Source organism: Nostoc sp. DedQUE12b, assembly GCF_034530835.1.
Classification (GTDB): domain Bacteria; phylum Cyanobacteriota; class Cyanobacteriia; order Cyanobacteriales; family Nostocaceae; genus Nostoc.
In genome coordinates, this window is the sequence record NZ_JAVRCI010000017.1 from 57,672 (window position 1) to 104,194 (window position 46,523).

Annotated in this window: 41 protein-coding genes and 1 pseudogene (1 of these 42 only partly in view); 25 read left to right on the forward strand and 17 right to left on the reverse strand. The window is 40.7% G+C overall.

The window, feature by feature from the left end; all coding sequences use genetic code 11:
• From RMY16_RS11470 to RMY16_RS11520, 11 genes are all read left to right on the forward strand, one after another.
• Positions 1–499, forward strand: partial view of a hypothetical protein gene (locus RMY16_RS11470; RefSeq protein ID WP_322736460.1) — the 3' portion only. The gene continues 122 nt to the left of window position 1, outside the view; only the last 499 of its 621 coding nucleotides appear in the window; the start codon falls outside the window, past its left edge; its stop codon occupies positions 497–499.
• A gap of 14 nt (positions 500–513) precedes the next feature.
• Positions 514–885, forward strand: a complete 372-nt coding sequence (locus RMY16_RS11475; RefSeq protein WP_322667990.1) for a hypothetical protein — start codon at positions 514–516, stop codon at positions 883–885.
• Complete coding sequence (locus tag RMY16_RS11480) at positions 839–3,586, forward strand: hypothetical protein (RefSeq protein WP_322736461.1); 2,748 nt, start codon at positions 839–841, stop codon at positions 3,584–3,586. The genes RMY16_RS11475 and RMY16_RS11480 overlap by 47 nt, the downstream gene beginning before the upstream one ends.
• 224 nt (positions 3,587–3,810) lie before the next feature.
• Positions 3,811–4,644: a hypothetical protein gene (locus RMY16_RS11485; RefSeq protein WP_322736462.1), complete on the forward strand. Its 834-nt coding sequence runs from the start codon at positions 3,811–3,813 to the stop codon at positions 4,642–4,644.
• Between the two features lie 100 nt (positions 4,645–4,744).
• Positions 4,745–5,794 (forward strand): hypothetical protein, encoded by a 1,050-nt coding sequence (locus RMY16_RS11490; protein ID WP_322736463.1) that lies wholly within the window; start codon positions 4,745–4,747, stop codon positions 5,792–5,794.
• A 108-nt stretch (positions 5,795–5,902) separates the two neighbouring features.
• Positions 5,903–6,724 carry a hypothetical protein gene (locus RMY16_RS11495; RefSeq protein WP_322736464.1) on the forward strand — a complete coding sequence of 274 codons (822 nt, stop codon included), beginning with the start codon at positions 5,903–5,905 and terminating at the stop codon, positions 6,722–6,724.
• A gap of 46 nt (positions 6,725–6,770) precedes the next feature.
• Entirely contained in the window at positions 6,771–7,463 is a 693-nt protein-coding gene (locus RMY16_RS11500) for a hypothetical protein (protein WP_322736465.1), read from the forward strand.
• Positions 7,464–7,471: 8 nt separating this feature from the next.
• The gene (locus RMY16_RS11505) at positions 7,472–9,064 is read left to right on the forward strand and encodes a TrbI/VirB10 family protein (protein WP_322736466.1); all 1,593 of its coding nucleotides are present in this window, start codon (positions 7,472–7,474) and stop codon (positions 9,062–9,064) included.
• A gap of 37 nt (positions 9,065–9,101) precedes the next feature.
• A complete protein-coding gene (locus RMY16_RS11510) occupies positions 9,102–9,674 on the forward strand; it encodes a hypothetical protein (RefSeq protein WP_322736467.1) in 573 nt (190 codons plus the stop codon).
• A 350-nt stretch (positions 9,675–10,024) separates the two neighbouring features.
• A complete protein-coding gene (locus tag RMY16_RS11515) occupies positions 10,025–10,264 on the forward strand; it encodes a hypothetical protein (RefSeq protein ID WP_194043059.1) in 240 nt (79 codons plus the stop codon).
• 63 nt (positions 10,265–10,327) lie between these two features.
• The gene (locus tag RMY16_RS11520; protein ID WP_322736469.1) at positions 10,328–10,585 is read left to right on the forward strand and encodes a hypothetical protein; all 258 of its coding nucleotides are present in this window, start codon (positions 10,328–10,330) and stop codon (positions 10,583–10,585) included.
• Between the two features lie 45 nt (positions 10,586–10,630).
• Here the strand turns inward: RMY16_RS11520 and plsY are convergent, their stop codons facing one another.
• The 4 genes from plsY to RMY16_RS11540 all read right to left on the reverse strand — a co-directional run bounded on the left by plsY (position 10,631) and on the right by RMY16_RS11540 (position 14,138).
• The gene (gene plsY, locus RMY16_RS11525) at positions 10,631–11,314 is read right to left on the reverse strand and encodes a glycerol-3-phosphate 1-O-acyltransferase PlsY (RefSeq protein ID WP_322736470.1); all 684 of its coding nucleotides are present in this window, start codon (positions 11,312–11,314) and stop codon (positions 10,631–10,633) included.
• A 98-nt stretch (positions 11,315–11,412) separates the two neighbouring features.
• Positions 11,413–12,690 (reverse strand): DUF3086 domain-containing protein, encoded by a 1,278-nt coding sequence (locus RMY16_RS11530; protein WP_322736490.1) that lies wholly within the window; start codon positions 12,688–12,690, stop codon positions 11,413–11,415.
• Positions 12,691–12,830: 140 nt separating this feature from the next.
• The gene (locus tag RMY16_RS11535) at positions 12,831–13,217 is read right to left on the reverse strand and encodes a DUF3119 family protein (protein WP_322671307.1); all 387 of its coding nucleotides are present in this window, start codon (positions 13,215–13,217) and stop codon (positions 12,831–12,833) included.
• A gap of 126 nt (positions 13,218–13,343) precedes the next feature.
• Complete coding sequence (locus tag RMY16_RS11540) at positions 13,344–14,138, reverse strand: MlaE family lipid ABC transporter permease subunit (RefSeq protein ID WP_322667978.1); 795 nt, start codon at positions 14,136–14,138, stop codon at positions 13,344–13,346.
• 475 nt (positions 14,139–14,613) lie between these two features.
• Here RMY16_RS11540 and RMY16_RS11545 point away from each other — a divergent pair, with 475 nt between their 5' ends.
• The 3 genes from RMY16_RS11545 (at position 14,614) to aroH (ending at position 16,792) form a co-directional block, all read left to right on the forward strand.
• The gene (locus RMY16_RS11545; protein ID WP_322736471.1) at positions 14,614–14,910 is read left to right on the forward strand and encodes a hypothetical protein; all 297 of its coding nucleotides are present in this window, start codon (positions 14,614–14,616) and stop codon (positions 14,908–14,910) included.
• 543 nt (positions 14,911–15,453) lie between these two features.
• Positions 15,454–16,275: a signal peptide peptidase SppA gene (gene sppA / locus RMY16_RS11550; RefSeq protein WP_322667976.1), complete on the forward strand. Its 822-nt coding sequence runs from the start codon at positions 15,454–15,456 to the stop codon at positions 16,273–16,275.
• Between the two features lie 103 nt (positions 16,276–16,378).
• Positions 16,379–16,792, forward strand: a complete 414-nt coding sequence (gene aroH / locus RMY16_RS11555) for a chorismate mutase (RefSeq protein WP_322667975.1) — start codon at positions 16,379–16,381, stop codon at positions 16,790–16,792.
• Between the two features lie 147 nt (positions 16,793–16,939).
• Here the strand turns inward: aroH and RMY16_RS11560 are convergent, their stop codons facing one another.
• Positions 16,940–17,206, reverse strand: a complete 267-nt coding sequence (locus RMY16_RS11560; RefSeq protein WP_322736473.1) for a PIN domain-containing protein — start codon at positions 17,204–17,206, stop codon at positions 16,940–16,942.
• Between the two features lie 26 nt (positions 17,207–17,232).
• Between RMY16_RS11560 and RMY16_RS11565 the strand changes: the two genes are divergently transcribed.
• Positions 17,233–17,520: a DUF4926 domain-containing protein gene (locus RMY16_RS11565; RefSeq protein ID WP_322736474.1), complete on the forward strand. Its 288-nt coding sequence runs from the start codon at positions 17,233–17,235 to the stop codon at positions 17,518–17,520.
• 8 nt (positions 17,521–17,528) lie between these two features.
• Here RMY16_RS11565 and RMY16_RS11570 read toward each other — a convergent pair whose 3' ends face one another.
• From RMY16_RS11570 to RMY16_RS11580, 3 genes are all read right to left on the reverse strand, one after another.
• The gene (locus RMY16_RS11570) at positions 17,529–17,942 is read right to left on the reverse strand and encodes a type II toxin-antitoxin system VapC family toxin (RefSeq protein WP_322736475.1); all 414 of its coding nucleotides are present in this window, start codon (positions 17,940–17,942) and stop codon (positions 17,529–17,531) included.
• Entirely contained in the window at positions 17,929–18,189 is a 261-nt protein-coding gene (locus RMY16_RS11575) for a DUF2281 domain-containing protein (protein WP_322736476.1), read from the reverse strand. Before RMY16_RS11575 ends, RMY16_RS11570 begins: the two co-directional genes overlap by 14 nt.
• A gap of 674 nt (positions 18,190–18,863) precedes the next feature.
• Positions 18,864–21,077 (reverse strand): phosphoketolase, encoded by a 2,214-nt coding sequence (locus RMY16_RS11580; RefSeq protein WP_322736477.1) that lies wholly within the window; start codon positions 21,075–21,077, stop codon positions 18,864–18,866.
• A 346-nt stretch (positions 21,078–21,423) separates the two neighbouring features.
• Between RMY16_RS11580 and RMY16_RS11585 the strand changes: the two genes are divergently transcribed.
• From RMY16_RS11585 to crtO, 4 genes are all read left to right on the forward strand, one after another.
• Positions 21,424–22,806, forward strand: coding sequence for a cytochrome P450 (locus tag RMY16_RS11585; protein WP_322736478.1), 1,383 nt, complete (start codon positions 21,424–21,426; stop codon positions 22,804–22,806).
• 483 nt (positions 22,807–23,289) lie between these two features.
• On the forward strand, positions 23,290–24,666 hold the full coding sequence (locus RMY16_RS11590; protein WP_322736479.1) for a cytochrome P450: 1,377 nt from the start codon (positions 23,290–23,292) through the stop codon (positions 24,664–24,666).
• A gap of 102 nt (positions 24,667–24,768) precedes the next feature.
• On the forward strand, positions 24,769–25,527 hold the full coding sequence (locus RMY16_RS11595) for a DUF2993 domain-containing protein (RefSeq protein ID WP_322736480.1): 759 nt from the start codon (positions 24,769–24,771) through the stop codon (positions 25,525–25,527).
• Between the two features lie 105 nt (positions 25,528–25,632).
• Positions 25,633–27,327 (forward strand): beta-carotene ketolase CrtO, encoded by a 1,695-nt coding sequence (gene crtO / locus RMY16_RS11600; RefSeq protein WP_322736481.1) that lies wholly within the window; start codon positions 25,633–25,635, stop codon positions 27,325–27,327.
• An 85-nt stretch (positions 27,328–27,412) separates the two neighbouring features.
• Here crtO and RMY16_RS11605 read toward each other — a convergent pair whose 3' ends face one another.
• Positions 27,413–29,149 carry a trypsin-like serine protease gene (locus tag RMY16_RS11605; RefSeq protein ID WP_322736482.1) on the reverse strand — a complete coding sequence of 579 codons (1,737 nt, stop codon included), beginning with the start codon at positions 29,147–29,149 and terminating at the stop codon, positions 27,413–27,415.
• Positions 29,150–29,777: 628 nt separating this feature from the next.
• Here RMY16_RS11605 and RMY16_RS11610 point away from each other — a divergent pair.
• Positions 29,778–30,521, forward strand: a complete 744-nt coding sequence (locus RMY16_RS11610; protein ID WP_322736483.1) for a tetratricopeptide repeat protein — start codon at positions 29,778–29,780, stop codon at positions 30,519–30,521.
• Positions 30,522–30,690: 169 nt separating this feature from the next.
• On the forward strand, positions 30,691–32,202 hold the full coding sequence (locus RMY16_RS11615; RefSeq protein WP_322667963.1) for a tetratricopeptide repeat-containing serine protease family protein: 1,512 nt from the start codon (positions 30,691–30,693) through the stop codon (positions 32,200–32,202).
• A 31-nt stretch (positions 32,203–32,233) separates the two neighbouring features.
• Here RMY16_RS11615 and RMY16_RS11620 read toward each other — a convergent pair whose 3' ends face one another.
• Positions 32,234–32,851 carry a COP23 domain-containing protein gene (locus tag RMY16_RS11620; protein ID WP_322667962.1) on the reverse strand — a complete coding sequence of 206 codons (618 nt, stop codon included), beginning with the start codon at positions 32,849–32,851 and terminating at the stop codon, positions 32,234–32,236.
• A gap of 167 nt (positions 32,852–33,018) precedes the next feature.
• Between RMY16_RS11620 and RMY16_RS11625 the strand changes: the two genes are divergently transcribed.
• Complete coding sequence (locus RMY16_RS11625; RefSeq protein ID WP_322667961.1) at positions 33,019–33,891, forward strand: NAD(P)-dependent oxidoreductase; 873 nt, start codon at positions 33,019–33,021, stop codon at positions 33,889–33,891.
• A gap of 126 nt (positions 33,892–34,017) precedes the next feature.
• Here the strand turns inward: RMY16_RS11625 and RMY16_RS11630 are convergent, their stop codons facing one another.
• Positions 34,018–34,179, reverse strand: a complete 162-nt coding sequence (locus RMY16_RS11630; protein ID WP_322667960.1) for a hypothetical protein — start codon at positions 34,177–34,179, stop codon at positions 34,018–34,020.
• A 301-nt stretch (positions 34,180–34,480) separates the two neighbouring features.
• On the opposite strand from RMY16_RS11630, the gene RMY16_RS11635 reads away from it, so the two are divergent.
• Positions 34,481–35,029, forward strand: a complete 549-nt coding sequence (locus RMY16_RS11635) for a PEP-CTERM sorting domain-containing protein (protein WP_322667959.1) — start codon at positions 34,481–34,483, stop codon at positions 35,027–35,029.
• 326 nt (positions 35,030–35,355) lie between these two features.
• Positions 35,356–36,972 carry an alkaline phosphatase gene (locus RMY16_RS11640; RefSeq protein WP_322736484.1) on the forward strand — a complete coding sequence of 539 codons (1,617 nt, stop codon included), beginning with the start codon at positions 35,356–35,358 and terminating at the stop codon, positions 36,970–36,972.
• Between the two features lie 385 nt (positions 36,973–37,357).
• Here RMY16_RS11640 and gcvP read toward each other — a convergent pair whose 3' ends face one another.
• From gcvP to gcvT, 3 genes are all read right to left on the reverse strand, one after another.
• Positions 37,358–40,270 carry an aminomethyl-transferring glycine dehydrogenase gene (gene gcvP, locus RMY16_RS11645; protein ID WP_322736485.1) on the reverse strand — a complete coding sequence of 971 codons (2,913 nt, stop codon included), beginning with the start codon at positions 40,268–40,270 and terminating at the stop codon, positions 37,358–37,360.
• Positions 40,271–40,494: 224 nt separating this feature from the next.
• On the reverse strand, positions 40,495–40,884 hold the full coding sequence (gene gcvH, locus RMY16_RS11650) for a glycine cleavage system protein GcvH (RefSeq protein WP_289797706.1): 390 nt from the start codon (positions 40,882–40,884) through the stop codon (positions 40,495–40,497).
• A 125-nt stretch (positions 40,885–41,009) separates the two neighbouring features.
• Positions 41,010–42,146, reverse strand: coding sequence for a glycine cleavage system aminomethyltransferase GcvT (gcvT, locus tag RMY16_RS11655; protein WP_322736486.1), 1,137 nt, complete (start codon positions 42,144–42,146; stop codon positions 41,010–41,012).
• Between the two features lie 267 nt (positions 42,147–42,413).
• On the opposite strand from gcvT, the gene RMY16_RS11660 reads away from it, so the two are divergent.
• On the forward strand, positions 42,414–42,911 hold the full coding sequence (locus RMY16_RS11660; RefSeq protein WP_322667955.1) for a pentapeptide repeat-containing protein: 498 nt from the start codon (positions 42,414–42,416) through the stop codon (positions 42,909–42,911).
• Positions 42,912–43,058: 147 nt separating this feature from the next.
• On the opposite strand, the gene RMY16_RS11665 is transcribed toward RMY16_RS11660, so the two are convergent.
• The 3 genes and pseudogenes from RMY16_RS11665 to RMY16_RS11675 form a co-directional block, all read right to left on the reverse strand.
• Entirely contained in the window at positions 43,059–44,828 is a 1,770-nt protein-coding gene (locus RMY16_RS11665; protein ID WP_322736487.1) for a tetratricopeptide repeat protein, read from the reverse strand.
• A 278-nt stretch (positions 44,829–45,106) separates the two neighbouring features.
• Complete coding sequence (locus tag RMY16_RS11670; protein ID WP_322736488.1) at positions 45,107–45,421, reverse strand: DUF3368 domain-containing protein; 315 nt, start codon at positions 45,419–45,421, stop codon at positions 45,107–45,109.
• 205 nt (positions 45,422–45,626) lie between these two features.
• Positions 45,627–46,523, reverse strand: a pseudogene (locus tag RMY16_RS11675) (hypothetical protein); the annotation flags it as partial.

Below are 46,523 nucleotides of genomic sequence, written 5' to 3' on the forward strand. Positions count from 1 at the left end.
ACCTTTTTTGATTGCTTGTGCTGTATTGGTTAGCGTTATCAGCCTCAAAAGTCCTATACTGGTGTTTTGTTTACTTGTTGGTAGTTTAATTGCAGTCATCACCCAGCAAATTGGCCAGCAAGTGAATTTACCAAGGCGATCGCTAATATTATTACAAATTTTAGCAGCAGCGATCGTTCTGAGTTTATATTGGTTAGACTGGTTTGCAGCCCCTGCACAAGCTCAATTTTTTGGGAAAGCTGAAGACTTTTTCAAAAACAGCTTCCGTGGTTCAGCAACCACTGGTGGTGATAGCAACACAGCAATAAGTTTGATATTTAATGTGTTGCGGGCAATTTACTTACTCTATATTGCAATCTCCCTAGTTGGTGTGATTAACGCAGTGCGTAAAGATGAAGATTGGCAAAGTATCGCCAGAACTCCCCTATTAGTGGTTGTTGCTGTTACCGTTGCTGATGTACTTACAGGCTTTGTAATTGGCCCTAGCCCTAATAGATAATTTAGATATTTCAAATGTCTCAAGAGCGGGAACAAGAATTTCGTCCAGTCAATCAAGTTCTGGGAAGCCAACCTTCACTAGGGCCAATTCCTGCCGATCAAATTCTTCCTTGGACGGTAATTGCCTTAGCCTCCTATTTTATTATCAATGGAATTTTTGGGGGGATTTTCCAAGAAGAATTTCAAAAATGGTTGTGGACAATACTAATGACTGGTTGGGGAATCGGAACTTGGTGGATTTTAACTGGTGGTAGGAGTTGGAGTTTTTTAAGCAAATTTATTGGCGTTCCCGCTTGGACAAGAGGCTTTGCTCGTTATCAAAGCTTATTGGAAGTTAACCATGAAGCAAAAAATCGGAAAACAAAGCGTCGGCATCGCCGGAAATGAAAGTAGATTAACACCATTTGAAGATGCCTTGCACTTGGCGACAATGCTGCGCGTTGCAATGAATGGACGTGATATTGGCGCTTACCTGTTGACAAAAGGTACTCAAAAAGATCGGTTCTGCTTTGTTTTTGGTTTTGATTGTAAGGGAATTCATACCACCTTAAGACCTGAACAAATTGATACACTTTTTAATAACATTGAAGCCGGATTAAAAGATATTCCTAGCGGTGAAAGGATGACGCTACACTTGGGTTCTTTTAGTTCAGACAAAGAACGCCAAAAAGAGTTAGCAACATTAATCAGAAATGCATCATCGCGAGATATCAAATATTTATTGATGGCGGAGAGAGCCAGAATTAAAGAATTAACTATTTCTGGGATTCGTAAACCTAAATTTTTACGGATTTATGTGACTTACACCATTGAATCTAACTCGCAACATGCAGATGATTGGATAGAAAAGCTTCTAGTCAAAGCTGAATCCTGGTGGTTGAAATTTAAAGGCGATCTTTTAGAAGTAGAAAATCAACGTATTGAAACCCTGATTACAAATGCTTACAATCAGGGCTTTCTCCGCTGGGAACAAATCTTATCTAACAAAATGGGATTGGATGTCAAACCTTTGACTGCTGATGAACTGTGGGGGGAAATCTGGAAAAGGTTTAATGATACGCAGCCAATAGCTATTCCCCAGTTAATGACTTTAGATGAAGAAGGATTACACGAACAAGTCAATTCAGATTTAGCGAGTACTAAATTACTTCTAGACAATATCCACGGCACAACTTTGCTGATGGAATCTAGTGTACCTTGTGCCGATCGCCGCTGGGTTAATGTTAATAATCGTTATATTGGCGCATTGTCATTTCTCGAAAAACCCGGTGGTTGGACTAATAAATCGGCTCAACTGCGCTATTTATGGGAACTGTTGGCCAGAGAAACAGTAGTAGATACAGAAATTTTTTGTGAGTTGACTGCTGCAAATCCAGCATTGGTAAAAACTACTCTGCAACGAGTGCTGAAGCAGTCAAACATGACAACAATCATGGCTCAAGAAAAAAGTAAAACGATTGATGTCAACGCTCAATTAAAGTTGAAGAAGTCGGTAGCAGCACAAGAGCAGTTATTTGAAGGTGCAGTTCCGATTTATACGAGTGTTGCTATATTAGTGCATCGTCCAACTTTAGAAAAATTAGATGAGGCGACAAGATATATTGAAAACTGTTTTCAACGTCCAGCCAGAGTAATTAGGGAAAGTGAATATGCCTGGAAAATTTGGCTGCAAACTCTACCAATAGTTTGGGAGGGTTTATTGGCAACACCTTTCAACCGTCGCCAACTATATTTAACCAGTGAAGTTCCGGGATTAATGCCTCTAGTTTTAAGTAAAAAAGGTGACAAACAAGGCTTTGAGTTGATTGCTGAAGAAGGTGGAACACCCATACATTTAGATTTATTTAATCAGCACAAAAACTTAGCTTTGTTTGCGACAACTCGTGCTGGGAAATCGGTGTTGGTGTCAGGGATTTTAACTCAGGCTTTAGCGCATGGGATTCCAGTTGTGGCCTTAGATTTCCCTAAACCTGATGGGACATCTACTTTCACTGACTACACAGAGTTTATGGAGAGGAATGGAGCCTATTTTGATATTTCCAAACAATCGAATAACTTATTTGAACAGCCAGATTTACGATCGCTAGAAGCAGAACAACAGCGCGATCGCTTTAACGATTATACTGCCTTCCTGGAATCAGCGTTAATGACAATGGTTTTAGGATCGTCGACTGAAAGTCAAATTTTATCGCAAACCGTGCGATCGCTGCTCAACTTGGCTCTAGAAGCCTTTTTTAGAGATGAGGGCATCAAAGAGCGATATCGACAGGCGATGGAGGGCGGATTTGGCACTCTTGCTTGGCAGAAAACCCCCACTTTAAAAGATTTTCTTTTCTTCTGCTCACCAGAACACTTACAGCTAAGTTCTTTAACAGGCAGAGTCGAAGACGCTCTCAGTCAAATTCAGTTACGCTTACGCTTTTGGCTTTCTAGCCGCGTGGGACAAGCCATTTCTGCACCATCCAGCTTTCCTACCGATGCACAACTTTTAGTTTTTGCTCTGAGAAACTTATCAGATAGTGAAGATGCAGCCGTACTCTCATTGAGTGCTTATTCAGCCGCACTCCGACGCGCATTAGGTAGTCCAGCTTCCATATTCTTTATCGACGAAGCACCAATTTTGTTTGAGTTCGAGCAAATTTCTGATTTAGTTGGTAGAATTTGTGCGAACGGCGCTAAAGCCGGTATCAGAGTCATCTTATCAGGACAAGATCCTGACACCATTGCTAAATCTAAAGCTGCATCAAAAATATTGCAAAACCTGACAACACGATTGATTGGACGCATTCAGCCAGTTGCAGTGGATAGTTTTGCAGATATCTTGAAATATCCCCGCCAAGTTATTTCTCGTAATGCCTCAGAAAGCTTTTTTCCCCGGAAAGAAGGCGTTTATAGCCAATGGTTATTAGATGATAACGGTATTTATACATTCTGCCGTTACTATCCAGGTTACGAACAATTGGCAGCAGTTGCTAATAACCCTTATGAACAAACTGCACGTAGCCAAATGATGCAAGTTCACAGTGATAAATATGAAGCAATTTCTGCGTTTGCACGTCAATTAGTGGCCACTCTGCGTAGTAGTTAATACTAAGTAAAAGAAGTTTGGATTTTAGATATAGCGTAACATTAGTGATTTACCGATGTCTTTTAGATTTACTGCACCCACTCTTGGGTTGCAGCTTAGGGATTTGAGAATAGCGTCAAGGTTTTAACCGAAAAACTAATTCTATTATCCAAAATCAGCACGGCTCAAAAGCTAAATTGTGATCTCACTATATAATGTAGTTTACCTTTTTCAGGCACAGATATATGCGAAAAACTACCATTTTTACTTTTACCTTGCTATCATCCCTGGCAATACTACCAGCAGTAGCACAAGTTCAGACGAGCGGATTAGGTCAGGTTTGGAGTGACTTTCAATCCTATTCCAAAGATATGCAAGATTACTTTCAATATAATAATTTGAAGGATACCTTAAACCCTTTAGAAGAAGGTCAGAGTCGAATTGCTATTGAGAATGCCAAGGGAGATTTGAAGATACCTAACCCCGTTGCTGCGGGACAAAAAATTCGTGATGATTCAATTAACTATTCTTATAATTCAGATGCTAAATCCAGTCGTTTTGAAAATAATGCAGCAGTGCGGGGAAATTTAGTTAGTAATGAACTCAATCGTATAATTACCCGTGGAGTAGCGGTAGGTGTTCTCGGTAAAAATGGACAAATTCGGACAAAAACGAAGTTAGAAAATACTGAGAAAAGTCTGGAAGATATTGAGACATTAGCCCAGGCAACAGAGGGTACTAATGAGACATTTCTTACTCAAATTAAGACCAGTATTGATGCAGTTAGAACACCTGATCCAGCTGCAAATGCTATTTCAGGCTTGGCGCAATTGCTAGGTGCTAGTCAAGTGCAAATGATGAGAATTCAACAGGAACAAATAAAAATTGTAGCTGAAACATTTGGTCAGACATTACAAAATAATCAGGCTTTGCAATACTCTAACTTAAACTTAGCAAACATTTCTCAGCAAGCGGAAGAGGCGAATCGCGCTCGCCGAGTAGAAACATCTACAGAAGCGTCGCGACTTTTACGAGCGACTTCTCAACTAGATTTGTTTGGCAGAAACGTTAATAAGTAGGATTTTCATAAAACAACTCTAAACTTCTAGACAACTTTTAAAATACTTTAACTTCTGACAAACCAACAGGAAATCTAAAAAAACAGCCCATAAACTTAAAATGCAAGTTGCTATTAAACTAATATTTGCCCAAGTAGGCATCGATCAGATTCTCGATACTGGTGCCGCAACTTCCCAAAGTATTGCCGAAGGTTGGGACAAACAATGGCTGGATTTATTACAAAATAACACCAGTAATAACTTGTATGGAGCGCTGACAAATCTGGGTATTTTTTTTGCTGTAGGAACGTTGTTATTTTTTATGATACAATTCCTCAAAGACTTAATATCCTACGAATACACACGTCCCATATCAGCTTTAATTTGGCCTTTTATTGTGGTCGTACTCTTAAGTAATTCAGGCAATGGAAGTATACTGTCTAATCTGACGCTGGGACTGCGGAATTTTTTAAACACTGTGAATCAGCAAGTAGTGGTATCAGCAGATGCAGATAAAATGTATCAGCAAGCATTGAATATGAGTGTTGCTGAGGAAGTAGCTGGTTCTTTTCTACGTCCTTGTCAATCTCTTACTGGCGAACAACAAAGTCAATGTTTTGTGAAAGCTTCTGAAAAAGTTAACGTTCTCTGGCAGAAATATAGAGATACTTATGGAAATAAAAGCTGGATAAATAGACTACAAACTAAGGTAGATAATATCAGATATGGCACTGGCATTGTATCAGAAACCTCTTTTAATTCTCTGTTAGGTTCTACAGTCCAAACAAGCATCAAAAACTTTTTAGTTTCCTTACAATATGCCTTCCAGAATTTGATAGAAGCTACGATGTTGTTAATAGCAGCTTTAGGGCCAATAGCAGTAGGTGGATCTTTACTACCTGTAGCTGGCAAACCCATTTTTGCATGGCTGACTGGATTTTTATCTATTGGAATCGCCAAAATTTCATTCAATATTATTGCTGTGCTGACTGCCGCAGTGATTGTCAATGGGCCAGGACAAAATGCTAATGTAGATCCAGATTTAATGTGGTTCATAATTTTTCTGGGGATTTTAGCACCAATTTTATCTTTACTTGTGGCTGCTGCTGGTGGTTTTGCAGTCTTCAGCGCAATCAGCAGTACGGCTTCTTTAGTAAAGGAGAGGATATAGAAAATTAAAAATTAAAAATGAATAATATTGTTGCAAGGGTTGTAAATAGTAAGTATATGCAAAACATCATATATAATAGCTGAAGTTTTTGCAGCAGGAGGTGAGAAAATGGTGCGTTTACTAGAAAGAAGACAAAGAACAGGAAGTGTTTTGACGTTTTTTGCGATCGCAACTTTCAGTTTACATATATTAGTTTTATTTTTATTCTTATTACAAGGGCTAAATATTCGCCAACTCAGTTTGAGAAAACCTCCTAACTTTGTGCAATTAATCAATGGTAAACCAGTAGCTAATATTGATGATTTAGCAAGAGAACCAGAAGCAATTCGCCAATTTATCAGCAAAACGATGATATCAATGTTTAGCTGGTCTGGAACCTTACCACCACAAAACATTGAAGAAATCGCAAGCCCCAAACCAGATTTAGGAATACTGATTAACACACCTCAAGGTGGTAGCCAAAAAATTAGTACCAGCACTTGGGTAGCTAGTTTTGCCTTATCAGAAGACTTTCGTAAAGGTTTCTTAAGCACAGTTGCAGAAATGACACCGCCAGAAGTTTTCTCGGAAAATCCCAACCAAGCGATGACTTCACAACTAGTAATTAAGAGAGTTTATCCGCCAAAACAAATTGCACTAGGGAAGTGGCAAGTGGGTATGGTAGCCGACTTAGTTCAAAAAAATCGAGTTGGTGGTGCAAAACTTATAACTCCTTTTAATAAAGATTTCCTTGTACGTGCATCAGATTATTTCGCTAATCCCCAAGCCGACAATAGCACCGACTTGCAAAAAGCAATTTATAGTGTCCGCACTGATAGACTAGAAATTTATGAAATTCGTAACTTATGTTTGCTAGATGACTACAACTTGAACCCAGATAAATCAAAACAATGCGAAACTGGACAAACATCTGATAGTTTTATCAGATAATCACTTTTTTATGTGAAGATAATTAAATTTATACGATTAATTATTAATGCAATTACTCAAGCCAGAAAATAAAAAAAATAGCCCCTTACCGTTGTTAGCAGTAGGAACCTTTGGGTTACATCTATTTACCTTGCTGTTACTAATATTTCATGGGTCTATGTTACAACAGTTAGGTCGACAACTCACTCCTCAAAGTTTAGTGCAACTTGTTGATGGTCATGCTATAACGGTAGACCCCCAACCCAATTTAGAGCGGCAACCAGAGACGATTCGGCGCTTTGTGGGTGAAACTATGAGTTTAATGCTTACCTGGTCACAACAACAGCCACCAACACAAGTCTGGGAAATTACCTCCCAACTGGTAGCTGATGATTTTAAAGAAAAACTTAAGGCAGAAATTACTAATTTAAATCCAGATAGCCAATTTGAAAATGTTAATAGAGGAGCGGAGAATGTCTTAGTAATCCAAAAAGTTTCTCAACCGAAAGAAATAAGTAATGGCAAGTGGAAAGTAGAGATACTTGCCAATCAATTAATTTTTAACAGTTATGATAAATTAGGAAAATCAGTTTCCTTTAATAAACAAATTTTAGTTAGAGCAATAGATCAACCTGTAACTTCACTACCAAATGCAGCATTACCATCGCAGTTTGCAGCTTATCGCCTTGGAGAATCCAGATTAGAAATTTATAATATATGTGAAATTAAAGATAATAATTGTTCTGGAAATCCAAACTAGGCTCTACCATGACCCGATACTCAATTCCTGCCCAAACGCCTCCCCAAAATGGATTTACTTTAACTACCGACGATCACCAACCAGAAGTAGAATCTGTAGATTGGGAATCGCGGATGTCAAGGTTGGTCGGCTTTGAAGAAGAATTTTCTTCTAGTGATACCCAAGGATTGGAAGACTCTGCAACGCTGTCAGAGCCGCTTTCTCAACCGCAAGAAGTTCAGACTAAGCAAGCACTCTCATCTAATCCCTTTGCAAAGTTAGGCTTGGTAGGGGCTGCTACCTTAGCGATTGTTTTGGTAGGTGGTGTGTTTTTGTCTCAGTTGATGAGTGGCAGCAATCAAAAGCCAAAAACTATTGTTTCTCCACCAGTGCAAGAGCAGCCTACTGATGAATCTATCTCTCAACAGATGGAAGCCCAAGTAGATACTCTCAAAACGAAATTAGCCCTGACTGAACAAGCACAGATGGTGAAAGCTGCCCAACAACAGCTGAGAATTGCCAAATCAACGCCGACAGTAGCCTTACAACAACCGTCAGTTAGACAGAAAGTGATCCCAACACCCCCACCAACACCTTACGTCCCTCGGACAGTGACAGTTGAGCGCGTCATTAGAGTACCTGCTTCTCAACCTTCGCTATCGCCTCAGCTACCAGTTGTGAACCCCACTCAACCAGTAGTTAATGTAACTCCACCACCTCCACCAAGCCCATTTGCAGAGTGGGCAAGGTTAGCAAAGTTAGGTAGCTATGGTCAAGTCAATCCTAGCAATCAACCGACTAGTAACATAGCTACTTTGGAACCTGCAAACAATGCGCAGCCGCAGCAAGAGGAAACCCCACAACCGGACAATTCTGCGGTCAGTCAAGCCCAACCGCAGGGACAGAAATCTGTAGCAGTTGGGAGTAGTGCCAAAGCTGTGTTGGCGACAGCAATCTTTGGAGAAACTACTAATAGATCAGGCGGTGGTGGTGATGCAGAAGAAGCGAAAAACGTATTTGTGATCCGATTGAAAGAACCATTAAAATCTACCGATGGTGCGATCGCTCTACCCGCAAACACCGAATTCCTAGCTGAAATTGGTTCGCTTTCCGAACAAGGTCTTTTGCAGATGAACGTAGTCAAAGTTATCTCGCAAAATAATGGCAACCCCACAGAACGAAGCTTACCCAACAATGCAATTATTCTTCGCGGTACCGAAGGTAAACCTTTAATCGCAAATAAATATCCCGGTCAAAGTTCGTCTATAGCCTCGATGGATGCAGGACTATTTGTTTTGGGAGGTATTGCTAAAGCAGCAGAGTTAGTAAATCGTCCTGATACAAAACTCGTGCCATATTCCATAGAATCAAAATCTCCCAACACTAGCACCGAAGACCCTAACGATACCACCACCAACACCTCCACTGGACTTGTTAGTGAGACTGAGAATAAACGCGACCTTGCAGCCGGAATTCTAGAAGGTGGTATGAACACTGTAGTACCCCAAATTGCCCAACGCAATCAACAGGCGATCGCCCAAATGTCTCAACAAGGTGGTGTTTGGTTTTTGCCAGCAGGCACAAATATTGAAATATATGTTAATCAACCAACTCAATTTTAAGGGGTAGGATTTATACCAATTTTAGATATTTGCAACCATGAAAAAGAATATTAAATTGTCAGGAAATAGCCCAAAACGTTCTTGTTTCCTACCTGTAGCTTCCTTAATTTTCTCGGTTGCTATGTTCTGGTTGGTGGGTCGCGCTGTAGCTAATAACGCCGTTCTGCGTTCCATATTTTCCTGCCAAGCACAAGGTTTAGGGGGACTAGTACCTACGGTCGACGTTTGGTATCAACAAGGAACAAACTTAAGTTTTATTCCGGCTGGAGAAGTAATTAAAAAAGTTTGGTTAAATGATCCATCACAAGTAACTATGGATTTTGATGGGCCAGTATGTATGCAGTTTGGTCAAGAAGCTAATAGTAGTTCAGGAGATTGTAAAAACTCCGCAGCAAATGTAATTCAGCTCAGACGAATTCAAAAACTAGACATTCCTGGACTTCCTCCCACTAGCAATACACTTTTAACTGTTGTTACCGAAGCCCAAGGTAAAAACAAGTTGTATACTTTTAAAGTGATATATAAAACAGATGATCCTGAATATCACACCTTAGCAGTTTTTCCCGATCCTTCTGGACAGGAAGCAGCTTGTTCGAGAGTTTTACAATAAAGTTCTAGCAAAATTACCTGATAGCCACAGAAGTTTCCCCTCGAAAAAAAGCATTAATACCTACGTATATCTGCATTGTGGCCGATCAAAAGCCCTCCTATAATTGCCTCCTCCTAAAAAACGCTTAGGGAAGATTTAAGCCTTTGGGCAGTTTTATTTCTTTACATAGCACCGTTAAGCTGAAGTGTGGGCTAGTGTTGCAGTTCAATCAATTGAAAAACGCTATAAGTTAACAGATTTAAATGATTCAGGCATTTTTAGCCGACATCTTTATAAATCTTCAGACAAAAACTAACCACAAATTCCAAAATCGTGTAAATATAAAGAAAAGCTTAAGAGGTTACAGACTCATGGTGACAGCGAAAATGATGCAGCAGCTTTGGGCTGTAATCGAGTCTACCCAGGTCAACACCCTGCTCCAGTTTGACGATGCTGCTTTAGTACAATTGCTTCTCCAGCAGTTAAAAGCGAAGCAGGGGCTTGATTCCCAGGCAGATAGCACCCTCAATACTTATATAAAATCTAAACTGCCCCTAATTCGTGATACGGCTGAAGGTCGATTATCTTTAGGGCAAGGCGGCAATCATTAGTCCGAAAAATCAAATTATTGCTCGCTGCCAAGCATACGCTCAGAGTTCAAACAGTGGAATATTATGAATAACTGGCTAGTAATTGCCCTAGTAGCTTATCTAATTGGAGCAGCGATTGAAGGGGTGAGTACAGCCAGTCAGCTATCTCATTCAATGCCAGAACTAGCTAAAAACACACAAGCTCATCCTTCAGAGTCTGACACTCGGTCTAGTTCAAGTTGGCGAGTTCTGGCCGCCATCGCCTCAGTGACTATTTGTGGAGCTTTTTGGTGGCCTTGCCGCCTTTTCCACCGTTTGATTAAAGGCAATGTTCGTTCGTAAGCCTAAAATATCAATACAGTAATTCTGAAAGCAGCTCTCGCTTACCTATGATGCAGTTTGTTCGGGTTCTGTCGCTACAGGTTGCCCAATTTTTGGCTCCGTTCCCGCAAACAGTCGTTCAATATTAGTGCGATGGCGCAAAATTACATACAACCCACCGGCAATCCCAAACAGAATATAGGGTAAAGGTTGATGCAAAAGTACCATGAAAATGGAAACTGCGATCGCGCCTGCAATTGAACTTAAAGAGACAATCCGCGATATCGCCACAACGACGGCAAACACACCCGCTGTTGCTAAACCTACCTGCCAACTCATTGCTAACAAAATCCCCAAGCTGATAGCAACAGATTTACCACCAGTAAAGCCTAAAAAAATTGATTTACTATGTCCCAGGATGGCAGCTAACCCAGATATTGTTACGAACCACGGTTGCCACAGTTGTGCATCTACCGTTGGAGGGATATAATTTTTAATTGGTTCAAAGTTGAACAACCAATAAACTAGAGCGATCGCTAATACTCCCTTTAAGGAATCAAGTACTAAAACCAATGCTCCTGGCCCTTTGCCCAAGGTTCTTAGTACATTAGTTGCGCCAGTGGAACCGGAACCAACTGCCCGAATATCAATACCTTTTAACTGCTTCACAGCAATGTAGCCAGTGGGAAAAGAACCCAGCAGGTAAGCTATGACCACAATTGCTCCGCACAGAGTTAACCAAATAGCCATAATAAAATTCAAAATTCAAAATTCAAAATTCAAAAAAGTCAAGAGATATTACTCTTGACCAATGCCCAATGCCCAATGACTAATGACTAATGACTCATTTAAAAGTCATCATCATAGTTTCTCATCATTTTGGGGTCAGGGGCAAAGGCTAACCATAGGGGAAATTGCAACAGTGACAAACTGATTTGTTCTTCTGAATCGTCAATGATAATTAAAGGCAATTGATTGGCTTTCGTCAATCGGTCTGCTTTTTGGGCGAGAGCGTCAGATGCCTCAAATAATACCACACCCCGGTCTGGGCCGAAATCTGGGCGACCGATTCCTAGACAATCTTGCAAGCCGCGCCGCCATTCACCTAATCGCTCCGGTGTATTAGCTAAGACTAAAGTACGGACGCGATCGCCATACAGCTTGTGTAATATCGAAATTGCAGCTGAGGCAATCAAAATATTTTGTAATCGGCTACCCATTGTCCGCAAACCACCCCGTCCTCCTTGGGTAAAAAACCAGTTGGAGATTCGTTCAGCGTGGATTGGTTCAAAGGTACGCCGTAGTTGCCACGGTGGCCCGTAGTAATCTGGTTTATTACGGTATTGGTCAATGAGGCGGCGAATTTGCTTTGTCGTATCTTGAAACTGCTGTTGGGCAAATTGGGGTATTCCAGGTTGGGGTTCAGCTGGTTTAGCCTCTTTTACAGCTGGCCTTTCTCTTTCTACCACACTTGGCGTCAGTTGCAGCTGTTCAGCAGCAGAGGCCAAATCCTGTAAGCTACCCGTGAGATAGTCTTTAAAACCTTGCACCCGAATTGCCAAGTCTTGGGATGTACCAGCAAAAGTGGTTCGCATCTCATTGCGGATACGTTCTTGACGGCGTTCTAGTTGTTCTACAGAAATTTGCAGCGTTTGTTTGCGTTGTTCTAACTGCACCAGCGACTCTTGCACGAGTCGCCCTAGTGAGGTTTGAGTTTCACTCACCTGTGTCTGAAGCTTTTCGTAAGAAGCTTGCAGCTTGGCTATTTCTGACTTGAGAGCTACTTCAGTACTCTGCAACTCTGCTATCCGCTGCTCTGCTTCTACATATAATGAATAATTTCCTGATTCTATATCAGACCCCAGGGCGACATTTTCCGGTTCTAATTGCGCTACAAACTCGCCATTGGAATTTTCTGTTAGCTCTACTGTAGAATCTACCACTTCTGCACTGGAAATGAGTGGCTCAAAATTTGTGTAGTCCTCTGATGATGAGCTAATGGCTTTTGTGTCTACCACTGACTCAACTGATGGATTTACCGGATGTTCAACTGCATTGTTCTCTTCTGGTTTTTCTGTCAACCGCTCATCAATTGGTTCTGGGGTTTGAGATGCCTCTGGGTTCATAAACAATAGTGTAATTCCTATGACGCGAATAAATAGCTTTCAGAAATATTACAATTGACCTGCCATAAAAGTCCTGAGCATGAGTGCTGAGTTCTGTCTGAGTCTATATCAAAACGACTCAGAACAGATGGCACTCAGCACTAAATACGCGGACAACGTTGTTCTAAACAAGTTTTCAAGGTGTTGGGGTCAAATAAAATTGGCAAAAAGTGAATACTTTTAATTTCTTTAAAGTAAAACAAAATGGGGACTCTATTCCAAAAGATCCGCCAGTTTTGCCATTCTTGGTAGGGAAAGCGTCGAATCAATTTTTCGCCTCTGTAAATATCTAAGTCAGTAGCGGTAAATTGCAAACGCAGCGTTAACGCCTGAAACATGAGAAACAAACCAAACAGCGTGAGAACGGAGCCTACCCAAGGTTGTACCAACAATAGTGGAATCGCGGCAATCACTAACACTATCGGTATGTTGTAACTAGGCTTGAGTTCCACAGTTGATGTGGAGTTAGAAGCAAATGAACTGGTCACAGTCTTAAATCCTGCTTTGTTTATTAGGCATCTCTCCTATTTTAGGAGTCAGGAGTTAGAAGTTAGAGTTAAGAGTTAAGAGTGAGGAATTTTAACTCATAACTCATAACTCCTCACTTCTAACTTTTATAGCCCTATGAATGCACTGCCAGTCCCCTGAAACATTAACCAAGAAAGAAAGAAGTTGCTCACAAATATAATCAGCAAGGCAGTCACAACAGCTGTTGTAGTTGACTGTCCTACACCTTTGGCACCTCCTGTTGTCGTCAACCCCCAACTGCAACCAATTACAGCAATTAAAATGCCAAAACAACAAGCTTTAATCATGGCGCTAAAAATATCCCAGATGCCAAGAAAGTTACGGGCTGAGTCGAGAAATACCGTATCAGACAGGTTGTAGATATTTGTCGCAACTAAAAATCCTCCGAACATCCCTGTCACTAAAGACAGAAGGGTTAAAATTGGTAGCATGAAACAGCAAGCAAGAACGCGGGGGATAACCAGGTAATCAATTGGATCTGTTCTCAACATCAACATGGCATCGATTTGTTCTGAGACTCGCATGGTACCGATTTCTGCTGCAAAAGCAGAACCGACTCGCCCGGCCAAAATCACTGCTGTCAACACAGGAGTGAGTTCTCGTGTCAACGCTACAGAAAGGACTCCGCCGATAATGTTTCCTGCGCCAAAGTTGATAAATTCCCGCGCCACCTGAATGGTAAACACTGCGCCAACGAAAATAGCTGTCAATAGGGCAATAAATAAGGAATCTGGCCCAACTGCTGCCATTTGTTCTAAGGTGTTGCGCCGATGGATTTTGCCTCTCAATAGGTGAACTAGTACTTGCCCACCCAGAAAAATCGCCGCCAGCAGCCGCTGACTCCATTCCCCTAAACTGGATTTGGATGTAGTCTGGTTCAATGTTCTGTAGCTAACTCGGTAACTGCCTTAAGAATAGCGGAAGTCATGGGAATGGGGAATGGGGCATTAGGAGTGCTGAGTGCTGAGTTAGGAGTTAAGAGTTAGAAGTTAAGAGTTTTGTTTATCTCCTTGTCCCTTTGTCCCCTCATCTCCCTCATCTCCCCTGCTCCCCACTTCCTCAAGGAGGCTAAATATTAACTTAGATTAAAGGTGTTCTCAGAAAATGAAGCTATTCTTAAATGTGCTGCAAAGCAATAAATAAGTAGTACCTTGGTTATAATCTCCATTTTGCAAGGGTTTTGTAGATTTTCGCCGCTTTTTTATCCCCAGCATGGGCTGTAACTGCTAGCCTTTTATTTTAATGAAAACTTAAGATTTTTGACAGATTCGCTGCTCTGGAGCGATCGCCCGTATTGTAGAAAATGACAAACCGCTATTCAGCTTTTGTCTTCTCTACTCACGGAGTTTGTCTTAAATGACTATTTTTACTAACTTTCTCCGCTCCCTAGTACTTACAATCATTTTTAGTTTTATCGTTCCCATATTTTTTGTTGGCGGCGGATTGCTCCTTCTATCCCTCGTTGGTCACTTCCCTGGCTTACAAGACTTAACTGAGGCGATCGCTACTGAGATTATGCATTTTCTCGCCACCTTCGGCAGTGGAACTCCCCTACGCGGATTATTTGTAATTAGCTTAACCTGTAGTTTCGTTGGGGCGTTGTTTGATATGTTCGTGTATTATCGGTATCAAATCTTACGTATAGATTCTTGAGTAGTGAAATCGCTTCATCAGGAGATTATTGGGCTGTAGAAGACAGAAAAAAGTCATATTTCCCAGAGTGAAAGTACTACTAGTCTTAACCTAAATAGAGATTAGTGTTGCTGAATGAATTTGTATTAATTAAATTGAGTGTCGAAGTAATTGATTAAATATTTATATATTCTTTAGTTATTAGTTATTAATTACTGACAACTAGTAAACGTGTGCGACCTTAGTAAAATCAGTCCTCAAACATTCAAAAAGCCAGAATAACAAGGCATTGAGAGCTTTGAATTTTGCAAAATAGCTAAAATAGCCTTTCTAAATCATCAGGTTAACGCTAAACTAGAGTTTGGCATTTTGTGCTAGCCGTAATCTTTAAGGGTTTGATTAGCATTAATTGAGAATATCAAATAAAACTCACTGAAAAATATAAAAATTTCCTTAAAATTTTGATGAACACAATGCTTGCTCATGTTTCTTAACAGAGGAAAGCAGGTCGTCCGACCGTTGGGGATCTTATATTGAATTTATTACGAGGTATGTTGACAGCTCATGGTTTGGCCGTTTAAGCCCAAGTTTAGAAAACAAATTGCGCGGATTGAAATTACTGGTGCGATCGCCAGTGCTACTCGCAAACGCGTCCTAGAAGCGCTGAAAACTGTAGAAGAAAAAAAGTTTCCGGCTTTATTGCTACGTATCGATAGTCCTGGCGGTACAGTTGGAGATTCCCAAGAAATCTACAGTGCCCTAAAGCGTCTGCGCGAGAAAATCAAAATCGTCGCTAGCTTTGGCAATATTTCGGCTTCTGGAGGAGTCTACATCGGTATGGGAGCCGAACACATCATCGCTAACCCAGGTACGATTACGGGTAGTATTGGTGTGATTCTGCGTGGGAATAACTTGGAACGCTTGCTAGAAAAAGTTGGTGTTTCCTTCCAGGTAATTAAGTCTGGTCCTTATAAAGACATTTTGGCTTTTGATCGGCAACTGACCGAACCAGAAGAAAACATCTTGCAAGAGTTGATTGACACAAGTTATCAGCAGTTTGTCCAAACGGTAGCTGATGGTCGATCTTTAACGGTAGAAGCTGTAAAAAGTTTTGCCGATGGTCGGATTTTTACTGGACAGCAAGCCCTAGCCTTGGGTGTTGTAGACCGTCTGGGCACAGAAGAAGATGCCCGTCGCTGGACAGCAGAACTGGTTGGTCTCGATCCAGAAAAAACTCTCTGCTATACCCTAGAAGAACGTAAACCCTTATTGAGTCGCTTTATACCAGGAAGTCGTCAGTTTTCATCAGGAATTGGGGCTGGTATTGATTGGCTCGAATTTGAAATGTCTACTAGTGGTTTACCTCTGTGGTTATATCGACCCTAAATATGAGTTAGGAGTTATGAGTGAGGAGTTAGGAGTTAAAAATCCTAACTTTTCATTCTCAACTCTTAACTCCTCACTTTTGTGTTTTAAGGAGGATTTTGGCGTGGACTGGCAAATGCGGGCTATTCGCGGAGCAACAACCGCTTCAGAAAATACTGTTGAGACAATCCGAGAGGTAGTTACAGAACTACTAAATGAACTGGAAAACCGGAATCAATTCCAGCCAACGGATATCATTAGTGTGACTTTTTCTGTGACACGCGATTTGGATGCAGTTTTTCCAGCTGCGATCGCAAGAGTGCGTCCTGGTTGGGATAATGTGGCTATGTTGGATGTGCAGCAAATGCACGTTGAAGGCAGCTTACAGCGCTGCATTCGCTTTTTAATCCACGCTTATCTGCCAGCCTCCGCCTCAATTCATCATATCTATTTACGCAACGCCGCTAGCTTGCGTCCCGACTGGAGTTTGCCTCAGACTTTACAAGCATCACAGCAAGCAGTTAAGTCAAAAGTGTAAACTACTTAATATTTTTAAGGTGAAATCCAGTTTTCCAACTGTAAATTAGAAATGCGGCTGTAGTGACGAATATTGTGTGTTACTAAATGTAATTTTCTGCAACTGCAACACTAGCAATTAGTAAATCAAATTCACCAATAGTTTGTCCTATTCTACGGAGTTCTGCTTTAATTCACCATACTTTCTGAGAGCAGGAGCGGTTAAAGGTACAACGGGTAAGTTTTGAATAAAGTCTTCTGCACGAGTTAAGTTTTCTACTACTCGTCGAGAATTATAAGCACCGAAATACAACTCAGCAACGGTGATACTGCAAATACAAATTTGCTCCCATCCTATTTCTCTAACTTTATTACTGACTGAATTAATATCTTTCATCCAATAAATGCAAGTATCGGTATCAAGTAAATAATTCACAGACTAATGTCATTGTTAGAAATAGTATGACTATCATAAATATCTTTGACTATTTTTTCAGCATACCCACTGAAACGGAGAGAAGAATGATTCAAGAACTTGATTGGGTTATTCTGACTAGTAATATACCAGAATATAGTTTAGAAGAGGGTGATATAGGTACAGTTGTTTTAGTACATCAAGGTGGCAAAGGATATGAAGTTGAATTTGTCACATTGGATGGGGAAACTGTGGCAATTGTTTCACTCCACAGTATACAAGTACGTCCCGTTGGTAGAAGAGAAATTGCGCGATCGCGCCTGATAAATTTATAATTTATACTTCAAAATAGGAGATTTTCAAAAGGATAACTTTGCTTCCAGCGATAGGCATTAAAATCACGCTGATCTACTGAAAAAATGCGTCCATGCCCTAAATGTTCTGCTAAAATTACTAGAGAAGCATCAGCCAAATCCATTGGAAGATCAGCATATTTTTTTATTAATTCAATAATTCGAGCAGTATAGTGAGGTTCTAAATTAAAAATCGTAAATAATTCTTGTTGCAGACTATTTAGAAAAATAATTTCAGCGTCAATTCCCTTACGAGTTAGCAAAAGATAACAAGTTTCTGTGACAACAGACCATGTTGTAATTAAAGGGTCATTATATTGTTTTAAAGCTTGTTTTGCTCTTTCGTGGTGAGTGTCTTTTTTATCAATAAGAGCTAACCAAAATCCTGTATCAACGATGATCATATTTAGTTACCAATGTCTTAGATAAAACTTCTTTATAGGTTGTTGATAAATTTTCGTCAACAGAACAAGAACCAATTAATCCAATCTCATCAAACTTTTCGTAGAGACTTTTTTCCTGACTATGATTTTCTGATTCGGGTTGAGGATAACGCTTTTTGAGTAACTGAATAAAATCTAGTAGTAATATTTGAGCTTCTTCTGGTAAAGTATCAATATCTTTATATATTTCTTCAAATTTGATTACCATAATTAACTTCTAAAATTGAGGAAAGTTTTCTGTATGACCCTATTATAGACTACTTTCAAACTTGAGTTAGATGATGGGATCGCGCCTGATAAATTAATGTAAACAGTGCGATGTATACTTCCTAAATTTATCCTATTGAGTGCCTAACGATTAAAGTCGCAGCTAAAGGCATACAGCCAAATAATACTTTAAAGTTTAAAATATATTAGTTTATGCGAGACACTCGAGAAAATGAGCATTGAAGAAATTCTTATAGACAAGGTAAGAATATTACCTCCCGATAAGCAACAATAGGCGTTAGATTTTGTAGAATTTTTACTTGCGAAAATCCAAAAACAAGAATTATCTTCTCAAGATAAAAATTTAGGGGTTTCAGCTTTGACTCTGGCTCAAGAATATGTTGGTTGTGTGGAAGCAGCTTTTGCGACTCCAAAACCAGCTTTTGTCAAAGAATTTCAGCAAATCTACTCCTATTTTTCCTACTTGCTTAGTTCTCTTCAATAAAAAAACGCAAATATACGCATTCTGACGCAATTTCAGCGTTTATATACGTATAAATGCGATAAAAGTAGAAACAATTCCAGCTTTATTTAATGGGCGTTGCTGAATCTAGGGATGAATATCTTACGCAAAGGAAAATTCAATAAAATCATCCCGCATTTATGCAACATCATTTAATGCACTAACGCGATCGCACGTTTCGTTAACGCTTCAGCAGTCAATCCATTAAACGCCATCAACTCTCCAGCACTGGCTGTAGTTTCGCCACGTTTCCATGCAAAGGTGTCGCGCTTGGCTGTACTCCGTAACAGAATTGGTTCTAGCATCCCCGCAGCGCCACCTGTAACAGCAATTAGCGCATCGCCATCAAATAATTCGGCAAATTTGGCATCATCCAAGAAACCGCCTTCGGGTTCAGAACAGGTATCCCATGCAGTATCATGACTACGGTACAATTGCCGAGGATTGATCACAGAAACTATTTTCACGCCAATACCTTCAGTTTCTAAGAAAGCCGCAGCTTCAAATACTGGCATTAATGTCATATCGCCAATTACAGCAAATACAACTTGTTTATCACCAGCAATTTCATGTAATAACACTGCACCATCGCGTAACCCTTGACGAGTTTCTTCTAAAGTTGTGCGAATTGGTAACGGCGATTTACTTGCTGTAATTACAATTCCCTTATTCTTAGTTTTCAACGCCCAATCATAACAAGCTTGAATACTATTAGCATCAGGCGGAAATAATGGGAAAATATTTCCATTTCGCATCAAGGAAGCAAAGTAAGCTTCAATTTCTGGACGTTGGTGAGTCCAACCGTTGCGCCCTTGCTCTAATGCGCCTGCTGTGAATAAAGTAATAGTCGAGGGAGTTTGACGGCGTAATTCTGCCATTGATTGGGTTACAGTTTGCCAAATTGGTAATCCGTTGATGGCAAAAGATTCGTAAGAACACCACAAAGTTCTCGCGCCCATTAACGCTAAACCGGCAGCTAAACCGGCACAAGCATCTTCACTCAATGGTTCATAAACTTGTCCATTTGGTGCTTGATTATATAAGTCGTCGGTTGTCGGGTGGATAATCTTTAATGCTTGGTTGATGTTGGCAATTCCCGATGCTTCATTACCATCGGCGTTGGTGACGAGGAAATTCTGATCTTTATTTCCAACTATTCCTACCAATCGTCCCATCGCAGTTGTGGAAACTTTTGGTTCGCCACCAACTGCATATTCTTCTAAAGGTAATTCGCCTAATTCTGGTAATGGAAATTCAAATTCTGTCACCACAGTTTTTGCTGCTGGGCCACCACCGGCGCGTTCTGCATTTGTTCTAACTATTTGCCAAGCTTCCGCAGACAAAGCACGGGTTTGCAATGCACTAACAATATGGGGCGCATCCAGCGTATCTTTAGGATACAGGTTGTGAGATTTTGCACCCCGCGCGTGGACTCCTGCACCTTTGAGTTGTTTAATAATGAAGACGGTAAGTTTACCACCTAACGCCGATCGCGCTGCTTTATCTACACCCGAAAGTACTGCTTGCGTAAATTCTAGGCGTTTCTCAAAGGAAAAGGCGGTACTATCAACGTAATCCCCTGGTTGATTTTGATCGTCGAAATCTTTGGCATCCACTAATACGACTTCATCAAAACCGTTACCTTGCCAATATGCCTGCATCTCTGGGTTGGTTTTCAGGGAAACCATGCTGTGATGTTCTTGGCTGTAACCGTTCCACACCAACACCGGTAAAAAGTTGGTGACAGCAGGATAAGCTGTATGGAAGTGAGCGATCGCACTTACAATATAAGGCTCACCCAATCCACCATCACCCACTGTAAAGGGGAACAACTTATCTTTGTGCAACAGTGCAGCCGCCATTGCAAAGTGTTGTCCTTGTCCTAAAGGCCCCGCAGGTGCGAGAATACCGGGGATGTAACCAGAAAGGTGTCCTAAAAGTCCGTGCTTTTCTCGGAAGCGATCGCGCAATTCTTGGACTGTAAAAATTCCCATGTCCTCTAGCGAACGATCCAAGAACATGGCACTATAAAATCCAGGGGCATGGTGTCCCACTTCGGTAATAATGTTTTTGTATCCCAGCATGACAAGAGATGCGTAAGCTTCTGCTTGACTGGCAAATCCGCCGGGATGCCCAGAAGCTTTGCTACCAGTAACTTGTAAAGTCAGGTAGCGTAAGGCATCAGCAGCAAGTAAAGTTTGATATACAGCTGCTTTGTCTGTGGTCGATGCGATCGCTATTTTGCCCGACTCTATAGCAGGTGTTGCACCATAAGTTTCAAAATCTGGTAATGCTTCACCAAAATATTGAATCCCTTCAGAAAAATTGGGAAGCGCTGAAGATGCCTTTGCGGAAATTGCAGTCATGCTGAGTACCTTTTGACGATTAAATGAAACTGTCTGACTTTTCACGGTATCTGGGGAACCTCACTTCTATTTCTCTCTCCTAAAAGGAAAGAGACTTTGAATTTTCCCCCTTCTCGCGTCGGGAAGGGGGTTAGGGAGTTAGGTTTTTCGTGGGCTTTTCCAGATGACATGAAAATTCAGTTGAAACTGTAGATGCTCGTTGAATTTAACAAAAATTTTACATCTTCGAGGTTGTAACAGTTTATTGCTTTTTTGCAACGTTAGAATAAGTACTTTAAATGGTTACGCGACTAGAATTTCAATTAGCTTAAGTAGCAAAAAAAATATTAAGTAACAAAAAAAATTTATGAAATTACCAAATGGGCCGCAAATCCCAGCCCTTCTACAGATGCTACGCTGGATTACCAATCCTATGTCATTTATGGAAGCTTGCGCCAAAAGGTATGGGGAGATTTTTACTATCAGATTAGAGAAAAATTTTCCTCCTTTGGTGATTGTCAGCAACCCTCAAGCGCAACAGCAAATTTTGACAAATGATACCAAGGAATTAGAAGCACCTGGTGAGATGAATGAGGAGTTTGAATCTTTGCTGGGTAAGCATTCTGTGATTACCATCAGTGGGGCTGAACATCAACGCCAACGGCAATTGTTAATGCCTCCTTTTCACGGCGAAAGAATGCGAAACTATAGCCAGGTAATTACTGATGTCACCAAAGAAGTTATCAGCCAGTACCAAATAGGTAAATCCTTTAATATTCGGTCTGCTACTCAAGCTATTACCCTGCGGGTGATTATGCAAGCTGTATTTGGGCTATATGAAGGGCCTCGCGCCGAAAAACTACAGCAATTTTTGGGCGATCTTTTAGAAAAGGCTAGTTCTCGGCTAAGTGTGGCTTTGCTTTATTTTCCAGCTTTGCAAAGGGATTTTGGCCCGATTAACTTCTGGGGAAAACAGAAGCGCCTTCAGCAAGAAGCTGACGAACTCATCTACCAGGAAATTCGAGAACGTCGAGAACAAGCAGATTCATCACGCACAGATATTCTCAGCTTACTCATGGCTGCTAGGGATGAAGCCGGTCAACCTATGACTGATGAAGAGTTGCGCGATGAATTGGTGACTCTGTTGGTCGCTGGTCACGAAACCACAGCTACAGCCTTAGCATGGGCATTATACTGGATTCACAAAATACCATCAGTGCGCCAAAAGCTACTGCAAGAATTAGATAGATTGGGCGATAACCCAGACCCTAATATCATTTTCAAGTTACCCTATCTCAACGCTGTTTGCTCTGAGACGTTACGCATTTACCCAGTAGGTATACTCACTTTTCCCAGGGTAGTAAAGACACCCATATTGTTGGGTGGTTACGAACTAGAACCGGGTACAGTCGTACTTGGTTCCATTTATCTGACCCATCAACGGGAAGATATTTATCCACAACCTAAGCAGTTTAAGCCAGAACGATTTTTAGAACGGCAATTTTCTGCCTATGAATACTTGCCCTTTGGCGGTGGTGCTAGACGCTGTATTGGGCTGGCATTCGCCCAGTTGGAAATGAAGCTAGCACTTGCTCAAATCCTTTCTAGCAAGGAATTAGAACTAGTTAATAAAGGTGAAGTACGACCTAAACGCCGTGGTTTGGTGACAGGCCCAGATCGTCCTATTGAGATGGTTGTCACGAGTCAACGTCAGGTTAAGTCTCCTATTTTACAGACAAGCACTGTTTGATGCTGCGAGGTTTAATGGTTGTGTTCAGCAAACTTTCAATCATCTATACATTTAGATAGATTTTCAATGCTTTTAAACAATCCCCTATAGTCCTATTTAAAAGAGGACTATAGGGGATTTTAATATATTACAACTGTAAAAAGAATGGATTTTAAGACTGAGATTATACACCAAAATAAGGCATTTTGATATCACCAAAAGACGTAAATTTAATAGGTGTATACTAAAATAATTGAGTAAGTTTTTTCTGTAAATGCATTTAAAAATTCAGAAAAAATATTATTATTAGGTTTGTGAAAATTAATGATGATTAATTACCACTACGGTTCACTAAGTGGTAGGTAACTCCCGGCTATTCCCTGAAAATATTAAAAAAGTTTGCTCTAATTGCATCTTTTTAAGTAATATTAGGAGAATTAAGCCTTAACCTAAGCGAATTGAATTATTTGCGCTTTCTTAAATCCTAAAACTATCGAATAAACAATGAAACTATTTGATAATCTCCGCACACCAGCGTTGCTACAAACTCTGCAATTAATTGCCGAACCAACAAAGTTTTTAGAAAATAATGCAGCTAAGTATGATGATATTTTTACAGTCAAGGTAATGGGTTTAAAGTCACCACCAATAGTATTTTTTAGCCATCCCCAAACAATTAGTGATTGTTTTGCCATACCTGCACAAAAATTAGATTTTAAGAAAGCAACCCATGTATTTAAACCCTTGTTTGGAGAAAATTCTCTTGTATTTCAAGAAGCGCGATCGCACCAACAACAACGGCAGCTATTACTCCCAGCATTTCATGGCGATAATTTAAAATCTTATGGACAAGCGATTTGTCAAATTACTGAACAGTTTATACAAAATTGGACATCAGGTACAGATATTTGTATACACAAATTAATGTCAAATATCACTTTAGAAATTATCTTACAAGTGGTATTTGGGATTACTCATGGTGTGCGTTACCAACAATTAAAAGAACAATTAAGTTCTTTATTAGAAGACGTAACTAAACCTTGGTATTCCAGCTTGTTTTTCTTTCCTTTGCTGCAACAAGATTTAGGTGCATGGAGTCCTTGGGGAATTTTCTTAAAAAGACGAGAGCAAATTGACAAACTCATCTATGCAGAAATTTCTGAAAGACGTTGGCAAAATGATACTGCGCGTACAGATATTCTTAGTCTGCTGATGTCAGCGCGTGACGTAAATGAGCAACAGATGACAGATGAGGAATTACGCGATCAACTAGTTTCATTACTGCTGTTGGGTTACGAAACTACATCTGGTGTATTAGCCTGGATATTTTATTTAATTCACTCTCACCCAGAGGTTAAATATCGGCTAATGCAAGAACTAAACACCTTGGACAATCTCACAAATCCTGAAACAATTGCACAACTACCTTATCTCACCGCCGTCTGTCAAGAAACACTGCGAATTCATCCTATTGCTTTAATTTGCACACCGCGGATGGTAAAAGATAGCGTGGAAATTATGGGGCATAAATTTACATCAGAAACAGTTTTAGTTCCTTGTATTTATTTAGCACATCGCCGAACGGACACTTACCCAGAACCAGAAAAGTTTCGTCCAGAAAGATTCCTCAACCAAAAATTTTCACCTTACGAATTTTTACCCTTCGGAGGAGGTTATCGCGGTTGCATTGGTGCTGCATTTTCCATGTATGAACTAAAATTAGTAACAGCGATAATATTATCGCATTTTGAACTAAATCTTAGCGATAAACGTCCAGTGCATCCAGTGCGCCGTGGTATTACAATTGTCCCTAGCGGTGGTGTAAAAATGATTGTTACCAAAAAAGCAAAACTTAAAAGACAAACAATACTTTCTACTTGATTACTCAATCCTCCTATTTGCATATACCTCAATATAGATCCGCTCATTAGCATCTAGCCTTTACAGTAACTAGTAAGACGACATTTATAAGGTTACTATTTTATGCCTGATGAGCATCGGTTAGAGGAAAAATTTTTATCCCAAGAAGCTGAAAGAAGAATATCTGAAAAGCTAGATGATGCAGAAAAAATAGAAATAGATGTACAAACCGATCTTTTTAAAATAGTTCAGGGACAGGCGGATGGAGTTTCGGTTGCAGGACAAGGATTAACGATCGAAAAAGACGTTCGCATACAGGAAATAAAACTGCAAACAGATAGTATTAATATCAATCCATTAAGCGCTCTTTTTGGCCAAATAGAATTCAATGAGCCAGTAAATGCCATTGCTCGTATTCTACTTACAGAAGTAGATATGAACCGCACTTTGGCATCAGACTTTGTTCGCAGCAAGATGCAAGATTTTGATTTGGATGTAGATGGCAGAATTGTGAGTTTTGAGGCACAAAAAATTGAAATATTTTTACCTGGTGATGGCAAAATAGAATGTAGGGGAAGAGTAATGTTAAAGGAAAAAGGAAATACTCGCCCTTTAGCTTACACTGCGATCGCACGTCCACGCACTCATTCACAACCCGCGATGCTGGAGAGTTTTAACTGCACTGAGGGAGACGGGATTTCCATAGAAGTAGTTACAGCTTTAATGCAGAAAGCCAAAGAATTGATGAGTATACCATATTTTAAATGGGAAGATATGGTGTTTCATATTAAAGATATAAAAGTAGAAACTGGTAGTTTAATACTTCTGGTAGAAACTCAAGTGAAGCAAATACCATCATCCTCAGATATATTATCTCCTTAGTAGGATTGACAATAAAAAAAGATAATTTTTGTAACTGACGGATGATGTCAATTTAGCAAAAGTTTTTTATTATTTGGAAAGCTACTAAATTTCAAAAAAACAATTATGCAAGAGTATGATGTTGTGCTAATCGGTGCTGGGCACAATGGGCTAGTTTGTGCAGCTTATTTGCTAAAAGCTGGTTATAGCGTCCTGTTACTGGAAAAGCGTTCTGTTCCAGGTGGCGCAGCAACAACTGAAGAATGTTTACCGCAAGAAGCTCCTGGATTTAAATTCAATTTGTGTGCTATTGACCATGAATTTATTCACTTAGGACCAGTTGTTGAAGAATTAGAACTAGAAAAATACGGCTTGCATTATTTGGAGTGCGATCCGGTTGTTTTCTGTCCTCATCCAGATGGCAAGTATTTCTTAGGACATAAGTCAGTGGAAAAGACTTGTGCAGAAATCGCTCGTTACAATGAACGTGATGCCAAAAAATACGCCGAATTTGTAGATTTTTGGCAGCGATCGCTAGGTGCAATGATTCCTATGTTTAATGCACCGCCAAAATCAGTTATAGATATCCTTGGTAACTACGACGTCACTAAACTGAAAGATTTATTTTCTGTTATCGGTTCTCCAAACAAAACGCTGGACTTTATTCGCACGATGTTGACCAGTGCTGAAGATTTACTTAACGAGTGGTTTGATGAAGAATTTCTGAAAGCACCACTAGCCAGACTATCATCAGAACTTGGTGCGCCGCCATCGCAAAAAACCCTTGCTATTGGTGCAATTATGATGGCAATGCGTCATAATCCGGGGATGGCCAGACCTCGCGGCGGAACTGGCGCACTTGTGCAAGCTTTAGTGAATTTAGTCACAAGTAAAGGTGGCGTTATTCTCACAGATCAGCATGTTGAAAAAGTTTTAATTGATGATGGCAAAGCTGTAGGTGTGCGCGTTGCTGGGGGAAAAGAATATCGCGCTAAATACGGGGTTATTTCTAATATTGATGCCAAGCGGTTATTTTTGCAAATGACTGATAAGAGCGATATTGATGGAGCCGACCCAAATTTATGGGAAAGATTAGAACGCCGCATCGTTAACAACAACGAAACTATCCTCAAAATAGATTTGGCTTTAAACGAACCACTTCACTTTCCTCACCACGACCACAAAGATGAATATCTAGTCGGATCTATCTTGATTGCAGATTCCGTGGCTCATGTAGAAGAGGCACATAGTAAATGTACCTTGGGAGAGATTCCTGATGCTAACCCATCAATGTATGTAGTGATGCCTAGCTTCTTAGACCCCACATTAGCACCACCAGGTAAGCACACCGTATGGATTGAGTATTTTGCTCCTTATCAAATTGCTGGTGCAGAAGGCACTGGTTTAAAAGGTACTGGTTGGACAGATGAATTGAAAAACAAAGTTGCAGATAGGGTAATTGATAAGTTGGCAGATTATGCACCTAATGTCAAAAATGCAACTATTGCCCGTCGTGTAGAAAGTCCAGCCGAACTAGGAGAAAGATTAGGTGCGTACAAAGGTAATTATTACCATGTTGACATGACCCTAGATCAGATGGTATTTTTCCGTCCCTTGCCAGAAATAGCGAACTACAAAACGCCAATTGACAATTTATTTTTGACTGGTGCTGGGACTCATCCAGGTGGTTCAATTTCGGGAATGCCGGGACGCAATTGTGCGCGGGCATTTTTGCAGGCAAAACACCCGATTAGCCAAACTTTGAAGGATGCGCGGGATTCGATTAAGTCCACTGTCGAGTCAGTGTTTGGCATTAATTAAGCGTTGCGCAGATAAAATAGAGTAATACAGTTCAGATAAACCCAAAACCCTTATGTAGAGACGCGATTTATCGCGTCTTGATTTATCAAGCAATCACGAAAATATCTGCATTAGTCATGGCTAGACCTATTGCTAGTTGAGCAACTTGGATTTGACCAGATAAGCCTGTACCATCAGCATCAAAGAAGAAACCTCCTGTATTATTGTTGTAGATAAAGCGATCGCTGCTATCTTCTGCTACTGAACCGATAAAAAATTGCGTGGCTTGAAGTACACCCTCACTAAGTCCAGCTCCAAACCCTATTTGAGAAACATAAATTGTGTCATCTAAGGACGAAAAATCTGTAATGTTATCAATACCCTCAGAAAGAGTATTAATAGTAAAAACATCAGATCCAGTTCCTCCTGTTAGTGTATCGTTACCTAAACCTCCAACGAAAGTATCGTTACCACTTCCCCCTATAAGGATGTCATTGCTATTTCCACCATTTAGCTGGTTATTACTAGTATTACCAGTCCCATTAATATTAACTGTACCTGTGGTGAAATTTTCTTCACGGGCTGTTAAAGGAGAGCTAAGAGTTGATGAAATGGTCACAGGTAATATGGAAGTGGGCGTACTATTGGCAACAGTAAGTAAAGTCCTAAATACCTTTTGGTTGCTGCTTAGACTTTCATCAAACTCTTGGATTGAATTAGTTGGATCTAGAAATGAAATAACGTAGTAATTTCCAATTGGAATATTAGGAAACGCACCGTTCCAAGTCGCTGTTCCCAAATTGAATGGATTAATCGAAGAAATAGTTGTATTACCAATTAAGTAATGAGAGCCAATACTATTAGTGACATTGGTATCAGTAGAAGCGTAAAAAGAAACTGAGAAATCACCTGTTGCGGCTGTACCATTGTTGCGAGGATAGACCGTGATGCTGAAATTTTCCCCATTTTTAATAGTGTTATTACTAAAACTTCCAAGAGTTGTGTTAAACCACACATCAGAATCTACTAAATCAGCTTTGTCAGTGGGTTTGCGTGTAGCAGTATCTTCGTCGATCCAGTTTTGAATCTCATTATATCGAGTGCTTGTAATTCGGGCGAACTCGTTGTAAAGCGGAGTTTGGTTGGTGGTTGTCTCATTTGAAGCTACTCCATAAATAGTCGGTTCATTTGTGTTGGAATTATTAAGCCAGAGAGGGCCTCCACTATTTCCAGGTAAGATATCTAGCTCATTACTACGCAAGATCGAATCAGTTGTACTTGTGATTTTTCCACTCTGAGTCCACATATCATAGTTGTCAAACTTACCATCGCTATTGGAATCAAACTTATCAGAAGAGTATCCAGTGACATTCATTAAAGTTCCACTGCTGAGATTATCGTCATATCCATAGTTAAACCAGCCAGTGAAGTTTCCAATATTGCGGTCAAGAGTAACCAATCCTATATCGTATTGAAAAGTTTCGCTTTTAGTTTGATCTCCTTGAGTCCATCCTTCAAAAGAACGTGTATAAACAGATTTAGCTTCACTATAGTATTCATAGTCAGCTCGGTTTGTACCAGCAATGATATTTCCTTTAGAACCAAGCATCACCTCAATTCTATCTGCCCAACCCCCATATCTCGTGTCATACACACAGTGTCCTGCTGTTAAAAAGTGGTAAGGACTAATCATGGCACCAGAACCGTTAATGATAATATCATCAGCAGTATCAATAACCCCATCTGGGCCTTTCCAACGTATTCTCATCTTTCCTATAGCACTAAACGGAAAAGTTGTGGTGTTGCTAACTTTTGTCCGACCATCAGGGGAGAAAACAGACATAGTTTTAGATCGTTAATAGAAAATAATGAATACAAAATATATAAATTTAATGCCAAAAATTATTTCATTTCATTAGCAATTCGCCAGAAATTTATATGAAAAATATTTCCGAGAACTATGTTTTTAATTAAAATTAAATCTATAAATTGCCATAGTTTTAATATAAATTGTATCTACGATTTATCAAGAATTCTATTTTGTTTGAAGAAAAAGTAAAACTAATTAATAGAGATAAAAGTTGGAAAAATTAGGGATTCTGATATTACTTCCATCCTCATACCTTTGCTCCTGGCTGATTTATACCGTCGGCATTGGCGGATTGAAGAAGGTTTTTATCAAGGTGAATTACTACACAAGTACGATGTTTACAACAAGTCCCAGCTAGGCAATATATATAGCAACACAAATAATTGTTTTTTGAGTAAAGTAGATTCTAAGCGATTGCTTTATATGTATTTACTATGATAGTATTATACACGCTTGATTTTAATAAAGTTTTATGCATCCTCAACAAGAGTCTTTATGAAAATAAATATAAGTAAATTAATGGGTAAAAAGTAGTGTATTTTGATAATACTCAAAAAACTAACAAATTTTAACATCATCTAATAATTTTTGTAGGTACAGCATGGTTTTTCGGCACTGCTTCGTTGCATCTGGCTTGATAACTTTCTTGGCATTTGGCTGTAGTGGTGGGGCAAACTCATCGGCAGAAAATACTACACAGGTTGTCCAAGAAAGCAATGTAACCCAACTTTTCATAGAAGCGAAGGCTACGCAAAAAGCAGAAGATTACTTTCATCAAGGCAATAGTTTATTAGATAAACAAAATTATGAAGATGCCATAAAAGCTTATGATAAAGCGATCGCCATCAAAGTTGAGAGTCCTGAAGCTTGGATTAACCGTGGCATAGCCTTAACATCGTTGCAACGCTACCAAGACGCTCTTGCATCCTACGATCGAGCGATCGCCATCAAACCCGACAAAGATGAAGCCTGGTATAATCGTGGCATCGCCTTAACATCGTTACAACGCTACAAAGACGCTATTGCATCTTACGACAAAGCGATCGCCATCCAACCCGACAAATATGAAGCCTTAATTAACCGAGGCATTGCTCTGACAAAGCTGCACCGTTACCAAGATGCGATCGCGTCTTATAATAGAGCGATCGCCATCAAGCAAGATTTGCACCAAGCATATTACAATAAAGCTTGCTCTTATGCTTTACAAAGCAATCTAGAATTAGCAATTGAGAACCTAGACAAAGCAATCAAACTTGTTCCCGATAAATACAAAAAACTAGCAAAAACTGACCCAGACTTTAGTAAAGTACGTAGTCAAAAGCAGTTTCAGGAATTACTACAATAGTATTTAGTAATCATTACTGGGCGTAAAATTAAAGTCCAAGTCCACTATATTCCTGTTCATACCCTTTGTAGCAGCGATTTTAATCGTCCGGTGCAAAATGTAAGATCAATTACTTTAAAATAAAAGACAAGTCAAAATGAGTTAAACCATTAAATTATACAGGTACGGTATGATACCTTGGTATTGGTATGCTACCTTTGGTTTTGTCGCTTTATCTCTTATCAGCTGTAACAGCCGCAAAACACCTGGAGAGATTGCCAAAGCAGCGCAAGAAAGTGTGGTTTTAATCAACTATGCAGATAAACCAGGACAAGGTACAGGATTTTTTGTGCCGGGAAAAAACAAAGAAGTTTGTACCGTACTTACGGCGCGTCACGTAGTACCACCCAGCGCCAAATTAAAATTGCAAACCAACGACCAAAAAATCTGGACAGTAACAGATATCACACGCTTTCCCCAGCAAGATTTAGCTGTAGTGACATTTAAACCTGATGGTGGAACCTGTCTTTATAAAGCCCTTCCCTTGGGTGATTCTGACAAAGTGAGTCTGGGAGATAGTATCTACATCACTGGTTTTCCTGGTAATAGTTTAAAGAGACAATTTATTGTCGGTACAGTATCATCAATTGACAGCCTAACCGATGGCTATGGAATTTCCTACAGTGCAACAACCGCAGGAGGGATGAGTGGGGGCCCGGCGATGAATGCAGTAGGAGAAGTGATTGCAGTGCATGGGCTTACCGAATTAGAACTTACTAGACAAGCCGAACTTAAAGGTGAAACACCACCACCACAACAGCAGTCTACAACAATTGCTAATTCACAACCTGGTGATGGCACTTTCAAATGGGGTATCCCGATTAATACATATTTGACTGAAGTTGTGAAGCAAGCTGAGATTACCCAAAAGTCGGAAGATTTTTTGAATGAAGGCAATGATTACTTTGTCAAGCAAAAGTATAAAGAAGCGATCGCATCTTATGATCAAGCAGTTGCCATCAAATCTGACTACTATGAAGCTTTGCTTTATCGAGGTAGTACTTTAAATAAGTTGCAAAGATATTCCGAGGCGATTGCATCTTATGATAAAGCGGTTGCTATCAAACCTGACTACCATGAAGCTTGGTATAGCCGAGGTAATTCCCTATATAGCTTGCAACGGTATTCTGAGGCGATCGCATCTTATGATAAAGCGGTTGCCATCAAATCTGACTACCAGGACGCTTGGTATAACCGAGGTATTTCCCTAGATAATTTGCAACGGTATTCTGAGGCGATCGCATCTTATGATAAAGCGATTGCCATCAAACCTGACGACCATGAAGCTTGGAATAACCGAGGTCTTTCCCTAAAGAACTTGCAACGGTATTCTGAAGCGATCGCATCTTATGATAAAGCGGTTGCCATCAAACCTGACAAGCATGAAACTTGGCATAGTCGAGGTGTTTCTCTAGAGAAGTTGCAACGTTATTCTGAGGCGCTTGTATCCTATGAGAAAGTGATCGCTATCAAACCTGACTATTATTACGCTTGGATTGGCCGTGGGACGGCACTATGGAATTTAAAACAGTATGATGAAGCGCTCAAATCATACGACAAAGCGATTAGTATCAAACCTGATTATCAATTAGCGATTGATAATCGCAAGAGTTTGCTGAAGCTGCTTGGGCGGTCAAATTAGACGTAAATTTAAGCCTAAAAATAAATTAATGTTATTTAATAGCAGTTGAGCCAGCCTTGATATCCTCAGCTGCCAGATAGTTTTCAAAATTAACCTCAGAAGATTTAGCAGTAACAGTAGAAGTACTTGCAGAAGCAGAACCTTGTTCAACAGTAGTACCATTTTTCAAAGCCTCTGTCATCCGTCGCAGCGAGTCGTAGCCATCAGCATTAACTTTGAGAGTCACCAACAGATTGCAATTGTTGCGGTCTAGCTTGGTATTGACGCAGATTACAGATTGGCTGGGTGTTTTTGGGTCAAGACGATAACTCAAACCAATTAAACCATCTTGGCGAAAGTTTTCTAATCGTTGAGCAATTACATCGCAGCGTTTTTGTGTATCCCAGTCATCACCAAAGCTGTTAACCATCCTTAGCCAAGGCTTTTTGCCTCGGTCGTTACGATACATCACTGTCCACACTTCACCGCCGTTTTGTGTATCAGGTTGTAAAGCACAAGAAAAGCGGTCTTTTGAACCGAAGCCTGGTGTTTCTGGAGTCCAGCCAGTAGCAACAAGGTATGCCAAAGCTAAACCAGCAACACTCGCCACTGCACCAATAAAGCCAATAGTCAAATTCACTCCGTCAAATATATTTTTATTTTTAGACATAGAACCTGCCCTCAATTCCCCGTAAAGTGCTGGCATTATTAAAATACATCACCTACACAACAAATTACGGAAAGAATTTTAAAGTAATTGCGATCGCAATAAAAACACAGGTTAATATATCTACAAATAAATGAATTATCAAATATAACTTTAGCTTTACATAAAACATGAAAAAATTATTAATCACCGGGGCAAGTGGCTTTTTAGGATGGCATCTTTGCCAGCTTGCAAAACAAGAATGGGAGATTTATGGCACTTATTTATCCCATTCCTTAGAGATTCCTGGCATAAAAATTTTAAAAGCGAACTTAACCAATTTTCAGGAATTAAAACGTATCTTTAATGATGTCAAACCAGAAGCAGTTATTCATACTGCTGCACATTCACAACCAAATTTTTGTCAAACCAACCCCAAAGAATCACACGCAATTAATGTTATTGCATCCGGCAATATTGCCGGACTTTGCGCGGATAACTCCATTCCTTGTGCTTTTACTTCAACCGACTTAGTTTTTGATGGCTTAAATGCCCCATATCAAGAAACAGATGCCGTGTGCCCTGTCAATCTTTACGGTGAGCAAAAGGCGATCGCAGAAGCAGATATGCTAGAAAGGTATTCTATGACCGCAGTGTGTCGGATGCCCTTGATGTTTGGCGCAGCAACACCCACAGCTAAAAGCTTTATTCAGCCATTTATTCAGACTTTACAAGCCGAAAAAGAACTAAGTTTATTTATAGATGAATTTCGCACACCAGTAAGTGGAACAACCGCTGCCAAAGGGCTTTTATTAGCATTAGAAAAAGTTAACGGCATCATTCACTTAGGTGGCAAAGAGCGGATTTCGCGTTATGATTTTGGACAGATATTAGTGGAAGTATTTCAACTTCCTAGTACTGGTCTGAAATCCTGCCGACAACAAGATGTGAAAATGGCAGCACCTAGACCAACAGATGTTTCTTTAGATAGTTCTAAAGCATTTTCATTGGGATATCAGCCTTTATCTGTAAGGGAAGAATTAGAGGCAATACAATTCAGTTAAGACTAAGTGTTAAAACTAAAAACAGGAATAGACTATTTTGGAATGCGATTACCTCTGGTACACTACGCGTAGGTATCGCAACGGAAAAACCTGTTTTATTGAGAATTCAGTAATGTAATTGATAATTTAACCCCGATCTGACAAAATCACGTTACTCCCTTCTTTAACAGTCAAGCGATGGGTTTCTCCCACTTTCTCGCCTCCTAAATGAGAATTATTCTTGTAAAAGTGAAAATTTAATTTCGTGAAAGTCATATCTGATTGCATTCCACTCTCATTCAGGCTCATTACTATTTATTTAGATGTGCTTGCCCTATAGTTATCGGCTAATTTTTTAGTTAGCAAACTTAAATTAAATTTTATTTTTACCTTTGATTAAAGTTTGCTTAAACTCCTAATTTTAAAATGGGGTGTCTCAAAACAATTTGGGCAGTTGTTTGCTTCTTATTGAAAAAGAGAAAAATATTGATTTCATAACTGGCTCTAACGGTTATGAATTTCAATTGGGAAAATAAGTAAGTTAGATAAAAGCTATTTTTGTAGCTTGTAATTGCATTGCTTACAGAAGTTGATGGTAAGGTAAATTGAGATGAAATTGGTTCCAAATTTATTGGTTGCTGCTACTATTACTTTAGGTTTTGCTACCGTAGATGTAAAATCTGCATCTGCTGCAATTCTTAATTATGCTTTCACCGTTGATAGTCCATTAACAAAGGGGAATGGCTTTTTTAGCTTTGATGACTCAACCTTCAGCAATGACTATAATCCCGAAGCTTCCATTAAGTCACTTGCTTTCAACTTTGATGGCGATTCTACCATTTACACTGAACAAGATGATGCAAATTATCCAGATTTTCCTCTTGTTTTTAAAACCACATCTTTAACAGGGCAAACTTATTTTGGATTAGATTATCAGTTTAATGATAAAGCTAATCCTTCAAGTTCTATCAGTTATGAAATTATTGGTGAGGATTTTACAATTTACTCTAAAACTTCTCCCAATGCTGAACTTATATCAGGTACAGTTTCTTATAGACAAGTACCTGAACCTACACCTTTAGTTGGTGTTCTTTTTGCTTGTAGCCTTGGCTCAATCATGAAGAGAAAGGTAGCATCAATGAAAAAGATTAAAATCTAATCTTGGTTAAGTTGATATTAACAATTTCTTTGCCAAGGATTAATCTCTTATTAGTAGTCTTGGATGGGGGGAAACAACATCTGACATATTGATAGTAGAGGCAAAAATTGGAAGTTAATATCTGATTTTGATAATATCAATTCTCTATGAAGCTGCACATTATGAACCCTCCCAGCCTCTCCTTAACAAGGGTGGTGGGGTTATTTGTATGGGTCTTAATAAAGAATTGCTATAAGGGAATAATTACGAAATTTTCCTACAATTACTCCACTATCTTTGTGTTAGCTGTTCTGTACTTTAACTGACCTGTTAGCCAGGAGTAGAGAATGGTAGATTACCGGAATTTTGAGCAGTTCCTGCACAGTCGAATTAAACGACGCAACTTAATTATTGGGGCAGGAGCATTATCTGGTTTAGCGATCGCTAACCAATTTTCTTCTCAAAGAGCGATGTCTGCCGACAAGCCGCTAGGCGTCTACGCTAAAAGCAGATTTTCCAATTATCCTTTCACTTTAGGTGTAGCATCTGGTGAACCCTATCCTACCAGCGTAGTGATTTGGACTCGTCTGGCTCCTGAACCCTTAAACGGAGGTGGAATGCCACCTGTGAATGTGCCAATTCGCTGGGAAGTAGCAACCGATCCAGATATGAGACGTATTGTCTCTAGAGGTACGGTACTGGCAACTCCAGAACTAGCTCATTCAGTTCGAGTTATCGTAGAAGGACTGCAATCTGATACTTGGTACTGGTATCGCTTTCTTGTTGGTCAAGACGCTAGCCCCATTGGTCGTACTCGTACAGCACCTTTAGCAAATAGCTACTTAAGCAAATTTAACTTTGGACTTGTCTCTTGCCAAAACTATCAGCAGGGATTTTATACCGCCTACAAATATCTAGCACAAGAAGACCTCGATTTAGTAGTGCATGTTGGCGATTACATCTATGAAGGGGGAATCTCAAACAATGGCCCCAGACAGCACAACAGTGAAGAAATTGTGACTTTGGAAGATTACCGCAACCGTCACGCCCTCTATAAAACCGATACCAATCTGCAAGCAGCTCATGCAGCGTTTCCCTGGATTGTTACCTGGGATGACCATGAGGTAGAAAACAACTACGCCAACAACATCTCACAAGTTGATACTGAACCAGATCAGGAGCGGGCAATTTTCCTCCAACGGCGGGCTATTGCTTATCAGGCTTACTACGAACACATGCCACTACGCCCCTTCTCGCGTCCCGTTGGTCCCGATATGCAACTTTACCGTCGGCTCTCCTTTGGTAACTTAGCCACCTTCCATGTTTTAGATACCCGCCAATATCGAACTGATCAGCCCTGTGGTGATGGCACTAAAGAACGTTGCCCAGAAAACTTAGATCCGAATGCAACGATTATCGGTCAAGCACAGGAGAATTGGTTATTTGATGGTTTAAATAATTCACAGTCCAAGTGGAATGTTTTGGCGCAGCAGGTTCCAATTGCTCAAAGAGACATGAAACCAGGAGAAGGCGGAACTTACAGCATGGATAAATGGGATGGTTATGTGGCTTCGCGCGATCGCCTCATGGCTTTCCTCGGACAGCGCCAGCCTTCTAATCCAGTATCCTTGGCAGGTGATGTGCATTCCCACTGGGCAATGAATCTGAAGGCTAACTTTGATCAGCCAGAATCGGCCACACTTGGCAGTGAATTCGTCTGTTCCTCAATTAGCTCCGGTGGCGATGGATTGGATACTAGCCCAGCAGTTGAAGCTTACTTACCCGATAACCCACACATTAAGTTCTTCAATAATCAGCGGGGATATGTTCGCTTTGCTTTGACTCCCACAACCTGGAAGTCAGATTATCTAGTTTTATCAAAAGTCACAACCCCAAATGGCACTATTAGTAAGCGGGCTTCATTTGTGGTTGAAGATGGTCGTCCAGAAATACAACAAGCTTAATCGTTTAATTCCCAGGTATTGAGACCAGACAATCACAGATAGAAACAAGTAAATACTGATGATTTAACTGTTTCTATCTGTGTTTTCATTTTCAGAATTTATATCTGACTTTTCACGGGATTTGGAAAACCCCGCTTCCATTCCTCTCTTCTACACCTGTCAGGGCTGGGGGGGTTAGGTTTTCCGTTGGCTTTTCCACATGACGTGAAAACTCAGAATTTAGATACGTTTGTTCTGCAAAGATAAGGAAAAAATGCTTAGGGACTTCCAGCGAATAAAAATACCCCATCGTCGGGATGCACATCTGTATGCCCCTACTGTATTGCAATTAGAGGAGTTAGGAGTTTTAATTCTTAACTCATAACTCCTAACTCTTCACTTCAGTTTAATAAGCATCCATTGACAGACAAGAGCAAACAAAATTCCTGTCGCCAAAGGCTGCATCAATGCGACCAACAGCTGGCCAGAATTTATACTCACGAGTCCAAGGCGCAGGATAAGCAGCTTGTTCGCGAGAATAAGGATGCTGCCATTCTCCAGTGATGAGACTTTCGGCAGTGTGGGGTGCGTTCTTCAAAACATTATCTTGAATATCCACCTTGCCAACTTCTATTTGGGCAATTTCTTGGCGAATAGAAATCAACGCATCACAGAAACGATCCAACTCTTGCTTAGATTCACTTTCTGTAGGTTCCACCATGATTGTACCCCCTACAGGCCAGGAGACAGTCGGTGCATGGAAACCATAATCTATGAGACGCTTGGCGACATCATCGATTTCGATCGCAGCTGATTTTTTGAGCGATCGCAAATCTAAAATACATTCATGGGCAACTAGACCATTTTTCCCCTGATATAAAACGGGATAATACGATTCCAGTTTCTTGGCGATGTAGTTAGCGTTGAGAATCGCCACCTTAGTAGCTTCGGTTAAACCATCTGCACCCATCATGGCGATGTACATCCAAGAAATCACCAAGATACTAGCACTACCCCAAGGCGCAGCAGCAACCGCACCAATATTTGAGTGCTGAGTTGAGTCGTTGATAGTAACAACAGGATGTCCGGGGAGAAAAGGCACAAGATGAGAAGCAACGCCAATGGGCCCCATACCAGGGCCACCGCCACCATGAGGAATACAGAAGGTTTTGTGCAGATTCAAGTGACAGACATCGGCGCCAATATCTCCAGGACGGCAAATTCCCACTTGGGCGTTCATATTTGCACCATCCATGTAAACTTGTCCACCATGACTATGGACAACAGCGCAGATTTCCTGAATTGGCTCCTCAAAAACACCGTGAGTTGAGGGATATGTCACCATTAAGGCGGCGAGTTCATTGCTGTGTTTTTCTGCCTTAGCCTTCAGGTCATCAACGTCAATATTACCTTGTGAATCACAGGCAACAGCCACCACCTTCATCCCGCACATCACCGCACTCGCTGGGTTTGTCCCGTGTGCCGAAGTGGGAATTAAACAAACGTTGCGGTGTGCTTCGCCCCGATTTTCGTGATACTGACGAATTACTAAAAGTCCCGCGTATTCGCCCTGAGAACCAGCATTTGGTTGTAGAGAAATTCCCGCAAAACCGGTAATTTCAGCTAACCATGCCTCAAGTTGCTGGAATAGGATTTGATAACCTTGCGTTTGCGACGCCGGGGCAAATGGATGAATCTTGCCAAACTCCTCCCAGCTTACCGGAATCATCTCAGCAGTTGCATTCAACTTCATTGTGCAAGAACCCAAAGGAATCATCGATGTTGTTAGCGACAAGTCCTTGCTTTCAAGTTTGTGCAGATAGCGCAACAACTCAGTTTCTGAGTGATAGCGGTTAAAAACTGGGTGAGTGAGATATGTACTTGTACGGGAGAGAGGAAGATGTGAGGATGAGGAAGAAGTTAATTCTTCTAAAGTGAAGGGTAAATCATCTGTACCAGCGAAAATCTGCCAGAGGTCGATTAAATCTTTTGGTGTAGTAGTTTCATTCAGCGAAATACCAACAGTAGTTGCATCAAAAACCCGTAGATTAATTTGAATTTGTTCGCTAGCTGCCAGAATATCTTTTAAATTGCGTCTTCCCAGTTGTACTCGCAGCGTATCAAAGAAATCTTTGGAACTGATGCTGTAACCCAAACGTTTCAGTCCTTCTGCCAATAACACCGTCAAAGAGTGGATATTTTCGGCAATTTGCTTCAGTCCAGCAGGGCCATGATAGACAGCGTACATACTCGCCATTACCGCCAACAGCACCTGTGCAGTACAGATATTACTAGTAGCTTTTTCGCGGCGGATATGCTGCTCGCGGGTTTGCAAGGCGAGACGTAATGCAGGCTTACCCTGGGCATCTTTTGATACACCCACAATTCGCCCTGGAACCAGCCGTTTATAATCTTCCTTCGTAGCAAAGTATGCCGCATGAGGCCCACCGAACCCCAACGGAATACCAAACCGCTGAGTGCTTCCCACAGCAATATCAGCACCAAGTTCCCCAGGAGGGGTCAGCAAAGTTAAACTTAGAGGGTCTGCTGCTACCGTCACCAATGCACCCTTAGCATGGGCTTTTTCGATAAAAGCGCGGTAGTCGTAAATAGTGCCATCACTTGCAGGGTATTGCAGAACAGCCCCAAAAATTGCTCGAGCAAAATCAAATGTTTGATGATCGCCAACAATAATCTTAATCCCTAATGGTTGAGCGCGTGTTTGCAACACATCAATGGTTTGGGGATGGCAATCACGAGAGACAAAATAGGCATTTGCCTGATTTTTGGAGACACCATAGCTTAAGCTCATCGCTTCAGCTGCTGCTGTGGCTTCATCAAGTAATGAAGCATTGGCAATTTCTAAACCTGTGAGGTCGATAATCAGGGTTTGAAAATTCAGCAGCGCTTCTAGTCGCCCTTGGGCAATTTCTGGCTGATAGGGAGTGTAGGCAGTATACCAACCGGGGTTTTCTAGTATGTTACGCCCAATCACAGGTGGGGTAATACTGTCGTAATAGCCCATACCAATGTATGAACGGAAAACCTGATTTTTGGCAGCAACTTTTTTTAACAATGCCAGTGCTGCATACTCACTTTCTGCTGCTGGTAATTTTAGCGGTTGCTTCAGCCGAATTGCCTGTGGAACTGTTTGGTCGATTAGAGCATCCAGGCTGGGAAACCCCAAAACCTTAAGCATAAGTTGGATGTCATCAGAGTTAGGGCCAATGTGTCTTGGCACAAAACTACTTAACTTTTGACTTTTTTCGTCCAGCACTTGCTGCTCATTAGACTTGAGAATAGGGGCGTTCAATACCACAAATTACTCTCCAGATGGTACTATTATCATATTTTGCAATAAATACTCTTAAACTGGGGGCTAAAGACTGGCGATTTGGAAGATATTGGATAGGTGAATAAGAGTAATTATTAATTACCTTCTCCACTCACCTACTCCCTTACTCTTCCAATCAGCACTCAGCACTCAGCACTTAGCACTTAGCACTCAGCACTCAGCACTCAGCACTCAGCACTCCTACTCTCCTACTCTCCTTCTACTTGGGCGCGATACTCATCTGCTGTCAAGGCATCTTCAACTTCGCCAGGGTCATTGACGCGCACTTTCAAAAACCACCCTTCCCCGTAAGGGTCTTCTGACACTTCTTCGGGAGAACTAATTAGGGCTTCATTCCGTTCTATAACGGTGCCTGTCACTGGTGAATTCAGTTCCTCAACGGCTTTCACTGATTCAATTGTGCCAAAGTTTTCTCCCCTGGTAAGAGCATCGCCAATTTCTGGTAGTTCCAAAAAGACGATATCACCCAATTCATGTACGGCAAACTCAGTAATGCCAATAGTGGCAATTTCACCATCTATTCGCACGTATTCATGAGAATCCAGGTATCTGAAATCTTGAGGATATTCAAAAGACATATCACTTCCTCTCCCTTATTAAAAAAATTATTGCCCCAATAGTTATCCAAGCCATATTTGGTAATGAACCTGACTGTAGATTGAATAACTCACAACACATTATTCCTCAAAAACCTCAGCGCTTATCAGTTGGCAACACGATTTTTTGACCGATAAAAGGGACGTTTAACTACAACTGCTGGATAAACTTTGCCGCGAATTTCGATTTCTAGCTGCTGACCAACAGTTGCTAGCTGGGTCGGAACGTAGCCTAATGCAACAGGATAACCAAGTGTAGGTGACAGGGTGCCACTAGTAACTTCTCCCACAACTTTACCTGTGGATAACACTTGATAGCCATGACGAGCAATGTTGCGTCCTTGGGTTTGCAAACCTACCAATCGGCGCTGCACTCCCTTGGCTTTTTGCTCTGCTAAAACTTCCCGACCAATAAAATCGCCTTTGGTATCTAAGTGAACTAGCCACCCTAAACCTGCTTCTAAAGGTGTGGTGGTTTCATCGATATCTTGTCCGTAAAGTGCCATCGCTGCTTCTAGGCGCAGAGTGTCTCTGGCACCGAGTCCACAGGGGATAACACCACTTTTATGGAGACTTCGCCACAATTCTACTCCCACATCCGGGTCTACCATCACCTCAAAGCCATCTTCCCCGGTGTAACCTGTGCGGGCTAGGAAGGCAGGTTTACCTAGTAGAGTTGCTTCTAAATGTCCAAAGGCTTTGATTGGTTGTAAGTCTTCTTTTACTAATGGCTGGAGATATTTAATCGCTTTTGGCCCTTGCACGGCAATTAAGACTTTATCTGGTGAAAGGTCTTGGAATTGCAACTTATCTAGGTCAAGGTGTTGCAATAGCCATGCTTTATCTTTACCAGAGGTTGCCGCATTGACTATGATGAATGCCTTTTGTATACCACTGGTGTCTTCACCTTGATAATAAACAATGATGTCGTCAATAATTCCCGCTTGGGGATTTAACAATACGGTGTATTGTGCTTGACCAGCTTGCAAACGACTCAAGTCAGAAGGTACTAGTGGCTGGAGTTGGGAAATCAGGTTTTTACCTTGGAGGGTAAATTTGCCCATGTGGGAAATATCGAACATTCCGGCTGTATTTCTTACAGCCTCGTGTTCGCGGCTAATTCCACTAAATTGCACAGGCATTTCCCAGCCACCAAAGCTGGTAAGGCGTGCTTTAAGTTCTACACCCAGTTGATATAAAGGGGTTCGCGCCAGAGATTGGGCGTTGTCTTCTTGATTATCCACAGGTAATTATTGCGATCGCACCTCAACATCTATCATCCTACGAGATGCTTTCTGGTTTTACAGTTTTGTATATCGAATTAGGGCATTGGGCAGAGATACACAAGGCAGAGGAGCAGAGGGGCGGAGGGGCAGAGGGGCAAAGGAAAAAGACTTACTACTACTAATTCTCCCCTGCTCCCCTGCTCTCCACTCCCCCATCCTCTTTGTCCCCTTCTGTAAGGTTTAATAGTTAATAGTAGAAGTGTTGAGATTTATTAAGAAGACATTATGAAATATTGGCAACTGTTAGCTAGCTTTGTCTTAGCTATGGTTCTTTTTTTGTTTCCTCTATCGGCACAAGCTGCAAGTTCTTCTAGTATTACCCGTTCTGTAGGTAATGATGAACTCAAGGGCAAGGATTACTCTGGCCAAAGTTTAATTGGTACTGAGTTTACCAATCTCAAATTAGAGAATGCTAATTTTACCAATGCTGACTTACGTGGTGGCGTGTTTAACGGTAGCGTATTGGAGGGAGTAAATCTGCATGGTGCTGATTTTAGTGAAGGCATAGCCTATCTAACAAGGTTTAAGGATGCTGATTTAAGTGATGCTGTGTTGACTGATGCGATGATGCTGCGTTCTACTTTTGATGGCGTGGATGTCACCGGTACTGATTTTACGAATGCAATTTTAGATGGAATACAAGTGAAAAAGCTTTGTGTTAAAGCAAGTGGTGTAAATTCTAAAACTGGTGTAGAAACTCGCAAGTCTCTAGGATGTAAGTAAATCCTAATCCCTCTTCGCTAGTGGAGAGGGGTATATTTTTTTAACGAATTACGAACTTGTACTGAACGTAGCCGTTGGCGTGGTCACTGAGCGTAGTCGAAGTGCAGCCTCTCCAAGAGTTGTATTACGAATTACGCGCAGCGATCGCTAATGATATGCTTCTCTTAAAAAGCTGGCATAATTTGCCCGAACCGTCATAGTTGTCGGATGACTTATACCTAAAGTCCGTTCGCAAATTTTCAAAGCTTTCTCAAATAAGGGTTTGGCTTTCCTGTAGCGTCTTGTATGACGGTAGAGTGCTGCTAGATTGTTCAGGCTAATGGCGACATCGGGATGGTTATTTCCCAGCAGGCGTTTACTCAGTTCTAAAGCTTGCTCATACAAAGGTTCGGCTTGTTTGTAACTTCCTGTAGATTCGTAAAGTTGTGCTAAATTATTCAGGCTGGTGGCAACATCGGCATGGTTATCTCCCAGCAAGCGTTTTCTCAGTTTTAATGCTTGCTTGAACAAGGGTTCGGCTTCGCTGTAGCGTTTTGTATAACAGTACAATGCTCCTAAATTATTCAGACTGGTGGCAACATGGGGATGTTCTTCTCCCACTAAACGTTTCCACAATTCTAAAGCTTGCTGATATAAAGGTTCGGCTTCGCTATAGCGTCCTGTATATTCGTAGATTAATGCTAAATAGCTCAGGCTAGTGGCGACATCGTTATGTTCTTCTCCTAGCAGGCGTTTTCTCAGTGCTAAAGCTTGCTCAAGCAAGGGTTCAGCTTCCCTGTAGCGTCCTGTGGTTTCGTAGAGTGCTGCTAAATTGTTCAGACTAGTGGCGACATGGATATGTTCTGAACCAAGACGATTTTTAGTTAGTTCTACACACCGTTGCAACCAAGGTTCTGCTTGCTGATAAAGTCCTTGACTTTGATAAAACCAGGCTAATTTGGTGAACAGAGTGATTAGATTGTCATCGCCTAGATATTCGGATAGGTGAGTTGCAACTTCTGTAATGTGCGGGATATGTGGAGTGAGGTTGAGAATGTCTTCAGAGTTAAGCTGTTGCGGAATTAGCTTTGCTACCTCTAACATCATGGCTGCAAATTTAGTTTTTGCTTCATCCGCCTGACTTGATTTATCCAACTTCATTCGGAAAAGTTGCCGAATCTGTGGATTTAGAAGATAAATTCCTTTATTTTTCTGTTGTAATAAATGTAATTCTAGTAAATCGGCTATGGCTTTTTTGTTGAGTTCTTGTTTTTTGTCATCTTCTATTGTCTCAACAGATAGGGGAATGTCAGCGAAAGCACACAAACTTAGCAAACAGCCAAAGTTTTGGGCATTCTCATCCAACAGTTCCCAACTCAATTCAAAAGCTTCAAATATACCGTATTCATCAGGCATCAATGAGTTAGCATTGACTACTGGTTCATGTTCCACTCGTTTCTTCTCTAGCCGCTTCAGCAGTGTTTCCAGAGACAAATCTGGCATCTTATCCAAATATCGTCCCACTAACTCTAACGCTAAAGGTAAATATCCTAAAAACTTACAAATTCTTCTCGCAACCCAAGCTTCTTGTTGCAGTCGTTCTCGAACCACTAGCGATTTGAATAATTTCATCGCTGCCAATGGTTTGAGGACAGCCAATTCGCTATTATTATATTTTGCGCTCAGGTAAGCTTGTAACTTTTCTAGTTTGTCTCGATTGTTGAAAGTCGCTAACTCAGGATTATTCTGGGCAAACTTGTCATATACCTCACCCACCCACTTTGTGAAAGCGGCAATATCAACGTTTAATTCGCTGACAAGTTTAGCTTTAGTTTTACTTAAGTTTTCTGTCTGAAAATATTTTGTAAAAGCTGCCGTTTGCTCTAGAGATAAGCCATTATTAGCAGCTTCTTTGGCTAGAAAATTAGCCCATTGCATAAGTTGTGAAGTTTATTTTTATTGTAGCTTTGTCTCCATTGGAAAATATTCTCTCTTTGGGGTAAAAATATCATTTGTATAAAAATATTTAAACCTAGTGGCTTGCCTTTAAGTATCGCCATTTGAGCCTCTTTCTGAAGTTCAAGTTTCGAGTTTTGTACCCAAAATGGGTAGGCGATATCTACGACGGTCTACGTCTACGTACTTTGTTATTTAGTATGAGAATCAAACGGCAGTCGCAGAGAGGGAAAAAAGAAAGAGAGAAAAGGAAGCAAAAGCTATTTTAAGTTAAAATTGGTGGCGATCGCTATTCTCCTGCTTGTTGTTTTTAGTAAATTAACTAAAGTATCGGATAACCACAAACCAGCGTCACGCAAAGCTTGAATTCCAGGAGATATGCTTGGGATTATTCCACGTCTTTTTGCTAATATCAGCAAGCCTCCGGTTCTGATGGTAGTAATACCTAAAGCTTGACCACAACGCCGTGCTGCTCTATCGTCAACAATAGCGGCACAGTCGGAATTTTTTAGTGCCAAACTCAATACTTGTGATTCTTTCTTTCCCAAATCCCAAGCTGCTACGATTTCTTGCAAAAGTCGGGGTAAAGGGGAAGGGGAAAAGGGTAAAGAAACTCAAAATCCTTTCCCTTTAACCTTTTTCCTTTTCCCTAAGAGTGCAAAAATATATTTTTGCAAGAGACTTTTATCCTCGAAGTTGCGCCTTTTATCCTCGAAATTAGGATGCTACTCAAAACAGCCAGATAAATACTCTATCCCTTCTGCCCTCTGCCTCTTAATACTAAGGTGACTGATTTAACACCCACTTCAACCACTGGCTAAAAGAACTTATAGTATTCAACCTTTGAACTCCAGGCGCACGAGCAGCGGACAGTCCATCAACGGCGACTAATGCGGCGTATTGCAAGCCCAAAAAACTATCAACTGCGGCATAAGGGCCACCTAAAGTAACCGCTCCTGCAGCATACATTTGACCTCTATCGCTACGCATTTCTACTAATTCAAAATTGTTCGCTACAGTCAATCGCCCCAAGTGATTCACTGGCAGATTGTAATGTTTTACCAAATCCGCTAAGAGGGGATTGGCATCTATCTTGGCATCCAGTCCGGTAGCATCAACAATAAAATCAGCTAGCAATTTCATTTCCCCAAAGCTTTGCTCTCGGATACGGGTAATAGTCCGGTTTTGGGCATCTCGTTCCACATCTAGCACCTCACCAAAGGTAATTTGATACCAGCCTTCGCTTAACCCTTGGGCAGTAATTTGCTGCCAGTCGTGGCGGTCGGCGGTGGTAGTTCCACCCCAGTCTGCTAGTAGACGCTTGCGTTCATCGGGGGTGGCTTTTTCTAACATTGCCCGGAGTTCACCGCCCCAACAGGCTTTCGGCCAGTTAAAGGGTTGAAATTCGTAATGATTTTTGACTAGGCGCTGGGTATTTTGAAATTTGTTGCCTTGAGGTTTAGGCGATCGCATTAAATGCAAAACTGCAATATTCCGATTTCGCTTTCTGGCTTCATAAATGCGCTGCACAATCCGCGAAGCCACAATTCCCCGCCCTCGAATCAATACCGTACCACCCTGTTGCTCTAGTTGCTCATAAACATGATCGTGAGCTTCATAAGCATTAACTACAGATTTAAAGTCTTGATATTTTTCTCTATAAGCTTGCAAATCTGG

What these genes read in the sequence shown, in the direction of transcription:
- RMY16_RS11475 (WP_322667990.1), top strand. Translation starts at nt 514, where the DNA reads ATGTCTCAAGAGCGGGAACAAGAATTTCGTCCAGTCAATCAAGTTCTG.
- RMY16_RS11480 (WP_322736461.1), top strand. Translation starts at nt 839, where the DNA reads ATGAAGCAAAAAATCGGAAAACAAAGCGTCGGCATCGCCGGAAATGAA.
- RMY16_RS11485 (WP_322736462.1), top strand. Translation starts at nt 3,811, where the DNA reads ATGCGAAAAACTACCATTTTTACTTTTACCTTGCTATCATCCCTGGCA.
- RMY16_RS11490 (WP_322736463.1), top strand. Translation starts at nt 4,745, where the DNA reads ATGCAAGTTGCTATTAAACTAATATTTGCCCAAGTAGGCATCGATCAG.
- RMY16_RS11495 (WP_322736464.1), top strand. Translation starts at nt 5,903, where the DNA reads ATGGTGCGTTTACTAGAAAGAAGACAAAGAACAGGAAGTGTTTTGACG.
- RMY16_RS11500 (WP_322736465.1), top strand. Translation starts at nt 6,771, where the DNA reads ATGCAATTACTCAAGCCAGAAAATAAAAAAAATAGCCCCTTACCGTTG.
- RMY16_RS11505 (WP_322736466.1), top strand. Translation starts at nt 7,472, where the DNA reads ATGACCCGATACTCAATTCCTGCCCAAACGCCTCCCCAAAATGGATTT.
- RMY16_RS11510 (WP_322736467.1), top strand. Translation starts at nt 9,102, where the DNA reads ATGAAAAAGAATATTAAATTGTCAGGAAATAGCCCAAAACGTTCTTGT.
- RMY16_RS11515 (WP_194043059.1), top strand. Translation starts at nt 10,025, where the DNA reads ATGGTGACAGCGAAAATGATGCAGCAGCTTTGGGCTGTAATCGAGTCT.
- RMY16_RS11520 (WP_322736469.1), top strand. Translation starts at nt 10,328, where the DNA reads ATGAATAACTGGCTAGTAATTGCCCTAGTAGCTTATCTAATTGGAGCA.
- plsY (WP_322736470.1), bottom strand. Translation starts at nt 11,314, where the DNA reads ATGGCTATTTGGTTAACTCTGTGCGGAGCAATTGTGGTCATAGCTTAC.
- RMY16_RS11530 (WP_322736490.1), bottom strand. Translation starts at nt 12,690, where the DNA reads ATGAACCCAGAGGCATCTCAAACCCCAGAACCAATTGATGAGCGGTTG.
- RMY16_RS11545 (WP_322736471.1), top strand. Translation starts at nt 14,614, where the DNA reads ATGACTATTTTTACTAACTTTCTCCGCTCCCTAGTACTTACAATCATT.
- sppA (WP_322667976.1), top strand. Translation starts at nt 15,454, where the DNA reads ATGGTTTGGCCGTTTAAGCCCAAGTTTAGAAAACAAATTGCGCGGATT.
- RMY16_RS11565 (WP_322736474.1), top strand. Translation starts at nt 17,233, where the DNA reads ATGACTATCATAAATATCTTTGACTATTTTTTCAGCATACCCACTGAA.
- RMY16_RS11570 (WP_322736475.1), bottom strand. Translation starts at nt 17,942, where the DNA reads ATGATCATCGTTGATACAGGATTTTGGTTAGCTCTTATTGATAAAAAA.
- RMY16_RS11575 (WP_322736476.1), bottom strand. Translation starts at nt 18,189, where the DNA reads ATGGTAATCAAATTTGAAGAAATATATAAAGATATTGATACTTTACCA.
- RMY16_RS11580 (WP_322736477.1), bottom strand. Translation starts at nt 21,077, where the DNA reads ATGACTGCAATTTCCGCAAAGGCATCTTCAGCGCTTCCCAATTTTTCT.
- RMY16_RS11585 (WP_322736478.1), top strand. Translation starts at nt 21,424, where the DNA reads ATGAAATTACCAAATGGGCCGCAAATCCCAGCCCTTCTACAGATGCTA.
- RMY16_RS11590 (WP_322736479.1), top strand. Translation starts at nt 23,290, where the DNA reads ATGAAACTATTTGATAATCTCCGCACACCAGCGTTGCTACAAACTCTG.
- RMY16_RS11595 (WP_322736480.1), top strand. Translation starts at nt 24,769, where the DNA reads ATGCCTGATGAGCATCGGTTAGAGGAAAAATTTTTATCCCAAGAAGCT.
- crtO (WP_322736481.1), top strand. Translation starts at nt 25,633, where the DNA reads ATGCAAGAGTATGATGTTGTGCTAATCGGTGCTGGGCACAATGGGCTA.
- RMY16_RS11605 (WP_322736482.1), bottom strand. Translation starts at nt 29,149, where the DNA reads ATGTCTGTTTTCTCCCCTGATGGTCGGACAAAAGTTAGCAACACCACA.
- RMY16_RS11610 (WP_322736483.1), top strand. Translation starts at nt 29,778, where the DNA reads ATGGTTTTTCGGCACTGCTTCGTTGCATCTGGCTTGATAACTTTCTTG.
- RMY16_RS11615 (WP_322667963.1), top strand. Translation starts at nt 30,691, where the DNA reads ATGATACCTTGGTATTGGTATGCTACCTTTGGTTTTGTCGCTTTATCT.
- RMY16_RS11620 (WP_322667962.1), bottom strand. Translation starts at nt 32,851, where the DNA reads ATGTCTAAAAATAAAAATATATTTGACGGAGTGAATTTGACTATTGGC.
- RMY16_RS11625 (WP_322667961.1), top strand. Translation starts at nt 33,019, where the DNA reads ATGAAAAAATTATTAATCACCGGGGCAAGTGGCTTTTTAGGATGGCAT.
- RMY16_RS11630 (WP_322667960.1), bottom strand. Translation starts at nt 34,179, where the DNA reads ATGAGCCTGAATGAGAGTGGAATGCAATCAGATATGACTTTCACGAAA.
- RMY16_RS11635 (WP_322667959.1), top strand. Translation starts at nt 34,481, where the DNA reads ATGAAATTGGTTCCAAATTTATTGGTTGCTGCTACTATTACTTTAGGT.
- RMY16_RS11640 (WP_322736484.1), top strand. Translation starts at nt 35,356, where the DNA reads ATGGTAGATTACCGGAATTTTGAGCAGTTCCTGCACAGTCGAATTAAA.
- gcvH (WP_289797706.1), bottom strand. Translation starts at nt 40,884, where the DNA reads ATGTCTTTTGAATATCCTCAAGATTTCAGATACCTGGATTCTCATGAA.
- RMY16_RS11660 (WP_322667955.1), top strand. Translation starts at nt 42,414, where the DNA reads ATGAAATATTGGCAACTGTTAGCTAGCTTTGTCTTAGCTATGGTTCTT.
- RMY16_RS11665 (WP_322736487.1), bottom strand. Translation starts at nt 44,828, where the DNA reads ATGCAATGGGCTAATTTTCTAGCCAAAGAAGCTGCTAATAATGGCTTA.